This is a genomic window from Weizmannia acidilactici (assembly GCF_008974185.1).
In the GTDB taxonomy this organism is placed as follows: Bacteria; Bacillota; Bacilli; order Bacillales; family Bacillaceae_C; genus Weizmannia; species Weizmannia acidilactici.
Genome location: NZ_BKZP01000016.1, coordinates 1 through 56,217 on the forward strand (window position 1 = coordinate 1; position 56,217 = coordinate 56,217).

Annotated in this window: 68 protein-coding genes and 1 other annotated feature (1 of these 69 only partly in view); of the genes, 5 read left to right on the forward strand and 63 right to left on the reverse strand. The window is 47.5% G+C overall.

Annotation, left to right across the window (positions count from 1 at the left end; genetic code table 11):
* A partial coding sequence (locus BpJC4_RS16320) for a hypothetical protein (RefSeq protein WP_216643714.1) occupies positions 1-190 on the forward strand: 190 nt, incomplete at its 5' end.
* 145 nt (positions 191-335) lie between these two features.
* Here the strand turns inward: BpJC4_RS16320 and BpJC4_RS08345 are convergent.
* The 6 genes from BpJC4_RS08345 to BpJC4_RS08375 form a co-directional block, all read right to left on the reverse strand.
* Positions 336-1,079 (reverse strand): SDR family NAD(P)-dependent oxidoreductase, encoded by a 744-nt coding sequence (locus tag BpJC4_RS08345; protein ID WP_151680417.1) that lies wholly within the window; start codon positions 1,077-1,079, stop codon positions 336-338.
* A 253-nt stretch (positions 1,080-1,332) separates the two neighbouring features.
* Positions 1,333-3,063 (reverse strand): thiol reductant ABC exporter subunit CydC, encoded by a 1,731-nt coding sequence (gene cydC / locus BpJC4_RS08355; protein WP_151680415.1) that lies wholly within the window; start codon positions 3,061-3,063, stop codon positions 1,333-1,335.
* Entirely contained in the window at positions 3,038-4,786 is a 1,749-nt protein-coding gene (gene cydD, locus BpJC4_RS08360) for a thiol reductant ABC exporter subunit CydD (protein WP_151680414.1), read from the reverse strand. The genes cydC and cydD overlap by 26 nt, the downstream gene beginning before the upstream one ends.
* 221 nt (positions 4,787-5,007) lie before the next feature.
* The gene (gene cydB, locus BpJC4_RS08365; protein WP_151697776.1) at positions 5,008-6,018 is read right to left on the reverse strand and encodes a cytochrome d ubiquinol oxidase subunit II; all 1,011 of its coding nucleotides are present in this window, start codon (positions 6,016-6,018) and stop codon (positions 5,008-5,010) included.
* Positions 6,018-7,409, reverse strand: a complete 1,392-nt coding sequence (locus BpJC4_RS08370; protein ID WP_151680412.1) for a cytochrome ubiquinol oxidase subunit I — start codon at positions 7,407-7,409, stop codon at positions 6,018-6,020. Before BpJC4_RS08370 ends, cydB begins: the two co-directional genes overlap by 1 nt.
* Positions 7,410-7,853: 444 nt before the next feature.
* Positions 7,854-8,081: a hypothetical protein gene (locus BpJC4_RS08375; RefSeq protein WP_151680411.1), complete on the reverse strand. Its 228-nt coding sequence runs from the start codon at positions 8,079-8,081 to the stop codon at positions 7,854-7,856.
* 139 nt (positions 8,082-8,220) lie between these two features.
* Here BpJC4_RS08375 and pdaB point away from each other — a divergent pair, with 139 nt between their 5' ends.
* Positions 8,221-8,967: a polysaccharide deacetylase family sporulation protein PdaB gene (gene pdaB, locus BpJC4_RS08380; protein WP_151697777.1), complete on the forward strand. Its 747-nt coding sequence runs from the start codon at positions 8,221-8,223 to the stop codon at positions 8,965-8,967.
* 57 nt (positions 8,968-9,024) lie between these two features.
* Here the strand turns inward: pdaB and BpJC4_RS08385 are convergent, their stop codons facing one another.
* Positions 9,025-9,645, reverse strand: coding sequence for a KinB-signaling pathway activation protein (locus BpJC4_RS08385; protein WP_151680409.1), 621 nt, complete (start codon positions 9,643-9,645; stop codon positions 9,025-9,027).
* A gap of 136 nt (positions 9,646-9,781) precedes the next feature.
* On the opposite strand from BpJC4_RS08385, the gene gerD reads away from it, so the two are divergent.
* The gene (gene gerD, locus BpJC4_RS08390) at positions 9,782-10,336 is read left to right on the forward strand and encodes a spore germination lipoprotein GerD (protein ID WP_151680408.1); all 555 of its coding nucleotides are present in this window, start codon (positions 9,782-9,784) and stop codon (positions 10,334-10,336) included.
* Between the two features lie 49 nt (positions 10,337-10,385).
* Here gerD and salA read toward each other — a convergent pair whose 3' ends face one another.
* The 8 genes from salA to cysP form a co-directional block, all read right to left on the reverse strand.
* A complete protein-coding gene (gene salA / locus BpJC4_RS08395) occupies positions 10,386-11,438 on the reverse strand; it encodes an iron-sulfur carrier protein/transcriptional regulator SalA (RefSeq protein WP_151680407.1) in 1,053 nt (350 codons plus the stop codon).
* 98 nt (positions 11,439-11,536) lie between these two features.
* Positions 11,537-12,247 carry an N-acetylmuramoyl-L-alanine amidase CwlD gene (gene cwlD / locus BpJC4_RS08400; protein ID WP_151680406.1) on the reverse strand — a complete coding sequence of 237 codons (711 nt, stop codon included), beginning with the start codon at positions 12,245-12,247 and terminating at the stop codon, positions 11,537-11,539.
* Between the two features lie 508 nt (positions 12,248-12,755).
* Entirely contained in the window at positions 12,756-13,199 is a 444-nt protein-coding gene (locus tag BpJC4_RS08405) for a YbaK family protein (RefSeq protein ID WP_151697778.1), read from the reverse strand.
* A gap of 232 nt (positions 13,200-13,431) precedes the next feature.
* Positions 13,432-14,877, reverse strand: a complete 1,446-nt coding sequence (locus BpJC4_RS08410; protein WP_151697779.1) for an amino acid permease — start codon at positions 14,875-14,877, stop codon at positions 13,432-13,434.
* A gap of 208 nt (positions 14,878-15,085) precedes the next feature.
* Positions 15,086-15,706, reverse strand: a complete 621-nt coding sequence (gene cysC / locus BpJC4_RS08415) for an adenylyl-sulfate kinase (protein ID WP_151680403.1) — start codon at positions 15,704-15,706, stop codon at positions 15,086-15,088.
* Positions 15,707-15,752: 46 nt separating this feature from the next.
* Positions 15,753-16,910 carry a sulfate adenylyltransferase gene (gene sat, locus BpJC4_RS08420; RefSeq protein WP_151680402.1) on the reverse strand — a complete coding sequence of 386 codons (1,158 nt, stop codon included), beginning with the start codon at positions 16,908-16,910 and terminating at the stop codon, positions 15,753-15,755.
* 96 nt (positions 16,911-17,006) lie between these two features.
* On the reverse strand, positions 17,007-17,855 hold the full coding sequence (locus tag BpJC4_RS08425) for a sulfotransferase family protein (protein ID WP_216643715.1): 849 nt from the start codon (positions 17,853-17,855) through the stop codon (positions 17,007-17,009).
* 67 nt (positions 17,856-17,922) lie between these two features.
* Positions 17,923-19,008, reverse strand: a complete 1,086-nt coding sequence (cysP, locus tag BpJC4_RS08430; protein ID WP_503827296.1) for a sulfate permease — start codon at positions 19,006-19,008, stop codon at positions 17,923-17,925.
* Positions 19,009-19,291: 283 nt separating this feature from the next.
* Here cysP and BpJC4_RS08435 point away from each other — a divergent pair, with 283 nt between their 5' ends.
* Both BpJC4_RS08435 and BpJC4_RS08445 read left to right on the forward strand, forming a co-directional pair.
* Positions 19,292-19,525, forward strand: coding sequence for a hypothetical protein (locus tag BpJC4_RS08435; protein ID WP_151680400.1), 234 nt, complete (start codon positions 19,292-19,294; stop codon positions 19,523-19,525).
* 418 nt (positions 19,526-19,943) lie between these two features.
* Positions 19,944-20,603: a type 1 glutamine amidotransferase domain-containing protein gene (locus tag BpJC4_RS08445; protein WP_151680399.1), complete on the forward strand. Its 660-nt coding sequence runs from the start codon at positions 19,944-19,946 to the stop codon at positions 20,601-20,603.
* 36 nt (positions 20,604-20,639) lie between these two features.
* On the opposite strand, the gene BpJC4_RS08450 is transcribed toward BpJC4_RS08445, so the two are convergent.
* The 48 genes from BpJC4_RS08450 to rplK all read right to left on the reverse strand — a co-directional run.
* Entirely contained in the window at positions 20,640-21,014 is a 375-nt protein-coding gene (locus BpJC4_RS08450) for a hypothetical protein (protein ID WP_151680398.1), read from the reverse strand.
* Positions 21,015-21,067: 53 nt separating this feature from the next.
* Complete coding sequence (gene rpsI, locus BpJC4_RS08455; protein ID WP_151680397.1) at positions 21,068-21,460, reverse strand: 30S ribosomal protein S9; 393 nt, start codon at positions 21,458-21,460, stop codon at positions 21,068-21,070.
* A gap of 21 nt (positions 21,461-21,481) precedes the next feature.
* On the reverse strand, positions 21,482-21,919 hold the full coding sequence (gene rplM, locus BpJC4_RS08460) for a 50S ribosomal protein L13 (RefSeq protein ID WP_151680396.1): 438 nt from the start codon (positions 21,917-21,919) through the stop codon (positions 21,482-21,484).
* A gap of 189 nt (positions 21,920-22,108) precedes the next feature.
* Entirely contained in the window at positions 22,109-22,858 is a 750-nt protein-coding gene (truA, locus tag BpJC4_RS08465; RefSeq protein WP_151680395.1) for a tRNA pseudouridine(38-40) synthase TruA, read from the reverse strand.
* The gene (locus BpJC4_RS08470) at positions 22,855-23,664 is read right to left on the reverse strand and encodes an energy-coupling factor transporter transmembrane component T family protein (protein WP_151680394.1); all 810 of its coding nucleotides are present in this window, start codon (positions 23,662-23,664) and stop codon (positions 22,855-22,857) included. The genes truA and BpJC4_RS08470 overlap by 4 nt, the downstream gene beginning before the upstream one ends.
* Positions 23,664-24,530, reverse strand: coding sequence for an energy-coupling factor ABC transporter ATP-binding protein (locus BpJC4_RS08475; RefSeq protein WP_151680393.1), 867 nt, complete (start codon positions 24,528-24,530; stop codon positions 23,664-23,666). The genes BpJC4_RS08470 and BpJC4_RS08475 overlap by 1 nt, the downstream gene beginning before the upstream one ends.
* Positions 24,506-25,354 carry an energy-coupling factor ABC transporter ATP-binding protein gene (locus BpJC4_RS08480; RefSeq protein WP_151697781.1) on the reverse strand — a complete coding sequence of 283 codons (849 nt, stop codon included), beginning with the start codon at positions 25,352-25,354 and terminating at the stop codon, positions 24,506-24,508. Before BpJC4_RS08480 ends, BpJC4_RS08475 begins: the two co-directional genes overlap by 25 nt.
* 414 nt (positions 25,355-25,768) lie before the next feature.
* Entirely contained in the window at positions 25,769-26,155 is a 387-nt protein-coding gene (gene rplQ / locus BpJC4_RS08485; RefSeq protein ID WP_151680391.1) for a 50S ribosomal protein L17, read from the reverse strand.
* Between the two features lie 50 nt (positions 26,156-26,205).
* On the reverse strand, positions 26,206-27,150 hold the full coding sequence (locus BpJC4_RS08490) for a DNA-directed RNA polymerase subunit alpha (protein ID WP_151680390.1): 945 nt from the start codon (positions 27,148-27,150) through the stop codon (positions 26,206-26,208).
* Positions 27,151-27,332: 182 nt separating this feature from the next.
* Positions 27,333-27,722, reverse strand: a complete 390-nt coding sequence (rpsK, locus tag BpJC4_RS08495; RefSeq protein WP_151680389.1) for a 30S ribosomal protein S11 — start codon at positions 27,720-27,722, stop codon at positions 27,333-27,335.
* A gap of 24 nt (positions 27,723-27,746) precedes the next feature.
* Positions 27,747-28,112 (reverse strand): 30S ribosomal protein S13, encoded by a 366-nt coding sequence (gene rpsM / locus BpJC4_RS08500; protein ID WP_151680388.1) that lies wholly within the window; start codon positions 28,110-28,112, stop codon positions 27,747-27,749.
* A 20-nt stretch (positions 28,113-28,132) separates the two neighbouring features.
* Positions 28,133-28,246: a 50S ribosomal protein L36 gene (gene rpmJ, locus BpJC4_RS08505; RefSeq protein WP_003156543.1), complete on the reverse strand. Its 114-nt coding sequence runs from the start codon at positions 28,244-28,246 to the stop codon at positions 28,133-28,135.
* A 106-nt stretch (positions 28,247-28,352) separates the two neighbouring features.
* Entirely contained in the window at positions 28,353-28,571 is a 219-nt protein-coding gene (infA, locus tag BpJC4_RS08510; protein ID WP_013858101.1) for a translation initiation factor IF-1, read from the reverse strand.
* Between the two features lie 613 nt (positions 28,572-29,184).
* The gene (locus BpJC4_RS08515) at positions 29,185-29,841 is read right to left on the reverse strand and encodes an adenylate kinase (protein WP_151680387.1); all 657 of its coding nucleotides are present in this window, start codon (positions 29,839-29,841) and stop codon (positions 29,185-29,187) included.
* 62 nt (positions 29,842-29,903) lie between these two features.
* Complete coding sequence (gene secY / locus BpJC4_RS08520) at positions 29,904-31,199, reverse strand: preprotein translocase subunit SecY (RefSeq protein WP_151680386.1); 1,296 nt, start codon at positions 31,197-31,199, stop codon at positions 29,904-29,906.
* Positions 31,199-31,639, reverse strand: a complete 441-nt coding sequence (rplO, locus tag BpJC4_RS08525; protein WP_151680385.1) for a 50S ribosomal protein L15 — start codon at positions 31,637-31,639, stop codon at positions 31,199-31,201. Before rplO ends, secY begins: the two co-directional genes overlap by 1 nt.
* Positions 31,640-31,671: 32 nt before the next feature.
* Entirely contained in the window at positions 31,672-31,851 is a 180-nt protein-coding gene (gene rpmD, locus BpJC4_RS08530; RefSeq protein ID WP_151680384.1) for a 50S ribosomal protein L30, read from the reverse strand.
* 14 nt (positions 31,852-31,865) lie between these two features.
* A complete protein-coding gene (gene rpsE, locus BpJC4_RS08535) occupies positions 31,866-32,366 on the reverse strand; it encodes a 30S ribosomal protein S5 (protein ID WP_151680383.1) in 501 nt (166 codons plus the stop codon).
* A 23-nt stretch (positions 32,367-32,389) separates the two neighbouring features.
* Positions 32,390-32,752, reverse strand: a complete 363-nt coding sequence (gene rplR / locus BpJC4_RS08540) for a 50S ribosomal protein L18 (RefSeq protein ID WP_151697782.1) — start codon at positions 32,750-32,752, stop codon at positions 32,390-32,392.
* A 31-nt stretch (positions 32,753-32,783) separates the two neighbouring features.
* On the reverse strand, positions 32,784-33,320 hold the full coding sequence (gene rplF / locus BpJC4_RS08545) for a 50S ribosomal protein L6 (RefSeq protein WP_151680381.1): 537 nt from the start codon (positions 33,318-33,320) through the stop codon (positions 32,784-32,786).
* 29 nt (positions 33,321-33,349) lie between these two features.
* The gene (rpsH, locus tag BpJC4_RS08550; protein ID WP_151680380.1) at positions 33,350-33,748 is read right to left on the reverse strand and encodes a 30S ribosomal protein S8; all 399 of its coding nucleotides are present in this window, start codon (positions 33,746-33,748) and stop codon (positions 33,350-33,352) included.
* A 29-nt stretch (positions 33,749-33,777) separates the two neighbouring features.
* On the reverse strand, positions 33,778-33,963 hold the full coding sequence (locus BpJC4_RS08555) for a type Z 30S ribosomal protein S14 (RefSeq protein WP_014096494.1): 186 nt from the start codon (positions 33,961-33,963) through the stop codon (positions 33,778-33,780).
* A 27-nt stretch (positions 33,964-33,990) separates the two neighbouring features.
* On the reverse strand, positions 33,991-34,530 hold the full coding sequence (rplE, locus tag BpJC4_RS08560; RefSeq protein ID WP_151680379.1) for a 50S ribosomal protein L5: 540 nt from the start codon (positions 34,528-34,530) through the stop codon (positions 33,991-33,993).
* Between the two features lie 26 nt (positions 34,531-34,556).
* Entirely contained in the window at positions 34,557-34,868 is a 312-nt protein-coding gene (rplX, locus tag BpJC4_RS08565; protein WP_151680378.1) for a 50S ribosomal protein L24, read from the reverse strand.
* A 38-nt stretch (positions 34,869-34,906) separates the two neighbouring features.
* Positions 34,907-35,275: a 50S ribosomal protein L14 gene (gene rplN / locus BpJC4_RS08570; RefSeq protein ID WP_013858089.1), complete on the reverse strand. Its 369-nt coding sequence runs from the start codon at positions 35,273-35,275 to the stop codon at positions 34,907-34,909.
* 47 nt (positions 35,276-35,322) lie between these two features.
* A complete protein-coding gene (gene rpsQ / locus BpJC4_RS08575; RefSeq protein WP_151680377.1) occupies positions 35,323-35,586 on the reverse strand; it encodes a 30S ribosomal protein S17 in 264 nt (87 codons plus the stop codon).
* 20 nt (positions 35,587-35,606) lie between these two features.
* Entirely contained in the window at positions 35,607-35,810 is a 204-nt protein-coding gene (rpmC, locus tag BpJC4_RS08580) for a 50S ribosomal protein L29 (protein WP_151680376.1), read from the reverse strand.
* A complete protein-coding gene (rplP, locus tag BpJC4_RS08585; protein ID WP_013858086.1) occupies positions 35,800-36,234 on the reverse strand; it encodes a 50S ribosomal protein L16 in 435 nt (144 codons plus the stop codon). The genes rpmC and rplP overlap by 11 nt, the downstream gene beginning before the upstream one ends.
* Positions 36,235-36,236: 2 nt before the next feature.
* Positions 36,237-36,893, reverse strand: a complete 657-nt coding sequence (rpsC, locus tag BpJC4_RS08590) for a 30S ribosomal protein S3 (RefSeq protein WP_151680375.1) — start codon at positions 36,891-36,893, stop codon at positions 36,237-36,239.
* A 3-nt stretch (positions 36,894-36,896) separates the two neighbouring features.
* Entirely contained in the window at positions 36,897-37,238 is a 342-nt protein-coding gene (gene rplV, locus BpJC4_RS08595) for a 50S ribosomal protein L22 (RefSeq protein WP_151680374.1), read from the reverse strand.
* An 18-nt stretch (positions 37,239-37,256) separates the two neighbouring features.
* On the reverse strand, positions 37,257-37,535 hold the full coding sequence (gene rpsS, locus BpJC4_RS08600) for a 30S ribosomal protein S19 (protein WP_151680373.1): 279 nt from the start codon (positions 37,533-37,535) through the stop codon (positions 37,257-37,259).
* 60 nt (positions 37,536-37,595) lie between these two features.
* Positions 37,596-38,426: a 50S ribosomal protein L2 gene (gene rplB, locus BpJC4_RS08605; protein WP_151680372.1), complete on the reverse strand. Its 831-nt coding sequence runs from the start codon at positions 38,424-38,426 to the stop codon at positions 37,596-37,598.
* Positions 38,427-38,460: 34 nt separating this feature from the next.
* The gene (gene rplW, locus BpJC4_RS08610) at positions 38,461-38,745 is read right to left on the reverse strand and encodes a 50S ribosomal protein L23 (protein WP_151680371.1); all 285 of its coding nucleotides are present in this window, start codon (positions 38,743-38,745) and stop codon (positions 38,461-38,463) included.
* Complete coding sequence (gene rplD / locus BpJC4_RS08615) at positions 38,745-39,368, reverse strand: 50S ribosomal protein L4 (protein ID WP_151680370.1); 624 nt, start codon at positions 39,366-39,368, stop codon at positions 38,745-38,747. The genes rplW and rplD overlap by 1 nt, the downstream gene beginning before the upstream one ends.
* Positions 39,369-39,392: 24 nt before the next feature.
* The gene (gene rplC / locus BpJC4_RS08620) at positions 39,393-40,022 is read right to left on the reverse strand and encodes a 50S ribosomal protein L3 (RefSeq protein ID WP_151680369.1); all 630 of its coding nucleotides are present in this window, start codon (positions 40,020-40,022) and stop codon (positions 39,393-39,395) included.
* 36 nt (positions 40,023-40,058) lie between these two features.
* A complete protein-coding gene (rpsJ, locus tag BpJC4_RS08625) occupies positions 40,059-40,367 on the reverse strand; it encodes a 30S ribosomal protein S10 (protein WP_025729837.1) in 309 nt (102 codons plus the stop codon).
* Between the two features lie 351 nt (positions 40,368-40,718).
* Entirely contained in the window at positions 40,719-41,906 is a 1,188-nt protein-coding gene (gene tuf, locus BpJC4_RS08630) for an elongation factor Tu (protein ID WP_151680368.1), read from the reverse strand.
* Positions 41,907-42,031: 125 nt separating this feature from the next.
* Positions 42,032-44,110 (reverse strand): elongation factor G, encoded by a 2,079-nt coding sequence (gene fusA / locus BpJC4_RS08635; RefSeq protein ID WP_151680367.1) that lies wholly within the window; start codon positions 44,108-44,110, stop codon positions 42,032-42,034.
* Between the two features lie 46 nt (positions 44,111-44,156).
* Positions 44,157-44,627, reverse strand: coding sequence for a 30S ribosomal protein S7 (rpsG, locus tag BpJC4_RS08640; protein ID WP_151680366.1), 471 nt, complete (start codon positions 44,625-44,627; stop codon positions 44,157-44,159).
* A 36-nt stretch (positions 44,628-44,663) separates the two neighbouring features.
* The gene (rpsL, locus tag BpJC4_RS08645; RefSeq protein WP_151680365.1) at positions 44,664-45,083 is read right to left on the reverse strand and encodes a 30S ribosomal protein S12; all 420 of its coding nucleotides are present in this window, start codon (positions 45,081-45,083) and stop codon (positions 44,664-44,666) included.
* A 94-nt stretch (positions 45,084-45,177) separates the two neighbouring features.
* Positions 45,178-45,426: a 50S ribosomal protein L7ae-like protein gene (locus BpJC4_RS08650; protein WP_151680364.1), complete on the reverse strand. Its 249-nt coding sequence runs from the start codon at positions 45,424-45,426 to the stop codon at positions 45,178-45,180.
* 322 nt (positions 45,427-45,748) lie between these two features.
* Positions 45,749-49,348, reverse strand: a complete 3,600-nt coding sequence (gene rpoC / locus BpJC4_RS08655; RefSeq protein ID WP_151697783.1) for a DNA-directed RNA polymerase subunit beta' — start codon at positions 49,346-49,348, stop codon at positions 45,749-45,751.
* A gap of 136 nt (positions 49,349-49,484) precedes the next feature.
* Complete coding sequence (gene rpoB / locus BpJC4_RS08660; RefSeq protein ID WP_151680362.1) at positions 49,485-53,045, reverse strand: DNA-directed RNA polymerase subunit beta; 3,561 nt, start codon at positions 53,043-53,045, stop codon at positions 49,485-49,487.
* Positions 53,046-53,278: 233 nt separating this feature from the next.
* Positions 53,279-53,881 (reverse strand): class I SAM-dependent methyltransferase, encoded by a 603-nt coding sequence (locus tag BpJC4_RS08665; protein WP_151680361.1) that lies wholly within the window; start codon positions 53,879-53,881, stop codon positions 53,279-53,281.
* A 98-nt stretch (positions 53,882-53,979) separates the two neighbouring features.
* Positions 53,980-54,345 carry a 50S ribosomal protein L7/L12 gene (gene rplL / locus BpJC4_RS08670; protein WP_151680360.1) on the reverse strand — a complete coding sequence of 122 codons (366 nt, stop codon included), beginning with the start codon at positions 54,343-54,345 and terminating at the stop codon, positions 53,980-53,982.
* A 47-nt stretch (positions 54,346-54,392) separates the two neighbouring features.
* On the reverse strand, positions 54,393-54,893 hold the full coding sequence (gene rplJ / locus BpJC4_RS08675; protein WP_151680359.1) for a 50S ribosomal protein L10: 501 nt from the start codon (positions 54,891-54,893) through the stop codon (positions 54,393-54,395).
* Between the two features lie 35 nt (positions 54,894-54,928).
* Positions 54,929-55,074: a sequence feature (ribosomal protein L10 leader region), on the reverse strand.
* Between the two features lie 46 nt (positions 55,075-55,120).
* Entirely contained in the window at positions 55,121-55,819 is a 699-nt protein-coding gene (gene rplA / locus BpJC4_RS08680; RefSeq protein ID WP_151680358.1) for a 50S ribosomal protein L1, read from the reverse strand.
* A gap of 112 nt (positions 55,820-55,931) precedes the next feature.
* Positions 55,932-56,217, reverse strand: the 3' portion of a protein-coding gene (gene rplK / locus BpJC4_RS08685; RefSeq protein ID WP_151680357.1) for a 50S ribosomal protein L11. 140 nt of this gene lie beyond the right edge of the window; 286 of the gene's 426 nt are visible here — the last part of the coding sequence; its start codon lies beyond the right edge, outside the window; it ends in the stop codon at positions 55,932-55,934.

Sequence of the window (56,217 nt, forward strand, 5' to 3'; positions counted from 1 at the left end):
ATGCCATCTATTTATGACAGCGGCTTTTTCATTATATCAAGATCCGACCAATTTGTCAACACTTTTTTATCTTGCCGTCTTCCCGTTGAAGCAGCGACGTTTACCAATATACCAAGATCACAACTTCGTGTCAACTACTTTTCCCGTTGCAAAAATTTTCGCTGTCGTGCGGGGAGGGAAACCGGAGTGATGCATTTCTATAATATATATTTGCGATTAGGGAGTTGTGCCACAATGTTTAAGTAAGCTGCGCTTCCGGAGCGTTCCCCTCCTGCATTGCCACTGTTCATCCTTCGTGAAAGGCTTTTTTCGTGCTTTACATATACAGTATGCCGTTATGAAAGGACAGCACCGCCGTCAATGACGATCGTTTGGCCGACAACACGGAAAGATAGGTCGGATGCAAGGTAGAGCATGACATTCGCCACTTCTTCCGGTTGTGTATAACGGCCGGTTGGCGCGGCTGCGGCCATTTGCTGCCTTGTTTGTTCGGCAGCCGCTGTATCTCCCCTTGCAAAACCGCCTTCAATTTTTCTCATCATTTCCGTATCCACAACACCCGGGCAGACCGCATTGACACGGACGCCGGACGGGGCTGCTTCAATGCCTGCGGTTTTCGTCATGCCGATGACCGCGTGTTTGCTGGCGCCGTATGCAACCATTTCCGATGTTCCGACCATACCGGCAACTGACGCCGTATTGACGATTACACCGCTTTTTTGCCTGATCATATGCGGCAGGACATATTTCATCCCCAGAAATACACCGCGAACATTAATGCCCATCAGTTTATCAAATACTTCTTCCGGATAGTCAACGAGCGGAATCATTTTCCCTTCCCATCCGGCATTGTTTAATAGAATATCAATTTTTCCGTAAGTATCGAGTGCGGCCCGTACATAACTTTGGACATCTTCCGATTTGGATACATCGGTTCGGACAAAAATCGCATCTCCGCCGATTTCGTGGATTCTTCTTACCGTTTCCTCACCCATTTCTTCGGATAGATCTGCGACAACGACTTTTGCTCCGCCCTCAGCGAGTTTTAAGCATGCTGCGCCCGATTCCCCCTCCGCCACCGGTTACGATTGCAACTTTGCCTATAAAGCCAAACGTTTGCATTGGAATCACCCCTCTCCAATTCGGTACACTTATAGTGTAGTATGTTGTGAAAAAGAACGAAATATTAACGCTTACAATAAATGTGTCAATTTCATGAAAAGGATGCCCCGCAACCATTGCCGAAACGATCCGATTCCCCGCCGCGGAAAAACGGAACGCACTGACGGCAAGCTCGTAACCAGTCCATACCCTGAAAAAAACGGGGTGGCCTTATCCCACCCCGTGGTCCATTTCATACAGCTGCCGGTAGCGCGCGTTTCCTGACATCAGTTCCGCGTGCGTGCCCTGCATTGCAATTTTTCCATCATCGAGAAAGATGATCTGATCCATTTTTTCAAGCCCTGTAAGATGGTGCGTAATCAAAAGCACCGTCTTGTCGTGCAAAACATCAAATATCGTATCGAGCAAATCTTTTTCCGTCAGCGGATCAAGCCCAACTGTCGGTTCATCCAGAATGACAATCGGCGTATTTTGCAGCAAAATCCGTGCAAGGGCAATTCTTTGCCGTTCACCGCCGGAAAAGCGCTGGCCGGTTTCCTCCATTTGCGTATGGATGCCGTTTGGAAGCGTGTCGATATAACGGCCGAGCTTCACCTGCCTGATCGCCGCTTCAATTTCTTCCACCGTGGCGTCCGCCCGCCCGAGGCCAACATTATTTTCCACCGTTGTCGCAAATAAATACGGTTTCTGGTTCAACACGCTGACCTGTTTGTGGATGGCTTCCCCGTAATCGGCCGGGGCGTGCCCGCCGATCGTAACCGTACCGCTGTCAGGTCTCAATGCCCCGACCAACAGGTGCAGAAGCGTCGATTTGCCGGCACCGCTTTTGCCAAGCAGCGCAATTTTCTGCCCGTGCGGGACGATGAGCGAGACATCCTTAAGCGCTGCTTCCTTTTCATTTTCGTAATAATACGTAACATGCTCGAGTCGGATATCTGCTTTCCCGCCGGTATCCAAAGGCATTTTTTCCCCCGGTTCTTCCGGCAAATACCCGCGGATCCCGTCAATCCGCTGCAACGATTCTTTGTATGTTGTAATCTTTTCAACCGCTGGCACAGCCGGGATCATCCCTTCTAATATCGGCAACGTGACGAGCGTGAAAGAAGCGATATACGTTGGGGCAATCTCTCCGTTCAAAGCGGCATGCCCCGCCCAAATGCCGACAAAAATTAAAATGGCGCCCGAGATGGCCTGCAGCTGGAACGTGCGCGAGTGGTTCCAATAAGACATCTTTTTCTCAATCTCGTGGCTTTTTCTGCTGTCCTCATAAAACTGTTTGAAAAACCGTTCTTTTTTCCCGCTGATGATCCAGTCGCGAATCCCAAATAAAGTGTCCGTCATTGTGCAGTACAGGATGCCTTGCGTTTCTTTCAGCTCAATTTGCCGTTTTTTCATGAGATACAATGATACAAGCGGATATACGAACACAATCACGCCTAAACAAACGGCAATCCACAAAGCAAACAGCCAGTCGAACACAGCCAGCACCACAGTCGAATACAGAAATAAAAATAATGCGGTAACCGTCGGGAAAATGGTGCGGATATAGGCATCCTGCAAATGTTCAATGTCATCGGCAAGCGTCCCGAGCAGATCGCCCGTCTGGAAGCGGGAGCGGATGAAAAGCGCCTGCGGTTCGAGCATTTCATACAGTTTGACGCGCATGTCGGCAAGAATTTTTAACACCGTATTATGCCCGGAAAGGCGTTCGAGATAACGGGCAACAGGCCGTGCGATTCCAAATGCGCGCACGCCGACAATCGGCACGTAAATCAACAGAATCGTCACCGGCATTTCCGAAGCCCTTGTAATTAGATACCCGGAAGTAAAGGTCAGCATGGAAGAAGCCAAAAAGGTGAGGATACCGAGCAGCACCGTTAATATCATAAGCCCCCTGTACTGCCGGATATATGGCTTAATATACTGATTGAAGTACTTCATTTTCCGCGCCTCCCCGCTGCGCCTCTACCAATTGGTAAAAGGCGCCTTTCTTTCGGTACAGTTCTTCGTATGTGCCGCATTCCGCAAGTTTGCCGCCGTCCATCACCAAAATCAGATCCATCTCTTTCACCCAATGCAGGCGGTGGGTGGCAAAAAAGACAAGCTTGTTTTCAAACAGCGGCAGCATCAACCGCTTGATCTCCTGTTCGGTTTCGATATCCAAATGAGCGGTCGGTTCATCCAAAAGCATCACCGGCCGCTCATCCAACAATGCGCGCGCCAACGCAATCCGCTGTTCTTCGCCGCCGCTTAATGCCCTTCCCCCCTGGCCGATCATCTCATCCAATCCGTTTGGTAAATTTGCGACCAATTCAGACAATCCTGCCGTCCGGACCGCTTCTTCAATTTTTTCAAGCGGCGCATCAGGTGCGTACCAAGCGATATTTTCGCGTACGCTTCCGGAAAAAATATACGGGTGCTGCGGGATATAGTTCACCTGCCGCTGCCATTCCGGGAATGACAGATGCGGAACCTCCATCCCGTCCAACTTGATGCGGCCCCTTTCAGGAGTGGAGAATCCGGACAACAAATCAATGAGCGTAGACTTACCGGAACCTGAAACGCCGATAATGCCGATTTTTTTAAACCCGCGGACGCTGAAATCGACATCATGCAAAATCGCCCGGTTTTCTTCCTCCGATCGTTTTTCAAGCCCTTCAGCCGACAAGATGCTGTTCTCATTCCAAGCCTTGATTGGGAAAGACAGGCCGGTTCCGAAATCTTCTTTTTCCGCAAGTAGGCGGTGGATTTTCTCGCCCGCTTCTTTCCCGTCCATTGTCGCATGGTAGTCGCTGCCAAGATCGCGGACCGGCATGAAATATTCCGGCGTCAAAATCAAAAGCGCCAAGGCTGGCTCAAAACCGATATGGCCGTTGATCAGCCTGAGCCCGAGTTCAACCGCCACGACCGCGACAGACAACGTTGAAAAAAAGTCCAATGAAAACGAAGATAAAAATGCGATCCGAAGTGTCCGGTTCGTGGCAATGCGGTATTTGTTGCTGACCTCCCATATCGCTTTTTTATGGCCTTTGCTCCGCCCTAAAAATTTTAGCGTCACAAGCCCCCTTAACGAATCGACGAAATGCCGGGAAAGCAGTTGGTACGTTTCCCATCTTGCGTCTTTCTGCTTTTGCGCGGCAAGCCCGAGCAAAATCAAAAATCCAATCAAAATCGGCATGACAAGCAGCAAAATGATGCCTGTTTCGATGTCTGTGAGGAAAAAATAGGCCAAGAGGACGGCAGGGATGCACATGCAGGAGATAAACCGCGGAATAAACAGCTCCAAATACGTACGGAATTGCGGAATGCCTTCCAGACAAAGCGTTACAAGATTCCCTGTACCGTGCCTGCTGATCGCGCGCGGCCCGATTCGAAAAAGCTTTTGTACAAGCAAGTTCTGGAAATGCAGGGATGTACGGTTGGCAAAGCGGAATGCAATCCGCGATTTCGCCCACTGCAAAAAATGCCTAACGATATGGGCGGCAAAAAAGATTCCGAACTCGGCCAGCGCTTCCTGCCACGGCGCCCCTTTATACAAATGGACAATCGCTTTGGCCAAATACACTGCCTGCACAATCACTGCGAATGACTGGACCAATGTCAGGCATCCGACCAAAAACATCGCCTGGATGCTTCCTTTATAATGCAACAAATGCTTATCCATCCGCACCAGCTCCTTGCCTGCACGCCAGGTGATGCCGGCATGCTTTTGATTGCGAAAATCCGCGCGAGCTTTCCCTAAAAGCCCTGTCATAAAATGAAAAGCACCCGGTTTGCCCGAAATCTGCTCCCCGGGTGGGTGGCGGGCGCGCTTTTTCGACCGCGTCCTAGTACATTTTTTACTTGCCCAGCAAAGCTTTGCCGGGCTTAACATTTTTCACATACTTAATAATGCAGCTCATGCGGCGTGACACGTTTCCGGAAAACGTAGTAACTCCAGATTGTATACGCCAGCACGATCGGTACCATTGTCAATGCCACAATCGTCATGACTTTCAATGAATATGGGCTGGACGAAGCTTTGTACAGCGTCAGGTTATTCACCACATCCGTTGAACTGATCAACACGTTCGGGAAGAGCGCGATGAAAAACGAAGCCGTGACAAGAATTAAAACCAGCCCGGTTACCGTGAAACTCAAGCCTTCTTTTTTATTCCGCAGCAGCGGGTACAAAGCAAGGTACAGCACGATCGCGACCGCATAGAGCGGAATTAAAATTGCTCCCCGTTTCACAAAGGCGCCTGTGAAAACCGCTGTTAGTATAGTAAACAGGATGACGACTGCACCGGCTGCGACATACATTTTCATCGCGGCTTTCCCGGCGCGCTCGCGGAGTTCGCCTTCCGTTTTCAGCGTGAGAAACATCAGACCGTGCAAGTAAACGAGGACAACAAAGGCAATACCGCCGACAATAGTGTAAAGGTTGACGATATCGAAAAATCCGGCATGCATCGTCATTGACTTGTCAATTGGCAGACCTTTAATGAGCCCCGAGAACAACACGCCGAGCAAAAACGGCGGCAGTATGCTCCCGAGGAAAATCGACCAATCCCATATATTCTTCCACTTGCTTGCTTGCAGCTTGCCGCGGAATTCAAATGCAACCCCCCTGGCAATCAACGCAAGCAAAAGGATAACAAATGCAAGGTAGTATCCGCTGAAAAGCGTTGCATACCAGTTCGGGAAAGCGGCAAACATTGCGCCCCCCGCCGTTAAGAGCCACACTTCATTGGCATCCCAGAACGGGCCGATCGTATTGATCAACACCCGCTTTTCCGTTTCATTTCTTGCGAGGAATTTCGTGCTCATGCCTACGCCGAAATCAAAACCTTCGAGAAATACAAACCCAGTAAACAATACACAAACGAGCACAAACCATAATTCATTTAACTGCATTATCCAACCCTCCTTGTATTGAAAGGATCCGTTGCAGTGATATCTTCCATCGGTTTTGCCTGCGGGCCCTGTTTAATAACGCGGATGAACAAGTAGGCCATTGCAACCGCCAAAAGCGTATAAACTAGCGAGAATGCAATAATCGAAAACAGGATCTCGCCGGCCGAAACATTCGGCGAAACGCCCGCGCTTGTTTTCATCAAGCCGTTGACGACCCAAGGTTGCCGCCCCATTTCAGACATGATCCAGCCGAACGAATTGCCGATCGTCGGGAGGAACATGACCGGGAACAGCCATTTCAGGAAACGCGTGCTGTTTTCGATTTTTTTCTTCCACACTAAATACAATCCGATCAGGCTGAACAAAATGAGGATGCCGCCTACCACGACCATAATTCTGAAACTCCAGAACGTTGTTTTGACAGGCGGGATATAGTTCCCTTCCCCGTATTCCTGCACGTATTCTTTTTGGAGCGTGTTCATACCCTTGACTTCCCCGGAAAATTTGCCGTAGGACAGATAGCTCAGTAAGTATGGGATTTCAACTTTATCCACCGATTTTTTATTTTTCGTATCAATGACAGCAAAAAGCGTCCATGGCGCAGGATCCCCGCTATTATTCCACAGACCTTCCGCCGCCGCCATTTTCATCGGCTGCACCCTGACCAGATAACGTGCCTGGTCATGGCCGGAAAACGCGAGGCCGATCCCGCCAATCAACCCGATGATCAGTGCAATGGAAACAGAGCGTTTAAAAAAGGCCACTTCTTTTTTCTTAATCAAGTTCCAAGCCGAAACGCCGGCAATGAAGAAAGCACCCGTTGCGAGGCTGCCAAAAATAATATGCGGATAGGCAACCTGTAATTTTTGGTTCAAAATCACAGCGGCAAAATCGTTCATTTCCGCGCGGCCGTTATGAATCGTATAGCCGGCCGGGTTTTGCATGAATGAGTTTGCGGCCATAATCCAGAGCGCCGACAGCATTGTCCCGATCGAAACAAGCCAGATGCAGGCAAGATGGAGTTTTTTCGGCAGCCTGTCCCAGCCGAAAATCCACAGGCCGATGAAAGTCGATTCCATGAAGAACGCTAGCAGCGCTTCAATCGCAAGCGGCGCGCCGAATACATCCCCGACAAACCTGGAGTAGCTCGACCAGTTCATCCCGAATTGGAATTCCTGGATGATCCCGGTGACAACACCGACCGCAAAATTGATGAGAAAAAAAGTTCCCCAAAACTTCGCCATTTTTCGGTAGATTTCTTTCTTTTTCACCAAATAAAGCGTTTGCATTACTGCGACAATAAAAGCCAAACCGATTGAAAGCGGCACGAAAATAAAGTGGAACAATGTCGTCGTTGCGAACTGGGCACGTGCCAATACTAACTCACTCATTTCCCAACATTCCCTCCTTATCCGTTTTCCGATACTTTATCATTACACTTATATTATATTTAATCTTTTTAAGGTACAGATAGGAGCTGTGTGACAAATTGTTTAAGATCATGTGAATATTATTTGACAATTTATTTTTGCAAAAATTTCCCTCCTGAAACCTATTGACTTTTTTCGGCAAACGTGAACAATAATCCAAACAGGGCTGCCCAAGTGGACTTTGGCAGCCCTGTTTGCTTAAAGTTTTGACTTTTACAATTTTTATAAAGACAAGTTGAACGGGGGTTTTTTATGGAAATGGTCTTCATCAACCCTGTAATGCGTTTCGGGCTTGATTTTTCCCTTGGAACGGCCTTTACAGTCATTTGAATGGCCCCTTGGAGATGTGCCTTGAAACAGGTGTATCCCAAAAGTTTGTGAACCGGCTTTTGAGACACCCTTCTTTTACCGTTCGTTTTCCCGCCTCGGGGGAATGGCGAATTGGGCATATTCGCTTTGGGGCGCCACTTTTGTCAGGAGCCTGAATAAGATCCGGTACCTTTCCTTCATCGCCCTCTTTACGGTCCGCTCGATCCTTTGGTCATTCAAGTCGTATAATATCTCTTCCATCTCCCTTTTTAATAAATACTGCAGTTCCAGCAGTTCATTTTCATGTACAACCAATCCTAACACCCGCATGCACCCTTTCTGTTCGTAGTAACACTATCTTTACCAAATATAAGGAAAATATCATGAAAACTTTTGATTGCATATTCCCGGAAATTTTGCGCATAAAATAAAACAAGCACTGTCTGTAACGGAGGGTTGACTGATGCATTCTACCGAGTCGCATACACGCAAATGGAAACAGTACCTTTTCATCATCGTTGTGTCCTTTTTTACCGCTGTATTTTTATATACCCAAATGCTGGCGCAAACTGCCGCTTTTTCAGCAAACGGTGCCCCAAAAGCGGTTTTTAAAGGGGAAAAGGGGATTGCGCTTACCTTTAATATCGGCTGGGGGGATGAAAAAGCCGTCCCAATCATTAAAACGCTGCAAAAAAACGGCGTGAAATCCGCTACATTTTTTCTATCAGGGGCTTGGGCCGAGCAACATCCCGATATTGTCCAAATGATCGAAAAAGCCGGGTATGAGATCGGGAGCCTCGGTTATGCGTACGTGGATTATACCGATACGGAGCCGAGCAAAGTGAGAAGCGATATGCTGAAGGCGCAGGAAGTGTTTAAAAAACTTGAAGTAAAAGACGTGAAACTCATCCGTTCCCCAACCGGCCATTTTGACAAAACGACATTGAAAATAGCCAACCAACTGGGGCTCACGGTTGTCCATTGGAGCATCAACACGAATGACTGGAAAAACCCGGGCACCGATAAAATCATCGAAAAAGCAAGTGAAGCAAAAAACGGCGACATCGTCCTGCTCCATGCTTCCGATGCCGCCAAACAAACGAACAAAGCCCTGCCAACCATCATCCGCAACCTGTCGCACGAAGGAAAATTCATCGCCGTCTCCGAAATGATCGCAAACGGCGAAACGAAAACGAAAGTAATACCATAACAGAAAACGGGGCCCCCTGCCAAAAAACCGGATGCCGACACGCAGCAATCCGGTTTTTTAATTTGCGGCCTTCATCGCTGCTTTCTGTTCCCTCTCTTTTTGGGAACGCTTTAAAAAATACGGAAGAACAAGGAGCTGGAAAGCATTGCAGATCAAAAGTGGAAAAAACATTAAATACAGCCATGATTGATTATTCACGCGCAAAGCCGGCACCCACTCCAATATCGTTGCCGCCACCATAAAAAACAGGGCGGGAATGAACGCACTTGCGCTTTTAGCCTGTTTTGCCTTGGCAAATGCAGCCGCCAAAGAAACAGCCAGGACCACCGCCGCGAACCAAAGCGATTGGTGGAAATCCGCCCGGAAATACACAAAATCAAACAGCACATAACAGGCTGCCACAAGCTGGATTGCCTGCCACACCATCCGCGAACGGAAAATATCGAGCCCAAGCTGGTGCACCGTTAAATAAGCAAAAAAGCCGACCTGGCTGACCAAGCTGAAAATCAACCCGACACCTGCAAACCAGAAAAACGCGCCGACGATCGATAACAGATCCATACGGGCAACATAAGGCTCCAGTTCCGGCCAGCGGATCAAAAACCCCAATATCCCGGACGACACCCCGCCGAGTGCGAGTACGGCAAAAAAGAAACGAACCCAATTCCGGCTTGTCAACGCCCATCCCCCTTTTATGCTTTTGTACTTAGATTGTACCAAATAATTGTTTGAAAAATCTAGCATTTACCCTCCCGCGCATAAAACGAAAAAATCTCCCCATATTAAAGATAGAATGAAGAAGGGAGCCAAAAGCATGAAGAAAATTATTGTTTTGCTCCTCATCCCCCTGTGCGCTGCCCTTGCCGCCTGCTCCGGCAATGCCGCAATGGGCGGGCAGACAGATTATAACCAGACGAAAAAAATGGTCATTGATATATTGAAAACCGACGAAGGCAAAAAAGCACTGCAAGATATCATCACGAGCGATGACATGAAAAAGAATCTTGTCATTGACCAGGCCTATGTCAAAGAAACGATCGAAAAAACGTTAACCTCCCAAAAAGGCATGGATTTTTGGAAAGAATCGATGAAAGACCCGAAATTTGCCGAAGCGGTTGCCAAAAGCATGAAAACCGAAAACAAAGCATTGCTGAAAAGTTTAATGAAAGATCCGGATTACCAGGCAATGATGATCGACGTTTTAAAAGATCCGGTTTATGAAAAAGAAGTGCGCAATATGCTGAAAAGCAAAGAGATGCGGAAAACAATGCAAAGTGTTGTGGTCGACACGTTTAATGATCCTTTATTTAAAGCGAAAATGGAGGACAGTTTACGGAAAGCCGCCAAAGAAACGGACGGGAAAAAATGAAGCTGCCGGAAAAAGCGGTGGGATGCTGCCCCACCGCTTTGCAATATGTTTATTTTTTCAGTTTATCGACAATCTTCCGGGCTATTTCCGTATAAATTTTGCCGATGCGGTGATCTTCGGCATAAATGGACGGCGCAAAATCATGCTCATTCCAATCCGGCTGCTGAAGCGGCAGTTGTCCAAGCAGTTCCGTCCGCAGCTCCTCGGCCAATTTTTCCCCGCCGCCGCGGCCGAACACATACTCGCGTTCCCCGGTAACCTTGCTTTCAAAATAAGACATATTTTCAATGACACCCAATAAATTGTGTTCCGTCCGCAATGCCATCGCCCCTGCCCTTGCGGCAACAAAAGCGGCTGTCGGGTGCGGGGTTGTCACGATGATCTCATTGCAGCGCGGCAGCATCGAATGGATATCGAGTGCAACATCCCCGGTTCCAGGCGGCAAATCAAGGAGCAGGTAATCCAAGTCCCCCCACTCCACTTCATTGAAGAAATTGTTCAGCATTTTGCCGAGCATCGGGCCGCGCCAAATGACCGGCGCATTATCTTCGACAAAGAAACCCATTGAAATGACTTTTACCCCGAACCGTTCGACCGGGATGATTTTTTCGCCGCGGACAACCGGGCGCTGCATAATGCCCATCATATCCGGCACGCTGAATCCGTATATATCGGCATCAATCAGGCCGACCTTTTTCCCAAGACGGGCGAGGGCAACCGCCAAATTCACGGATACGGTTGATTTTCCGACACCGCCTTTGCCGCTTGCGATCGCGATAAATTCAGTTTTGGCGGAGCCAAGCGGATTTGGGTTGTCTTCCTTCAGCAGATCCCGGAACTGGTCAAGCGTTTCTTTCGGAAGCTCGCCAAAACGGATGCCGACCGTGTTGGCGCCGATTCCCTTCAGTGCTTTTACAATCGCCATCTGCAATTGCAGCTGTTCCCTCGTGCCGGTTTTCGCAATGGCGACTTTTACGCTGACATGCTGGATTTCCTCTTTGATTTTGATTTCGACAATCCCTTTTGTTTCTTCCAGCGTTTTATGTAAAAAAGGATCTTCAAACCCTTTTATCGCATCATACACTTGTTGTTCCGTCAACATTTTTCACACCATCCTTGAATGAAGTCGTTTCCAGCCTGAATCCAGTATACCATAATTTGACGATTTTATGGACTGGATCGGCTTGCTGGATGGCGCCGTCATTTTAAATCTTTTTCTTTCGTAAAGTACCGCATAATCCCTTCATAAATGGATGCGGCCACTTTTGTCTGGTATTCGTCGGATTTCAGTTGCTGACGTTCTTCCGGATTGGAAAGGAAACCGATTTCAACAAGACAGCCCGGTTTTTTCGCATGTTTTAACAGGTATACATTGGACAATGTTTTCGAAACCCTCGTTGTATTTTCAAGGTTCCGTATCAATTCAGCCTGGATGAAAGTTGCAATTCTTTTGTTCTCGACCATGCTTGGGAAGTAAAATGTCTGTGCGCCGCGCCACTGGGATTGCGGAATTGCATTTAAATGGATGCTGATAAACAGATCAGCTTCCGATTGGTTAATGAGGGAAAGCCGCTTTCTTAAATCTTCCACTTTGCGCCGGCTGTAGCCTCTTGTTTCATTATCGGCCAGGTCGGTGTCCGTTTCGCGCGTCATGATGACAAGCGCCCCCTGCTGCTGCAGGTAATCTTTGATTTTGCTGGCGACATTTAAGGCGACATCTTTTTCCAGCACCTCATCGCCGGTTGCGCCGCCGTCCGGACCGCCGTGCCCCGGATCCAAATAAATGATTTTTCCGGAAAGCGGCAAATTCCATGGGCGCCATGTATCTTTTTGGAAAAATTCAAACTGCAGAAGCAAAAATAAAAGGGCGGCCCCGAGCAAAAACCCCGCGATTTTGATCTTCCGTTTCATCTCAATCTCCCTCTCCTTGTCCTTACTGATAGTTATGGGACAAGAAAGGAAAATAGAACTTTTTTAAGGTTGGAACTCAAACGGTTTCCCGTTTTACTGTGGAAAATCTCTCTTTCTCAGCGGAAGTTGGCAAAACATCAGCAGTAATTTAAAAATATCGGCAGAAAAGAACTGCAGCGGAAATCGTATCTCCCGCCCGCATCTGTCTTGAAAAATTTATCAGCGAAAAAGCTTCCTTTATCAGCGGAACCTTTCGGAAAATCAGCGGAATTCCGAAAAAAATCGGCGGGTCGATCTTTTTAGAGAGAACTGCCTTGGAATTAGACTTTAAATTCATATGCCTTCTCCCTTTATTTGCTGTTAGAAAATCGGTATCAGCGAAAAAACTTTCTTTATCGGCGAAACTTGTCGGATAATCGGCGTTAATCCGAAAAATATCAGCGGAATTCCGAAAAAAATCGGCGGGCCGGCAACAAACTTAGAGGGGGCCGCCTATAGCCGGCCCCCCCTAATGAAGCCGCAGTTTCCGCCTTTGTTCGCCTTTTTTAAAGCCGTACGTCCACCAGTAGTCGGTAAACTGTTCGCATGTATAATAAATCGATTCCTGCATGGTATCTTTGCCGAACGTCCAGTAGAGCCAGAAGTTGTAAAGTGTATCCGTAATATGTTTTAACTCGGTTTCACACCGTTTTTTGGCCTGCTCCAACGGTTCGCCGTAGTAGCCGAAGCGGCTGTAGTGGCCGCCCAATAAATATGCCTCGATGGCCACATCATAGCAGCCTTCTTCGACGCTCTGCTCCATCCGGGCTCCCCCGTTGATCCGGAATGAATCAAAATGGGATTGAAAGCTTTTTTTCAAAGCTTCGATCGGGAGCTCCCGGAGCAGATTGCGTTCATATCTGATTTGCCTCTCCCGTCTTTTTGCAGACAGGGTGGTAATGACTTCATGCATCTATACCCACTCCTTATGGGTATTGTTCAACGAATGCCGGGCGAGCATACCATATAATGATTTCCAACCCAACAGCGCGGAAAATGCGTGGATATATAGGATTAATTCGCGGATAAATAAAACAGGCGTATTTTAAGTTTACATAACATCCCGCTGTATAAGGACTGTACTCCTTCTTCCAACTCAAATTCATCCCATTTTTATAGAACAGTGCCCTTTTGTGCCCTTTTTCTCATTCGAATTCCTGCAAATCGATCCGACATGCTTTTAGCGGCACAACTTTTGTCCGCTTTGCAATTTTATAGTCGAGCCACATGATGACAAACAACGGAATGCCCAAGTATGCCGCGAGTGCGCTCATCCAATCGATTTGGCCGCCGAGGAACGCCTGGTAATCCTGCGCCAAAATGACGATCAGTCCGACAACAAGGGCAAAGATCGGGCCAAACGGATACCATTTGGCATGGAAAGGCAGCTCCTCGACCGAGTGCCCTTGCGCAATATACGCTTTCCGGAAGCGGTAGTGGCTGGCGGCAATCCCGAGCCAGAAAATAAAGCCCGTGACACTGGCTGCGTTTAATAGCCAAATGTAAATGGCGCCGTCCCCAAAGACAGATGCCAAAAATGCGAGTGCGCCGACAATCGTTGTGGCCACGAGCGCCGCAACTGGCACGCCGCGTTTATTGAGCCTAGCGAAAAACTTCGGGGCCTGCCCTTCTTTTGCCATCGCATATAGAATTCTCGTCGAAGCATACAAGCTTGAATTGCCCGCCGATAATACGGCCGTTAAAATGACTGCATTCATGAGCGAAGCCGCAAATGCGAGCCCGGCTTTTTTAAAGACGAGTGTAAACGGGCTCACCATAATGTTTGTGCTCTGCAATGTTTTTGTCGTATAAGGGATGACCAGCCCGATGACAAGAATAGCCAGCACATAAAACAAAAGGATCCGCCAAAACACGCTTCTGATCGCTTTCGGTACATTTTTGCGCGGATCTTCGCTTTCCCCTGCTGCGACGCCGACAATTTCCGTCCCCTGGAAAGAGAACCCTGCCGTAATAAAGACGCCGAGTGCGGCAAGCGCCCCGCCATGGAAAGGCGCATCCCCAACCGTAAAGTTTTTAAAACCGATTGCGTTGCCTCCCATAATACCGAATATCATCAAGGTGCCGACCACGATAAAAATGATAATCGTGGCCACTTTAATAAAGGAGAACCAATATTCCCCTTCGCCGTAGCCTTTGACGGAAAGGATGTTCAGCAGAAAAATGACAAGCAAAAACAGGCCGCTCCACATCCAAGAAGGGCTGTGTGGAAACCAGAATTTCATGACGAGCGTGGATGCCGAAAGTTCCGCAGCCAAGGTGATCGCCCAGCTGTACCAGTAGTTCCATCCGAGCGCAAAGCCGAGCGCCGGATCAATAAAGCGGGTCGCATATGTACTGAATGCGCCGCTTGTCGGCATAAAAGATGCCAGTTCCCCGAGGCTTGTCATAATAAAATAAACCATTACACCGATAACCAAATAGGCGAGCAGTGCACCCCCCGGGCCCGCCTGGTAAATGGCGGCGCCGCTTCCGAGAAACAGTCCTGTCCCAATTGAACCGCCGAGCGAAATCATGGTGAGATGCCGCGCCTTTAAACTCCGGTTAAGCCCGGAATCTTGTTTCGTATCCATCAGGAACACCTCCATTTCGTTTGTTCCCTGTTAACAGCATATCTCCACGTTTTTCACAGGATAAAAGCACAACGTCCATACAATAGCACAAAAATTTTCGGTTGAAAATAGATTTTTGCATATTTCCAGCATTTTAATGCATATTTTTACACCGCCAATTAAAAAACATGCAGCAGAGGAACATGCTGCATGCCGTGGTACAGCCGGATTAAAGACGGACCGGCTGCTTTTCAATATAATCGTTTTCCTCCAAATATTGGATAACCTGTTTGACGGAATCTTCCAAAGGTTGTTGATTCGTGTCTACAACGAGTTCCGGGCATTCAGGCGCTTCATAAGGCGCGTCAATACCGGTAAAGTTTTTAATTTCACCGCTGCGTGCCTTTTTGTACAAGCCTTTCGGATCCCTGTTTTCGCACACTTCCAGCGGGCATTTCACATAAATTTCGACAAACTCACGGCCTTCCACCAGTTCACGGACCATGTCCCGGTCTGCCTGGTACGGCGAAATAAATGCGGTCAGTACCATAATGCCTGCATCTACGAACAGTTTTGACACTTCGCCGATGCGGCGGATGTTTTCTTTCCGGTCTTCCGGGGAAAATCCGAGATTTTTGTTTAAACCGTGGCGGATGTTATCCCCGTCCAGAATGTAGGTACGGATCCCCCGTTTGTGGAGCTCATGTTCCACGGCAACAGACAAAGTCGATTTCCCCGAGCCGGATAAACCGGTAAACCAAAGGATGGCGCTTCCATGCCCGTTCAACTTCCGGCGGTCTTCCTTTTTGACTTTGGCTTCGTGCCACGTAATATTGGTCGCTTTCGCCATGCGATTGGATTTCCTCCTTTTTACTTAATAGAAAAAATTTTCAAGGTCATCTTTCTTGCGCTTTCATGCCCCTGATCAATACTTCGGCAACTTCCGGGCGCGAGAATTCTTTTGGCGGTTTTTGGCCCGCGCGCAGCATTTCACGCACTTTTGTCCCGCTCAAATGAATATGGTCTTCTTTGCCGTGCGGGCAAGTTTTTGTCGTCGCCATGTTGCCGCATTTTGTGCAGTAAAAGGCATGTTCAAATTTTAATATCGTAATGTCGAGCTCATGTTCCACGGTGCTGATTAATTCCTGCGCCTCATATGTACCGTAATAGTCGCCCACGCCGGCATGGTCACGCCCAACAATGAAATGGGTGCATCCGTAATTTTTGCGGACAAGCGCATGGAGAATCGCTTCCCTTGGCCCCGCATAACGCATGGCGGCAGGATAAATGACAAGGCGTACGCGGTCTTTCGGATAGTAATTTTTCAAAATCACTTCATAACTTTCCATCCGGATGTCGGCCGGGATATCGTCGCTTTTCGTCTCACCGACAAGCGGGTTCAACAGCAGGCCGTCCACAATTTCAAGTGCGCTTTTTTGGATATATTCATGTGCGCGGTGCACAGGGTTGCGCGTCTGGAAGCCGACAATCGTTTTCCAGCCGAGAGATGCGAACATTTCCCGCGTTTCTTTCGGATCCTTATAATAGGCTGCAAATTGGTCGTGGTTCGGGCGGTTGAGCAGCGTAATCGGGCCTGCGAGATACACGCCGCCGTTTTCATACAGGCGCTTGACCCCTGGATGCGCCGCATCGGTTGTGCCATACACAAGCTCTGCTTCCCGTTCTTTATCAACCGTATACTTTTCTTCCAGTTGGAGCGTGCCGTAAATGACGCCGTCCGCACCTTTCAATGTAATCGTTTCGCCGATTGCAAACCTTTCCGCTTCTTCTTCCGTGACGGGAAGCGTGATCGGGATGCTCCAGACCAGTCCGTTTGCAAGGCGCATGTTTTCAACGACACTTTCGTAATCCCTCTGGCCCATAAAACCGGTCAACGGGCTGAACCCCCCAATGGCGATCAGTTCCAAATCGGAAATGCTCCAGTCGGAAACGACCAGTGTCTGATTTTTTTTTGCTTGTTTCAAAGCCTCCGCACTTTTGTCTTCGCGGTTCACCAAAACACCGCCATGCGGGACGCTCGTTGCAAATGCCATGTTCCAAAATTCCTCCACTCATGAATATTTTTCCTATAAAAAAGATAGGATTAATGTTTATACTCTATTTTAACATTAAACAGACTATTTTGGCAGTTATTTTTTTTCCGGTTTTGGAGGATCACGGTGCAACACACCATAATCATTCAAATAATCCTGATACAGCTTTTCAACCCGCTCATGGTATGCTTTAGACTGGAAGACTTCCTGGGATTTGGTCCCTTCAAGGGCGAGCAAATATAAATCTTTGACATCCTGGGTAACATCCCCATGATTTATAAAGTCCTCCAAACTCGTGTTGCTGTTGCTTGTTTGCAATTTCGGATCAATAAAAGATTCAATTTTGCATTTCAGTTCCGCCTCGTCTTCCGGCCACGGCAGATCGAGTGTCGTGGAAATTTTGCGCAGGCACTCCAGTGTATGATTGAAAAGTTCTTCATACGACACAATCATCCGCTTTAAGCCGTATGTATCCCGGATGGAAAACAACGTACGCAACTGCCATTGCCTCAGCGCCCATGTTTCATCGCGGTTCCACGCCCTGACATTTGAAGCCACAACATCAATCGGGTTGCGGACAACAATCACACAGTTTGGTTCTACGCGTAAATCTGCCAGTATATCTTTCCATAATGCGAGATAATCATTGGTGCGCGGGTCTTTCCACGCCCAGACTTCTTTGTCTTTGAACTGCTCGTACACGTAATCCTTTATTTTATTTTTGATCGGCACCACTTGAGGGCTATTTTCATAGCCTTCCGGTGACGGCCTGAAGCGCAAAACCGCCCCTAATTGTTTATGGAGATGAATAATGGTTTCATTTTCAAAATAGCCTTTCGGGTTGATCTTTTTATTCGGGCCGAGCATTTTATCGTTCCCAAGGTCCACTCCCATAAAATTTAAACAGCGGGTGAGGACGGATGTGCCTGAACGGCCGTTTCCCAAAATCAGCACCGCCCTATTATGCATTCTCTTTTTTCGGAAAAAATTCAAAAAACTGGACATCTTTTCCCTACCTTTCAGCATTGTATTGTTTTTTTAATTTGACTTTGGTTGATTTTTTGCTTAACACTGCCCGGGTTACCGGCATCCTGAAACTGGCGAGGCCGATTGTGGCAATGAAAACACTCCCGACTAAAATGATGGAATAAAAATCAAAATCAATAAAAATTTTTACAAGATTATAGGAGATGACGAGTGAAAAACACGGCGAGATCAACCAAATTTTCAGCAACCGTACGGTGATCTTTTTTTCAAAAATGCGCAGCCCCTTTTTTGACATACCGATTCCAAGAATGCTGCATGTCGTGATTTGCGTTTGCGGCACCGGAAGCCCAAGATGCGAGGCGATGATCACCAAAGTGCCGCCAAGCCCCGATACAGCACTCCCTTCCAACAACCTTATCTCGGTAATTTTCTTTCCGTTCGTTTCCAGTACCCGGCTGCCAAGTAAAAGTGCGCCACATGCGACAAACAGCCCGCCAATCCAAATTCCTTCCCGCACGCTCATCAGTCCTGCCGCAACAATCGGCCCTACCGCATTGGCGACATTGTTCATGCCGGCAGAAACAGCTTCCGTAAGCCCTGTGGCAATAACGAAAAACGGCAGGATCCTTTTCCAACTTTTATTAACGGCAAACTTTTTTGCAGCTGTGACAAGCCGCCCAACGCAAAAAGCGAGCAGGAATGCAATAATTGGTACCGCAATCCAATAGAACACAATCGTTAAAATACTTTTTACAAAAAGTACTTTGTATGCGATTCCGACACCTACAATCGCACCCACGGTCACTTCGCTTGTCGATAAAGGAACAGCGGCCATATTGGCAATAAACAGAGAAAGTGTGGCAGCAGCAAGAATGATGATGGCAACAGGCACCGAAATCATATGTTCCGGCACAATATCCGAGCCGAGCGTTTTCACAACTTCCCCGCCTCCGGATACCGCCCCGAGCAAGATGCCTGCAGCGCACATAAATAATGCCACCCTTTTGCTCACCGCTCCCGAACCATATGCAATTCCCATAGAAGCAGCTGCTCCGCTTGCCCCGATATTCATGGCAAACAGTAACGCGACCGCCCATGCAATATACGCCACCTGTAACAGCTCCCAACTTGGTGCAGACGATGATTCTTTACATGATAAGATCTGCCCCGTTTCTTTATATTTTGGCCCCTGAATATACAGTCCGGTTCGTGACCATTTGCACATTCCCGGGCGCATTTTTTAAATGCAGCCGCTGTTTGTTATCCTCATCAACCATCATAAAAATAGAATCTTAAAAAAGAATTAATAAATGGCTTGCGGAAGGACCATGCCTGTTTACCGCTTTTGAATACGGGATATAGGATTTTACTACTGTTGAAAGGAAGCGTTTTGGATGAAACGATTTAGCCGACCAGTTATTTTTACCATACTGGCAGCCATTGTAACCGCAATTGTGCCGACCCGCCCATCGGCTGCTTCCGGAAAAGGAATGATCATTGTCCAATCTTTTTATGGCATGAAAATCGATTATATCCATGAGCATAAAAAAGAACTGCCGAATTTATATAAAATGATGAAAAAAGGGACCGATGCCAAAGATATCACAGCTGTTTACCTTGTATTCTGAAAAATAAACCGGAGCGACCGTACGAGGCAGTCATCAAGACACAAAGCAAAAAAAGCGAATGGTTCCACCATCCGTACGCCGGCGATGTGACCCTTGTTGCCGCGAGGGGGTACATGATGATTCCGATTTCCATGCGCCGTCCGAACCCGGGAACCACGGTGGCAATTCGAAAAGAAGCGATTTGCGCACATTCCTGCTTGTGTACGGGAAGGGCATCCCGCTTAAACGGGGCATATGTTTGACATCGCCCCGACAATTTATGGCATGATGGGCGTACCGGAGCCTTCATTGGCGGACGGGAAGACGATCAGGGAATTGGTGCAATGATCAGATCATTGTTTCACGGGGAAACCCGCTGGTATAATGAACCCCGCAGCAGAAAAAATATATTATGATGCATTTTTAAGGAGGGGCTAAGATGTCCAAAAAGATTTTAATGGTCGTTACAAACCATACGCAGATTACCTATGACCACAAAACCGGCCTTTGGCTTGAAGAATTTGCGGTGCCTTATTTAGTGTTCAAAGAAAAAGGCTACGATGTGACAGTAACCAGCATTAAAGGTGGGGAAGTCGCACTCGATCCGAACAGCATCAATGAAAGAAAACCGGAGTGGAAAGAAGCCGAAGCGGAATTGAAAAATACCGAAAAGCTGACAAAAGAACATGCAGAAGGTTATGATGCCGTATTCCTGCCAGGCGGCCACGGCACGATGTTCGATTTTCCAAACAGTGAAGTATTGCAATACGTATTGCAGCAATTTGCGGAAGAAGGCAAAGTGATCGGCGCGGTATGCCACGGTCCTTCCGGGCTGGTGAATGTTACATACAAAGACGGCACACCGATCGTAAAAGGAAAGAAAGTAACCTCTTTCACCGACAGCGAAGAAAAAGAAATGCAGCTCGACCAACATATGCCGTTCTTATTGGAATCGAAACTGCGTGAAAAAGGCGCCGACTTCGAGGTGAGCCCGAACTGGACGGACCACTCCATCCGCGACGGCAACCTGGTCACCGGCCAAAACCCGCAATCGAGCAAAAGCACCGCGGAAAAAGTCGTGGAAGCGTTGGGAGATTGAAAATAAGGGGAATCCTGCATGGGCGGGCTTCCCTTTTTATTTTAGGGGTGACGCAAAAGAAATTTCAGCTGATTTCTGTAGGAACTCCGCCGATTTTTTTGGTACTACCGCTGATTTTTCTGGGATCCCCGCCGATTCCCCCACGTTTTCCGCCGATTTCTCTGAACCAAGCGGGGCGCCCTGGCCATTGTTTCTTACTTTTATCGCTCTTTTTTTAGGAATGATGCATAGGGGCGGGCACTCTTCTCCGCCTTTTTTCAACTTTTCGCTGATTTCCTGCACCTTTCCGCCGATTTTTTTGATATTACCGCTGATTTTTCCGGAACTCCCGCCGATTCCCCCACGTTTTCCGCCGATTTCTCTGAACCGGGCAAGGCGCACAGCCCCAGTTTCAAGCTGTTTCCCAAGCATAAGAAAAAGCCCCCAAACCAAATGTGGTCCGGGAGCCTTCGTCGTAAAATAAATTAACGTTTCGAGAACTGCGGTGCGCGGCGGGCGCCTTTGAGGCCGTATTTTTTACGTTCTTTCATACGTGCGTCACGGGTCAGCAACCCTGCGCGTTTTAATGTTGCGCGGTATTCAGGGTCAGCCTCAAGCAATGCACGGGCAATGCCGTGGCGGATTGCGCCGGCCTGTCCGGTGAAGCCGCCACCTTTTACGTTTACCAAAACATCGTAGCTGCCTGCTGTTTCCGTTATATTCAATGGTTGTTTAATGACTTCGATTAAAGCCTCGAACGGGATGTAATCTTTTACGTCGCGTCCGTTAATCGTAATATTGCCGTTTCCAGGAACTAAGCGGACACGTGCAACAGAACTTTTGCGGCGTCCAGTTCCGGTATATTGTACTTGTGCCAAAATAATGCCCTCCTTTTAAAATTATCCGCGAAGTTCGTAGACTTCAGGTTTCTGTGCTTCATGCGGATGCTCTGGTCCTGCATACACATGCAATTTTTTGAACATTTGGCGCCCAAGGGAACCTTTTGGTAGCATACCTTTGATTGCAAGTTCCAGCATTTTTTCCGGGTAGTTCGCACGCATTTCGCCTGCCGTGCGCTGTTTCAGGCCGCCTGCAAACTGGCTGTGGCGGTAGTAAATTTTGTCCGTTAATTTTTTGCCTGTCAATTCGATTTTCGATGCATTTACAATGATCACATGGTCACCCGTATCCACGTGCGGTGTGAAAGTCGGTTTATGTTTGCCACGTAAAATAGATGCGACTTCAGAAGCAAGGCGCCCAAGGGTTTTGCCTGATGCATCCACTACGTACCATTTACGTTCAACATCATTTGCTTTTGCCATATAAGTCGTACGCATGAGTTTACCCTCCTAAAAAATAATCGCAAAACACTCATGATCTATTGTCATCAACACGAATAAGTTTCCGGGGCTTATCGTGGAGTAAAAAAAACAATACCATATGATATAATATCGGTTTGGGGCAAGAATGTCAAGCAAATGTTACGCCCGGAACGGTTGTTTTTACAAACCTTTTTGGATGCGGCCTCAACCGGTTCCGCCGTAAGACACTTTCCATAAATACAACCCTTGCGGCGGCGCCGTTTTACCCGCAAAAATCCGGTTCCGTTTTTCAAGAATCTTGCGCATCTCCCCGGGCGCCCGTTTCCCACTGCCAATTTCAAGCAAAGTGCCGGTCAGGATCCGGACCATATTATATAAAAAACCGTCGCCGGTAAACCGGATGACGAGTTCGCCTTCCTTGCGCAAAAACTCAATTTCTTTTAAGGTGCGGATCTTATCTTCCACTTCCGTTTTCGCCGAACAGAAACTCGTAAAATCGTGGGTGCCGAGTACAGACTCCGCCGCTTCTTCCATCGCTTCCATGTCCAGCGGAAACCTTACCATGCAGGCGTAATGGTGCTTAAACGGGCTGCGGACATCCGAGAAATAAATCCGGTAGCGGTACTCTTTCTCTTTTGCCGAAAAGCGGGCGTGGAAATCCGGTTGTGCGCGTTCCGCTTTTAAAACCGAAATGTCATCGGGAAGCAGGCTGTTTAAAGCAGCCGGCCATTTCTCCTCCGGGATGGAAAGATCGGTATCAAAATGTATGACCTGGCCCATCGCGTGTACGCCGGCATCCGTCCGTCCGGAAGCTGCCGTTTTGACCGGCCGGCTTTTATGGATGGAGGCAAGCGCCTTTTCCAGTTCCGCCTGTACCGTCCGCTGCCCGGGCTGGACCTGGTAGCCGGCAAAACCGGAACCGTCATAGCTGATCGTGCATTTGATCCTGCTCATAAAATCCCCCCGTCACGGAATAACACAAGCAGAACCGTCACTGCCGCGAGAGAACATAAGGAAAGGGTGTCAGCAGGCCGCCAGACGAGCAGGCGGTATTTTGTCCTGCCTTCCCCGCCTTGGTAACCCCTCGCTTCCATCGCGGTCGCGAGCTCCTCCGCCCTTTTAAACGAGCTGACAAACAGCGGAATCAATAAAGGAATGATGGCCTTGACCCGGTCTTTCAGGCTGCCCCCCGAGAAATCGACGCCCCTTGCCATTTGCGCTTTCATGATTTTTTCGGTTTCATCCATCAAGGTCGGGATAAACCTTAACGAAATCGACATCATCAAAGCAAGTTCATGCACTGGAAATTTAATTTTCAGGAGCGGGCTAAGCAGCATTTCAATCCCATCCGTTAGCGAAATCGGCGTAGTAGTCAACGTCAAAAGCGACGTCAAAAAAATCAGAAGCAAAAACCGGAGCGAAATAAACACGCCCTGCCGAATCCCTTCGCTGTAAATACGGATAAACGCATAATGGAAAACAAGCTGCCCTTCCCGGTTAAAGAAAAGCTGCAAGAAAAATGTAAACACAACAAGCCACAAAATCGGCATTAAACCGTTAATAAAAAAGCGGACGGGCACCTTCGAAAGCAGCATTACCAGCATTGTAAATGCCGTCAAAATCGCATATGTCACCGCGTTGTTGGCCAGGAACACGATACAGATAAAAACAAAGACAAAAATCAGTTTCGAGCGCGGATCCATCCGGTGAATGACGGAATCGCCCGGAATATAGCGCCCGAAAATCATTTTTTCCATCATCAACGCCCACCCCGTTTCAAAAGCGATTGCAGTTCTTCGGCGAGCTCTTCCGCTGTCAGGCAGGTTTTCCCGAGCTTTTTGCCCAGCCTTTTCTCCAGCGTCGACTGGAAGCGGACAATATCCGGCACGCTTAACCCCCACTTTTCAAGCTCTTCCGGATCCGAAAAGATTTCGCGCGGGGGGCCTTTCCGTTTCAGTTCGCCATGGTGCAAAATCACCAGTTCATCCGCGTACGCGGCCGCATCTTCCATGCTGTGGGTAACAAGAATGGTCGTTAAATGTTTTGCCCGGTGCAGTTCGTAAAACAAGTCCATCATTTCCCGGCGCCCGCGCGGATCAAGCCCTGCAGTCGGCTCGTCCAAAACGAGGACGTCCGGTTCCATTGCCAGCACCCCGGCGATGGCAACACGCCGCATCTGCCCGCCTGATAAATCAAACGGCGATTTCGCGAGGATGTCCTCCGGAAGCCCGACAAGCCGGATCAATTCCCTTGCCCGCTTTTTTGCCACGTCTTCCGGCACGCCGAAATTCATCGGCCCGAAACAAATATCCTTTTCAACCGTTTCCTCAAACAGCTGGTGTTCCGGAAATTGGAAAACAATCCCGACTTTTTGCCGGATGGCTTTTAAGTTTTTTTCTTTTTTGCCGGCATCGATCACTCGGTCCCCAATGGTGATTTTTCCTTTTGTCGGCTGCAGCAGGGCATTTAAATGCTGCAACAGCGTCGACTTTCCTGAGCCGGTATGCCCGATCACGGCGATATAGCGGCCCGACGGAATTTCGAGGGAAATATTATGGAGCGCAAGCCTTTCAAACGGCGTATTCGGCTGGTAACGGTATTCTACTTGCTCAAGTGCAATGTCCATAGTGCATCCACCAATTCTTCGTCTGTTAAATAAATCATAGGAAAATCAAACCCGATTGTTTTTAACGCTTTTGCCATTTTCACTGGAAACGGAATATCCAAACCGAGTGCTATCAGCTTTTCGTCCATTTGAAAAATTTCACGCGGCACGCCCTCTTTGTACACCTGCCCCTGGTTCATCACGATCATCCGGTCGGCCTGGGCAGCTTCCTCCAAATCATGAGTGATGGAAATGACGGTCAGGCCGACTTCACTTTTTAACTCTCGGATTGTCCCCAGCACTTCTTTCCGGCCAACCGGGTCGAGCATTGAAGTCGCTTCATCCAAAATGATGACTTTCGGCTGCAGCGCAATAATGCCGGCAATCGCCACCCTTTGCTTCTGGCCGCCCGATAAATGGTGCGGCTCACGGTCCAAAAAGGCGGACATGCGCACGCGTTCCAGGGCGTCATGGACGCGTTCCACCATGATGTCGCGCGGGACGCCGTGGTTTTCGAGGCCGAACGCGACATCATCCTGTACGGTTGTGCCGACAAACTGGTTGTCCGGATTTTGGAAAACCATGCCGACCCTCCTCCTGATTTCCCACACGTTTTCCACAGACAAAGGGAGCCCGCCAACCGTGATGGACCCCGTTTCGGGAAATTGGAGACCGTTCAGCAACCTGGCCAACGTCGACTTTCCGGAACCGTTATGCCCGACGATGGCCAGCCATTCGCCTTCATATACTTGAAAAGAAATATCCTTTAACGCATAAGTTTCCTGTCCCGGGTAACGAAAGGAAACTTGATGGATGTCAATGACTGCGTTTCCGCCTTCTGCCAATGTTGGATTCCTCCTCGGTAAGCCTTGTCTACCTGCGGTAAAGCATGCTGCTAACGATCATAAGCAAAACTTCCTGCTTATTGTCTATTTTACCGTATGACCCGGCTGTTTGGCAGGAAAAATATCCCCATAATAAAAAAGCCTGCACCCCTCTTCAGTGTAGACGTTAACAAACCCGCGCAAACAAGATTAAAAAAAGAGAGGTGCAAGGAGCTAGACGGGTCACGCGAACATGCCCATCGTAACACTCGTTTTTAAGGAAGGCTGGATCGTATCAAGGATGGTGAATTACCGCGAAATCCGCTTTGTTTTGGCGTTACTGCCCCGCAAACCCCGCGGTAATCAATCGTTCATTATAGAAAAAGGGCAGAGAAGCAGTTAAGATACTTCCAAACTGTCCAGCCCTTGTCATGATCATTCGCTTACTTTTTCGTCTTCTTCGACGAATTCGATAATGGCAACCGGTGCGCCATCCCCGCGGCGCGGACCCACTTTCATAATCCGGGTGTATCCGCCCTGGCGTTCCGTATAACGCGGTGCGATTACCGAGAACAATTTTTGAACAGCATCTTGTTTCGTTTCTGCATCAGCCGTTTCGTGGCGTACAAATGCAGCAGCCTGGCGGCGGGCATGAAGATCCCCGCGTTTTCCAAGCGTAACTAATTTTTCAACAACCGAGCGTAATTCTTTTGCACGTGCTTCAGTTGTTTCGATGCGTTCGTTGATGATAAGGTCTGTTGCTAAATCGCGCAGCAATGCTTTACGTTGGGCGCTTGTGCGTCCTAACTTTCTGTAAGGCATGAAGTTTCCCTCCCTTATGTTGGATTATTAGTCGTTGCCTTTCGACCAGCTTAGTCGTCTTTACGCAAGCCTAAGCCCAAATCTTCAAGCTTCGCTTTAACTTCTTCCAAAGACTTGCGGCCCAAGTTGCGCACTTTCATCATGTCTTCTTCCGTCTTGTTGGCCAACTCCTGGACAGTATTGATGCCCGCGCGTTTCAGGCAGTTGTAAGAACGAACCGAAAGATCAAGTTCTTCGATGGTCATCTCAAGCACTTTTTCTTTTTGGTCCTCTTCTTTTTCCACCATGATTTCGGCGTTTTGCGCTTCGTCCGTCAGTCCTACGAAGATGTTCAAATGCTCAGTCAAAATTTTGGCGCCTAAAGCGATCGCTTCTTTCGGGCCGATGCTTCCGTCAGTCGTTACATCTAATGAGAGCTTATCATAGTTGCTCACTTGTCCTACCCGTGTATTTTCAACCTGATAGCTCACGCGTTGAACAGGAGTATAAATAGAATCTATTGGAATGACACCAATTGGTTGGTCTTCCCGCTTATTTTGATCAGCGGGTACATAGCCGCGGCCTTGGTTGGCTGTCATGCGCATGTGAAGATGCCCGTTTTCGGCAACCGTCGCAATATAGAGATCCGGATTTAAAATCTCCACATCGCTGTCATGCGTAATATCGGCAGCTGTCACAACGCCTTCTCCCTTCACATCGATCTCAAGCGTCTTTTCCTCATCGGAATAAATTTTTAAAGCCAGCTTTTTGAGGTTCAAAATGATGGTTGTAACATCTTCTACGACGCCTTCAATTGTTGAGAATTCATGCATCACGCCATCGATTTGGATGGAAGTGACAGCGGCACCCGGGAGTGAGGATAATAGGATACGACGTAAGGAGTTACCCAAAGTAGTACCATATCCACGCTCAAGCGGTTCTACGACGAACTTGCCATAAGTAGCATCATCGCTAACCTCAACCGTTTCAATTTTTGGCTTTTCAATTTCGATCATTCAAATTTACCCTCCTTCAAAACGTCGAAACCCCGTATAGCACCCAAGGAAGAGCCCTATTCGAAATTCCCCATGTTTGCATTCCCTCTTGTGCACAACAACTGGATCATTCAAATCATATTTTTTGCAGATTATGCATCATATCCCATTATAGACAACGACACAAAATCTATACAAAAAAATTAAACACGGCGACGTTTTGGCGGGCGGCACCCGTTATGCGGAACAGGTGTTACATCTTTAATGGCTGTTACTTCAAGTCCTGCAGCCTGTAGTGCGCGGATCGCGGCTTCACGGCCTGCACCAGGTCCTTTTACGGTAACTTCCAAAGATTTCATCCCATGTTCCATCGAAGCTTTTGCAGCTGTTTCAGCAGCCATCTGGGCAGCAAACGGAGTGGATTTACGCGAACCTTTGAATCCTAAAGCACCTGCGCTGGACCATGCAACAGCATTCCCATGCACATCAGTGATCGTGACGATTGTATTGTTAAAAGTGGAACGAATATGAGCGACACCAGTCTCAATATTCTTTTTCACACGGCGTTTACGAGTATTTGTTTTACGTGCCATAATTTTAGCAACCTCCTTTGCTCATTATTTCTTCTTGCCGGCAACCGTTTTGCGAGGGCCTTTACGGGTACGGGCGTTATTTTTCGTGTTTTGCCCGCGTACAGGAAGGCCGCGGCGATGGCGAAGTCCCCTGTAAGATCCGATTTCCATCAAGCGTTTAATGTTCAGAGAAACTTCACGGCGAAGATCCCCTTCCACTTTCAGCTTGTCAACGATGTCACGGATACGGTTTACTTCATCTTCCGTTAAATCGCGGACGCGCGTATCTTCGGAAATTCCGGCCTCAGCAAGAATTTTCTGTGCGGTTGATTTACCGATACCATAAATGTATGTTAAAGAAATAACAACACGTTTATCACGTGGAATGTCAACACCAGCAATACGTGCCATATAGGTGCACCTCCTTTAAATTATCCTTGTTTTTGTTTGTGTTTCGGATTTTCACAAATTACCATTACTTTGCCTTTTCTGCGGATGACTTTGCATTTTTCACAGATCGGCTTTACAGATGGTCTTACTTTCATTGTTCTACCTCCTTAATATAGCGGAGTACAGACCCGGTATCTTGGGAAACGGATCCCCGGGCATACTTGCCGTTGCACCGAAAAACCCTCGTGTCATGTGGAAAAATTATTTAAACCGGTATGTGATTCTTCCGCGCGTTAAATCATACGGAGACAGTTCAACTGTTACTTTGTCGCCCGGCAAAATACGGATAAAATTCATCCGGATTTTCCCCGACACATGCGCCAGAACAGTGTGACCATTCTCTAATTCTACCTTGAACATGGCATTCGGCAAAGTTTCACTGACAATGCCTTCAACCTCAATGACATCATCTTTCGCCATCGAACTCTTCTCCCTTCTTCTAACATTTGGGACCTAGCATAATACCTTTCCGAAAACCTCAACTCTATAAGGCTCGCCGAAGCTCCTTGCATGTCAACATGACGAACGCAACGGATTACAGCAGGAATCGGCGTCCGTGATTCCGGCGCAATCCAACTGGTCGGAGGGACTGGCGAGAGCTGTATAGTCGGTCCATCAGGTATAAATGGTTCTTCTTGTCAGTCTTGACCAATCCCATGTCCGGCATACACGCGAACGATAGAAAGCCATTTGCAAGAAATTGAATTGCATGAGAGACGTTCGAATGACGTTCGCTGACATCCTGAATAAGGAAGCAGCATTCCTCATCTATTTCCAACAGAATATTTTAGAAGAAGAATATCGCCAAAATGAATTGGAGCCGCAATTTCACCCATCAAATATTCTGTAAGCATTCAACGGTGAAAATCGTCACGAAAACCATTATAACCCTTTGAACCGGAAAATGCATCTAACTTGAAAAGTTTTTTTCGCCAATTCCATCCAAAACCGGTATGGCGGCAAAACTGCCTTTTTCCATGAATGGGTTTAATGCCGTACTGATTTTATTGGCTCTCATGAATTCATCGAGTACTTAACGGTCAGCCAATTGGCCCAGCAGTTGGTCGATATCGGAAAAAACTTTCTCAATGTCCTGCTGGCCGTTTACATTCCGCAAATAGCCTTTTTTTCCATAATAATCAAGAAGCGGCTGGGTTTGTTTAATATTCACATCCAAGCGGTTTTGCACAGTTGCTTCATTGTCATCAGCCCGTTGATAGAGCGGGCCGCCACACCTGTCACACACACCTTCCACTTTAGGCGGATTAAACTCCAGATGGTATGTTGCACCGCAGCTTTGGCAGATTCTGCGGCCGGTTAAACGCGCCGTCAAGATGCTTTTATCTACTTCAATATTGATCACATAATCAAGATGTTTATCAAGGCTGCTTAAAATGTCTTCCAAAGCCTCAGCCTGGGCAATCGTTCTTGGGAACCCGTCAAGCAGGAAGCCTTTTTTGCAGTCATCCTTGCTTAACCGTTCGCGCACAATGCCGATCGTGACCTCATCGGGAACCAGTTCGCCTTTATCCATATAGGATTTGGCTTTAAGACCCAATTCAGTTTCTTCCTTGATTGCTGCCCGAAACATATCTCCGGTTGAAATGTGAGGAATGGAATACTTTTCAATGATTTTTTCGGCTTGGGTCCCTTTACCGGCACCGGGAAGGCCCATTAACACTAAATTCATCGGTACAGCCCCCTCAATCTCTGATATCGGCTTCAGGAACAAGGAATGCCCCAAAACCAATTTTATTTAATAAAGCCTTTGTAATGGCGCTTCACTAATTGAGCTTCCAGTTGCAGCATCGTTTCAAGCGCAACCCCGATGACAACGAGCAGGCTTGTGCCGCCGATTCTGGCTGAAGCAGGCAGCCCGACCACATTGGTGAAGATCACCGGAAGAATAGCAATAACCGCTAGAAAAATCGACCCGACAAAAGTCAGACGGTATAAAACCGAAGTAACATATTGCTGCGTATTCTTCCCCGGGCGGATTCCCGGAATATAGCCGCCTTGTTTCTTTAAATTATCGGCAAGCTGTTCAGGATTGACTTGCACAAATGCATAGAAATAAGTAAAAGCAATAATCAAAGCCACATAAATCAATGCCCCGACCGGTTTCGTATAATCGAATATCCATTGTATGGTGCTGGCCACATCGCTGGATCCGAAAAACGATGCGATCGTCTGCGGCGCAATGATGAACGAAATCGCAAAGATGACCGGAATAACGCCGGCAGCATTCACTTTTAGCGGCAGATGTGTGGTTTGGCGCCCGACAGTAGTTCTTCCGGATGAAATATGCTGTGCATACTGAATCGGAATTTTTCTCGATGCCTGCTGAAAATAAATGACCCCAACCACAATGGCCAATACGATCAATGCCAAGAAAGCCAACAGGACAATTTTCAAAAACAGCTGCGATCCGGCATTTTCAATTTGTTGTGCGTAAATTTGGTTAATTGCAGTGGGAATCCCGGCAATAATGCCGGCCATTATCAAAATGGAAATCCCGTTTCCGACGCCTTTTGCCGTAATTTGTTCGCCGAGCCACATCAGGAAAGTGGTACCGGCAGTGAGCGTAAGGGCGATGATCAAATATGCCCCGAAACCGGATTTTGTAATCAGTGCCCCCTGCGCCAAGTTATTGAAGCCGTAGGACATCCCGAACCCTTCGATTAAAGACAAGATAACGGTAAAATAGCGTGTAAACTCATTCAGCTTACGACGCCCCACTTCACCTTGTTTTGCCCACTCGGCAAATTTCGGCACAACATCCATCTGTAAAAGCTGCACGATAATGGATGACGTGATATATGGCATAATTCCCATTGCAAAAATAGAGAAGTTTTTTAACGCACCGCCCCCAAAGGTGTTCAAAAAGCCGACCAAGCCATTTTGGGTGGCAGCATTCAATACTGATGCATCCACGTAAGGAACCGGTATAAAAGCCCCTATGCGGAATACTACCAGCATGAGGAGGGTGAAAATAATTTTATTTCTTATCTCACCCACACGCATAAAATTGGAGATTGTTTTAAACATTAAATCACCTCAGTAGTACCGCCGGCAGCTTCAATGGCTTCTTTAGCAGCAGAGGAAAATTTATGCGCTTTTACAGTCAGCTTTTTCTCAAGCTTTCCGTCCGCAAGTACTTTAATGCCCGATTTTTCCTTGCTGACAACGCCCGTTTCCAGCAAAAGGGCAGGCGTTACTTCCGTTCCGTCTTCAAAACGGTTTAAAGCATCCAGGTTCACAATGGCATATTCTTTACGGTTGATGTTTGTAAAGCCGCGTTTGGGCAAACGGCGGAATAAAGGCGTTTGGCCGCCTTCAAAACCAAGGCGTACACCGCCGCCGGAACGCGCATTTTGCCCTTTATGGCCTTTACCGGCAGTTTTGCCGTTGCCTGAACCAATGCCCCGGCCTACACGATTGCGTTTTTTACGGGATCCTTCTGCAGGTTTTAATTCATGAAGTTTCATGGTTGCACCTCCTCTTATTTTTAGATCAGTGATTATTGTTCCACAACAGAAACAAGATGGGATACTTTATTGATCATACCGCGGATAGCGGGATTGTCTTCGTGTTCAACAGTTTGGTTGACTTTACGCAAACCGAGCGCTTTTACCGTATCGCGCTGGTCCTGCGGGCGGCCAATCACACTGCGGGTGAGGGTAATTTTTAATTTTGCCATTTAGCGTTCCCTCCTTAACCTAATAGTTCTTCAACAGATTTATTGCGCAGTTTTGCAACTTCATCCGCACGTTTCAGTTGTTTAATGCCGGCCATCGTCGCACGAATCATATTAATCGGCGTGTTGGAACCTAAGGATTTGGATGTAATATCCGCAATCCCGGCCAGTTCCAAAATGGCACGCACAGGGCCGCCAGCGATAACACCGGTACCAGGCGAACCAGGTTTCAGCAAAATTTTCCCTGCACCAAAGTGGCCGATGACTTCGTGAGGGATCGTTGTACCCACAACCGGTACTTCAACAAGGTTTTTCTTCGCATCTTCAACTGCTTTGCGGATCGCATCCGGTACTTCTTGTGCTTTACCTGTTCCAAAGCCGACATGGCCATTTCTGTCACCTACAACAACAAGTGCGGAGAAACGGAAACGGCGCCCCCCTTTCACGACTTTGGCAACGCGGTTAACCGTAACAACGCGTTCTTCTAATTCAAGTTTGTTTGGGTCAATACGTAGCATGTAATGTTTTCCCTCCTTTATGATTAAAATTGGAGTCCGTTTTCACGGGCTGCATCGGCAAGGGCTTTAATTCGGCCGTGGTACAAATATCCGCCGCGGTCAAAAACAACTTCTTTCAAACCTTTTTCAAGCGCGCGTTTGGCAATCAATTCCCCAACTTTCCGGGCAGCTTCAATATTGCCGGTCGATTCAAGGTTCAGCTCTTTGTCGAGCGTAGAAGCGCTGGCCAATGTTACGCCGTTGACATCATCAATCAATTGGGTATAAATGTTTTTATTCGAACGATAAACATTCAAGCGCGGACGCTTAGCAGTTCCGCTTAATTTCGCGCGGACGCGTGCATGTCTTTTTTTACGTACTTGATTTTTATCCGGCTTTGTGATCATTGAATTCACTCCTTTCTCATCCTAAGCAGCATTACTTACCGGTTTTTCCTTCTTTTCGGCGTACATATTCGCCTTCATAGCGAATACCTTTGCCTTTGTATGGCTCAGGCGGGCGAACGTCGCGGATATTCGCGGCAAATGCGCCGACGCGTTCTTTGCTTGCGCCTTTTACGACAATTTTCGTATTGGAAGGAACTTCAATTTCCAAGCCTTCTTCCGGTTCAAACTCTACAGGATGGGAGAACCCGACGTTCAGGACAAGTTTCTTGCCTTGTTTTTGGGCACGGTACCCGACCCCGACCAATTCCAATGATTTTTCAAAGCCTTTCGATACACCTTCCACCATGTTCGCAAGCAAAGCGCGGGTTGTCCCGTGCAGTGCGCGGTGGTTTTTGCTGTCGGAAGGGCGCGTTACGTTGATGACATTTCCTTCAACAGAAATGGCAATATCCGGGCTGAAGCTGCGGGTCAATTCGCCTTTTGGCCCTTTTACCGTAACAGTATTTCCGTTAATGTTAACCGTAACTCCGGATGGGATTTCAACCGGTTTTTTTCCGATACGTGACATGTTTTACACCTCCGTTCAACGTCAAATGATTACCATACGTATGCCAAAATTTCCCCGCCGACATTGTTTTTGCGGGCTTCTTTGTCAGTTAAAACGCCTTGCGATGTAGAAACAATCGCAATGCCGAGGCCGTTCAGCACTTTTGGAATTTCGTCAGCTTTCGCATAAACGCGCAAGCCTGGTTTGCTGATGCGCTTGATCCCTGTAATAACGCGTTCGTTGTTTGCGCCGTATTTCAGGAAGATCCGGATGATCCCTTGTTTATTGTCTTCGATATATTCAACATCACGAATAAAGCCTTCGCGTTTTAAAATTTCAGCGATTTCTCTTTTGATCTTGGAAGCCGGTACTTCCAATTTTTCATGACGCACTGTGTTTGCATTGCGGATGCGGGTAAGCAAATCTGCAATTGGATCAGTCATGACCATTATGTTTACCTCCTTCCCAAATTCGGGTTTTACCAGCTGGCTTTTTTCACGCCAGGAATTTGACCTTTATATGCAAGTTCGCGGAAACAAATACGGCAAAGTTTAAACTTGCGAATGACGGAATGTGGTCGGCCGCAACGTTCGCACCGTGTATAAGCTTGCACTTTATACTTCGGTTCGCGTTTTTGTTTCGCAATCATTGATTTTTTAGCCACGTTTTCGCCTCCCTTTAGCAAGAGCTATTATTTTTGGAATGGCATTCCGAGTAAAGTTAACAGTTCACGTGATTCTTCGTCCGTGTTTGCAGTTGTGACAATGACGATGTCCATGCCGCGCACTTTATTGACTTTATCATAATCGATTTCAGGGAAGATCAGTTGTTCCTTAATACCAAGTGTGTAGTTGCCGCGGCCGTCAAAAGATTTTTTGGAAACGCCGTGGAAGTCACGCACACGTGGAAGGGAAACAGAAATTAATTTATCCAGAAATTCATACATGCGCTCACCGCGGAGGGTTACTTTTGCGCCGATCGGCATCCCTTCGCGAAGGCGGAAACCTGCGATCGAACGTTTCGCTCTTGTTACAACCGGTTTTTGGCCGGAAATTAAAGTCAATTCTTCAACAGCATTGTCTAACATTTTTGCGTTTTGGACTGCGTCACCAACACCCATGTTGATCACGATTTTTTCAACTTTAGGCACTTGCATGACGGATGTATAGTTAAATTTCTTTGTTAAAGCAGGAATAACTTCTTTTTCGTATTTTTCTTTTAGGCGGTTCATGTCGTGTACCTCCCTTCATGTTCAAACTATTTATCTAAAACTTCGCCGGATTTTTTTGCTACACGTACTTTTTTGCCATCTCTTACTTCGTAACCGATACGAGTCGGCTCATTTGTTTTCGGGTCAAGCAACATGACATTGGATACGTGGATTGGCGCTTCCATATCGATAATCCCGCCTTGCGGATTAGCCTGGGAAGGTTTCGAGTGTTTTTTCACGATATTCACGCCTTCCACAATGACACGGTCTTTTTTCGGGAATACTGCCAGGATGGTGCCGGTTTTCCCTTTATCTTTGCCGGAGATCACCATCACCTTGTCGCCTTTTTTGACATGCATTACAATCGCACCTCCTTGATTGTCATCAAACTGATAGATTAAAGCACTTCCGGAGCTAACGATACGATTTTCATGAAATTGTTGTTGCGCAATTCGCGTGCAACAGGCCCGAAAATACGCGTACCGCGAGGGCTCTTGTCGTCACGAATAATGACGCATGCATTTTCATCAAAGCGGATGTAGGAACCGTCGCTGCGGCGCACTCCGCTCTTTGTGCGTACGACAACAGCTTTCACCACGTCACCTTTTTTAACAACGCCCCCTGGTGTTGCTTGTTTTACCGTAGCAACAATAACATCGCCGATATTTGCGGTTTTCCGTCCGGAACCGCCTAACACTTTAATCGTTAAAACTTCACGTGCACCTGAATTGTCAGCCACCTTCAAACGGGTTTCTTGTTGGATCATACTCGTTTACCTCCCTTCGGAATCACCGTAATCCGAACTGATATAGATTAAATAATGACTGCTTTTTCAACGATTTCGACAAGGCGGAAACGTTTTGTAGCAGATAACGGGCGTGTTTCCATGATTCTTACGATATCGCCGACTTTTGCTTCGTTATTTTCATCATGCGCCTTGAATTTTTTCGAGTATTTTACGCGTTTGCCGTACAGAGAATGCTTTTTGTAAGTTTCTACAAGGACAGTGATGGTTTTATCCATTTTATCGGATACCACACGGCCGGTATAAACTTTGCGTTGGTTGCGTTCACTCATGTATCGCGAACCTCCTCCCATTATCGGTTGTTAATTCCAATTTCTCTTTCACGAATGACAGTTTTCATACGGGCAATCGATTTGCGAACTTCACGGATGCGGGCGGTGTTTTCCAATTGTCCGGTCGCAAGCTGGAAGCGAAGGTTGAACAATTCTTCCTTCAGCGATTTAATTTTTTGTTCAATTTCGGCAGTGGTCAAGTCACGAATTTCCTTAGCTTTCATTAGATTCACCACCAATTTCTTCACGTTTTACGAACTTGCATTTGATCGGAAGCTTGTGTGAGGCAAGGCGCAAAGCTTCGCGTGCAACTTCTTCGGGAACCCCGGCAATTTCAAACAAAATCTTACCAGGTTTAACTACGGCTACCCAACCTTCAGGCGCACCTTTACCGGAACCCATCCGGACTTCAAGCGGTTTAGCTGTATATGGTTTGTGAGGGAAGATTTTAATCCATACTTTACCGCCACGTTTCATATAACGTGTCATAGCAATACGGGCAGCTTCGATTTGGCGGTTTGTAATCCAGGAAGCTTCCAATGCCTGCAAACCGTATTCGCCAAAAGCCACTTCAGTGCCGCCTTTTGCACGGCCGCGCATTTTCCCGCGGTGTTCACGGCGGTATTTCACACGTTTAGGCATTAACATGATCAGTTTCCCCCTTCCTCAGTTTTTTTCTTGGCAGGAAGGACTTCTCCACGGTAAATCCATACTTTCACGCCAAGTTTTCCATATGTTGTGTCGGCTTCAGCATGCGCATAGTCGATATCCGCACGAAGCGTATGAAGCGGAACAGTACCTTCGCTGTAGTGTTCTGCACGGGCGATATCCGCGCCTCCCAAACGTCCCGAAACCTGTGTCCTGATGCCTTTCGCACCAGCACGCATGGCACGTTGGATTGCCTGTTTTTGCGCGCGACGGAAAGAAACACGGTTTTCCAGCTGGCGGGCAATGTTTTCCGCAACCAATTTTGCATCGATGTCTGCTTTTTTGATTTCAACAATATTAATGTGGACCCTTTTTCCGGTCAGAGCATTCAGTGCTTTACGCAATGCTTCTACTTCTGAACCGCCTTTACCAATGACCATCCCAGGTTTTGCCGTACGGATTGTAATGTTTACACGGTTTGCGGCACGTTCAATTTCCACACCGGAAACAGAAGCATCAGCGAGGCGTTTTGCAATGTACTCACGAATTTTGATGTCTTCGTGCAACAGATCGGCGTAATCTTTTTCTGCATACCATTTAGATTCCCAGTCACGAATCACTCCGATTCGCAAACCGATAGGATTTACTTTTTGACCCACTCATTATCCCTCCTTCTGATCTGATACTACGATCGTAATATGGCTCGTACGTTTGTTGATTTGGCTTGCACGCCCTTGTGCGCGCGGGCGGAAACGTTTGAGCGTAGGCCCTTCATCAACATAAGCCTTCGCCACAACAAGTTCATTCACGTCCATATCGTAGTTGTGTTCTGCGTTCGCAATTGCAGAGTTGAGAACTTTTTCAATAACCGGCGAAGCAGCTTTTGGTGTAAATTTAAGAATCGAAAGTGCTTCTCCCACTTGCTTTCCTCGAATTAAATCAATAACCAGGCGTGCTTTACGAGGAGCAATACGGACTGTTTTCGCGACAGCTTTTGCTTCCATTGGAATGCCCTCCTCTCGTTAGCGTCTTGTTTTCTTATCGTCACCTGCGTGACCCCTGAATGTGCGTGTCGGTGCGAATTCACCGAGCTTGTGGCCTACCATGTCTTCCGTAATGTAAACAGGAACATGTTTGCGCCCGTCATAAACGGCAATTGTATGGCCGACGAATGCAGGGAAAATTGTCGAACGGCGCGACCACGTTTTAATGACTTGTTTTTTGTTGGATTCGTTCAGCTTTTCGATTTTTGACATCAAATGGTCATCAACAAAAGGCCCTTTTTTTAAACTGCGACCCATGGCCGATCCTCCTTTCAAGATTGCGCTACGGTTCAGCCAGCGAACCGTAGTCCAACCGCATTATTTTTTACGACGACGTACAATAAATTTATCGGATTTGTTATTCTTCTTGCGTGTCTTGTAACCAAGCGTTGGTTTGCCCCATGGTGACATTGGGGATTTGCGCCCGATCGGAGCACGTCCTTCACCACCGCCGTGCGGGTGATCGTTCGGGTTCATAACAGATCCGCGGACAGTTGGGCGGACACCCATCCAGCGTTTGCGGCCTGCTTTACCAATGTTTACAAGCTCGTGCTGCTCATTGCCCACTTGGCCGATCGTTGCGCGGCAAGTAGCCAGAATCATGCGCACTTCACCTGAATTTAAACGGACAAGCACATATTTGCCTTCTTTACCGAGCACTTGGGCAGATGTGCCTGCGGAACGGATCAATTGGCCGCCTTTACCAGGTTTCAGCTCGATGTTGTGGATCACGGTACCAACTGGAATTTCGGAAAGCGGAAGTGCGTTCCCTACTTTAATATCGGCATCAGGGCCGGACATGACTTCCATACCGACAGTTAAATTTTTCGGTGCGATAATATATCGTTTTTCACCATCTAAATAATGAATCAATGCAATATTGGATGAACGGTTCGGGTCATATTCGATTGTGGCAACGCGTCCTGGTATACCATCTTTATCGCGTTTGAAGTCGATAATCCGGTATTGGCGCTTATGACCGCCGCCATGATGACGAACAGTTAACTTCCCTTGGTTGTTGCGGCCTGCTTTTTTGTGGAGCGGAGCCAGCAAGGATTTTTCGGGTGTATCCGTCGTAATTTCCTCAAAATCCAAAGCAGTCATGCCGCGACGCCCGTTAGAGGTCGGTTTGTATTTTTTGATCGCCATGTTTTTCCCTCCTCTTCAGTCTGATCAATAAAAATTAAACCTCAAAAATTTCAATTTCTTTGCTGTCTGGCGTTAAAGTAACGATCGCTTTACGGCGCTTGTTTGTATAGCCAACAAAACGGCCCATGCGTTTAAATTTGCCTTTGTAGTTTGCTACGTTTACTTTCGCAACCTTTACGCCGAAAATTTCTTCGACAGCTTTTTTGATTTGCGTTTTGTTCGCTTTCACGTCAACGTCGAAAGTATATTTCTTTTCAGCCGTCAATTCCATTGAACGTTCAGTAATGATGGGGCGCTTCAGAACATCACGTGCATCCATTAACCAAGCACCTCCTCTACTTTTTCAACAGCGGATTTCGTCATGATTAATTTATCATGGCTGACGACATCCAAAACATTTACGCCTGCTGCATCAACGACGGTCACACCAGGAATGTTACGTGCGGATAATGCAACATTTTCGTTTAAAACATCTGTCACGACAAGTGCCTTTTTATCTACCGACAAGTTTTTCAAAACGGCAACAAAATCTTTCGTTTTTGGCGCGTCAAAGTTTAATGCGTCCAAAACCAAAATATTGTTTTCCTGTACTTTCGAAGATAAGGCGGATTTAATTGCAAGACGGCGTACTTTTTTCGGAAGTTTGTAGCTGTAGCTGCGTGGAACAGGCCCAAATACAGTACCGCCCCCGCGCCATTGCGGTGCACGGATGGACCCTTGGCGTGCGCGGCCTGTGCCTTTTTGGCGCCACGGTTTGCGTCCGCCGCCGCTGACTTCAGAACGCCCCTTTACTTTATGGGTTCCTTGGCGCAACGAAGCCCTCTGCATAATGATCGCTTCAAATAAAACATGTTCATTCGGCTCGATACCAAATACAGCGTCTTTTAATTCCACTTCACCGACTTGTGAACCGTTTTGGTTGTATAAAGCTACTTTTGGCATTCCTGTTTCCTCCTTTCTTTACAGTTATTTTGCTTTCACAGCTGCTTTGATTTTAAGCAAAGATTTTTTAGGACCAGGAACGTTTCCTTTAATAAGAAGCAAATTGCGTTCTGTATCGACTTTCACGATTTGCAGGTTTTGGACCGTTACTTGTTCTCCTCCGGTGCGTCCAGGGAGCGCTTTTTGCTTAAATACACGGTTTGGCGCAATCGGGCCCATCGAACCTGGACGGCGGTGGTAACGGGAACCGTGTGCCATTGGTCCGCGGGATTGCCCGTGGCGTTTAATAACACCCTGGAATCCTTTCCCTTTGGAAATTCCGGTTACGTCTACGAGGTCACCCTCTGCAAAAATATCAACTTTGACTTCTTGACCAACTTCAAAATCGCTAGTATTTACTCCGTCAAACTCACGAACGAAGCGCTTAGGTGCCGTATTGGCTTTTGCGGCATGGCCTTTTTCAGGTTTGGTTGCCAAACGGTCCGGTTTGTCGTCAAATCCGAGCTGGATTGCTTCATAACCGTCTGTTTCAACTGTTTTCTTTTGAAGCACAATATTTGGCGTTGCTTCAACAACAGTCACAGGAATAAGATCACCGTTCTCGGCAAAAACTTGGGTCATACCAATTTTTCTTCCTAAGATTCCTTTGGTCATCAGTCACACCTCCTGTTATGTGTATCAAATTTATCATTAAAGTTTAATTTCAATGTCTACGCCGGATGGCAGATCCAACCGCATCAGCGAATCAACAGTTTGCGGAGTTGGATTTACGATATCAATCAGACGTTTGTGTGTACGCATTTCGAATTGTTCGCGAGAATCTTTGTATTTGTGTACAGCGCGCAAGATCGTATAAACGGACTTCTCTGTCGGCAGCGGAATCGGGCCGGAGACGCTCGCACCGGATCTTTTTGCTGTTTCTACAATTTTCTCTGCAGACTGATCAAGGATTCTGTGATCATATGCTTTTAAACGAATGCGGATTTTTTGTTTTGCCATTATTTTCCCTCCTTTTTCGCCTATTTGCTAATAGACATTCTCCATGGAAATTTTCCTGGCACACGCGCCATGGCAAAGTGGCCGGGTGTGTCAGCAACCTCCCACTTCATCGCAGTCAAAGACCAACATCAATCATTATACACAAAATCATAAGCGAATGCAACATAAATCTTGATGTTCCGCCGGTTTCAAAGCTTTCTTTATTATACATAGCCCCCGCAGCATCATTAAGTTTTGGCAATAATTACTGCGGATATCCAATATCGTGTCGAACACCCGAAAACCATGAAAGAATGCATCAAAAAAAGCAGCCGGATTTTTCTCCGGCTGCCTTCTGATTCAAATATTCGATTAGGCTTCGATAGAAGAAACGGAACCTGCGCCTACTGTACGGCCGCCTTCACGGATAGAGAATTTTGTTCCTTCTTCGATCGCAATTGGCGAAATCAATTCTACGCTCATTTCAACGTTATCGCCAGGCATTACCATTTCAACGCCTTCCGGAAGAGTGATAATGCCGGTTACGTCCGTTGTACGGAAGTAGAATTGCGGACGATAGTTAGAGAAGAATGGAGTGTGGCGTCCGCCTTCTTCTTTCGTCAAAACGTAAACTTGTGCTTTAAATTTTGTATGCGGGGTAATGGATCCCGGTTTTGCCAAAACTTGACCGCGTTGTACTTCTTCACGTGCAATACCGCGGAGAAGTGCACCGATGTTGTCGCCAGCTTCAGCATAGTCAAGAATTTTACGGAACATTTCAACGCCGGTTACAGTTGTTTGTTTTGGTTCGTCGCTCAAACCTACGATTTCAACAACGTCACCGACTTTCAATTGTCCGCGTTCTACACGGCCGGTTGCAACAGTACCGCGGCCTGTGATGGAGAATACGTCTTCAACAGGCATCATGAATGGTTTATCAGTGTCACGTTGCGGAGTTGGGATGTATTCATCAACAGCATCCATCAATTCAAGGATTTTTGCTTCGTATTCAGGGTCACCTTCAAGAGCTTTCAAAGCAGAACCTTTAATAACCGGCACTTCATCGCCAGGGAAGTCGTATTCAGAAAGAAGGTCGCGGACTTCCATTTCAACAAGTTCGAGCAATTCTTCGTCGTCCACCATGTCGCATTTGTTCAGGAATACAACGATGTAAGGAACGCCCACTTGGCGGGAAAGAAGAATGTGTTCGCGAGTTTGAGGCATTGGGCCGTCAGCTGCGGATACAACCAGGATTGCACCGTCCATTTGCGCTGCACCTGTGATCATGTTTTTAACATAGTCAGCGTGTCCAGGGCAGTCAACGTGTGCATAGTGGCGTTTTTCAGTTTCATATTCAACGTGTGCAGTATTAATTGTGATCCCGCGTTCGCGTTCTTCAGGCGCACCGTCAATTTGGTCATATGCTTTCGCTTCAGCTTTACCTTGTTTTGCAAGAACAGCGGTAATTGCAGCGGTTAAAGTCGTTTTACCATGGTCAACGTGACCGATTGTACCAATGTTACAGTGTTCTTTAGAACGGTCGAATTTTTGTTTAGCCATCAGGAAATCCTCCTTAATATTTTGGATTAGAAAGTATATATATTGCTTTAAAGCTGCGACAACAACTTTAAAGCGTGATTAACCAATCTAGTAGTAGTTATACTTCAATAAAGGCAATAAATCAATTATTCACCTTTATTTTTTTTGATGATTTCTTCAGCGATTGACTTCGGCACTTCTTCGTAGTGGTCAAAGTGCATCGTGAAGACTCCGCGTCCCTGGGTGCTTGAACGGAGCGCCGTTGCATAACCGAACATTTCGGATAACGGCACCATCGCCCGGACAACCTGCGCATTTCCGCGTGCTTCCATTCCTTCCACGCGTCCGCGGCGGGCAGTAACTTGTCCCATGATGTCCCCGAGATATTCTTCCGGAATGACAATTTCCACTTTCATGACTGGTTCAAGCAGTACCGGGTCACATTTTTCCGCTGCATTTCTTAGCGCAAGGGATGCTGCAACTTTAAATGCCATTTCACTTGAGTCGACATCGTGGTAAGAACCGTCATAAAGTTTTGCTTTAATGTCAACCAAAGGATAGCCGGCCAAAACGCCGCGCTGCATCGCATCTTCCAAACCGGATTGGATCGCCGGGATATATTCGCGCGGAACAACACCGCCGACGATTGCATTTTCAAATTCGAAGCCTTTTCCTTCTTCGTTTGGCGAGAATTCGATCCAAACGTCACCGTATTGCCCGCGGCCGCCGGATTGGCGTACAAATTTACCTTGGACTTGTGCGGATTTGCGGAAAGTTTCACGATATGCAACTTGCGGAGCACCGATATTGGCTTCTACTTTGAATTCGCGTTTCATTCGGTCAACGATGATATCAAGATGGAGCTCACCCATACCTTCGATGATCGTTTGCCCGGTTTCAGGATCCGTATGCGCACGGAATGTCGGGTCTTCTTCCTGAAGTTTTTGCAGGGCGGTTGTCATTTTATCCTGGTCTGCTTTCGATTTCGGTTCTACCGACAGCTGGATAACCGGTTCAGGGAATTCCATCGATTCAAGGATAACGAGATTGTTTTCATCGCAAAGCGTGTCACCGGTTGTTGTGTCTTTCAAGCCGACAGCAGCTGCAATATCCCCGGCATAAACCATGTCGATTTCTTTCCGGTGGTTTGCGTGCATCTGCAAAATACGCCCGATACGTTCGCGTTTTCCTTTTGTCGAGTTTTGGACGTAAGAACCGGAGCTCAACGTACCCGAGTATACACGGAAGAAAGTCAGTTTACCAACGAACGGGTCGGTCATGACTTTGAATGCCAAAGCCGAGAATGGCTCGTCATCGCTGGAATGCCTTACGACTTCTTCACCGGAATCCGGCAACGTACCTTTGATCGCCGGCACATCAACCGGGGAAGGAAGATAATCGACAACTGCATCCAACATCAATTGGACACCTTTGTTTTTAAAAGCGGAACCGCACAATACCGGGAAAAACTCAACATCACAAGTTGCTTTCCGGATGGCGGCTTTCAATTCTTCTTTCGAAATTTCTTCGCCGCCAAGATATTTTTCCATAATGTCTTCATTGATTTCAGCAACTGCTTCAATTAATTTTTCACGGTATTCTTCCGCTTGTTCCCTGTACTCTTCCGGAATTTCGCGGACTTCGATTTTCGTGCCGAGATCATCGCCGTAGAAAGTGGCTTTCATTTCAATCAAATCAATGATGCCTTCGAAGCTGTCTTCGGCCCCGATAGGCAATTGGACCGCATGCGCGTTTGCCTGGAGGCGTTCATGCAGGGAACTTACCGAAAATAAGAAGTCGGCCCCGATTTTATCCATCTTATTGACGAATACAATACGGGGAACTCCGTAAGTTGTTGCCTGGCGCCAAACGGTTTCTGTTTGGGGCTCAACGCCGGACTGGGCATCAAGAACGGCAACCGCACCGTCAAGGACACGGAGCGAACGTTCAACCTCAACTGTGAAGTCCACGTGTCCCGGAGTGTCGATGATGTTGATGCGGTGGTTTTTCCACTGCGCAGTTGTCGCAGCGGACGTAATCGTAATCCCACGTTCCTGTTCCTGCTCCATCCAGTCCATTTGAGACGCACCTTCATGCGTTTCGCCGATTTTATGAATGCGGCCGGTGTAATAAAGGATGCGCTCGGTTGTTGTGGTTTTACCGGCATCGATGTGGGCCATGATACCGATGTTACGAGTTTTTTCTAAGGAGAACTCTCTTGGCATCTCGTTTTTCTCCTTCCTTTAGGTGTAATTTAGGAGTATTGGAATATTACCAGCGATAGTGAGCGAACGCTTTGTTTGCTTCGGCCATTTTATGCGTATCTTCGCGTTTTTTCACTGCAGCGCCTGTGTTGTTCGCTGCATCCATGATTTCGTTCGCGAGGCGTTCTTCCATCGTTTTTTCTCCGCGGAGGCGGGCATAGTTTACCAGCCAGCGAAGCCCTAAAGTTGTCCGGCGTTCCGGGCGCACCTCAACCGGCACCTGATAGTTCGCACCACCTACACGGCGTGCTCTTACTTCAAGAACAGGCATGATATTTTTCAATGCTTGGTCAAAAACTTCCATTGGATCTTTGCCAGTACGCTCACGAATAATATCAAAAGCGGAATAAAGGATGGTTTGGGCTTTCCCCCTCTTGCCATCGATCATCATTTTGTTGATTAAACGTGTTACCAGCTTGGAATTGTAGATCGGATCCGGTAATACGTCTCGTTTTGCTACAGGCCCTTTACGTGGCATGAAATGATCCTCCTTTCAGCGGTTGTTATAGATTTATTATTTCTTTTCTTTAGGTTTTTTCGTGCCATATTTGGAACGGCCTTGTTTGCGGCTGTCAACACCGGCAGTGTCAAGCGCACCGCGGACAATGTGGTAACGGACACCAGGCAGGTCTTTTACACGGCCGCCGCGGATCAGCACAACGCTGTGTTCCTGCAGGTTATGGCCGATGCCAGGAATGTACGCCGTTACTTCAATCCCGTTTGTTAAACGGACACGGGCATATTTACGAAGCGCCGAGTTCGGTTTTTTCGGGGTCATTGTACCAACACGGGTACATACTCCGCGTTTTTGTGGTGAAGCAAGGTCGGTATTGATTTTTTTGAAGCTGTTGTAGCCTTTGTTCAGCGCAGGTGATTTTGATTTCTCGATTTTGGATTTACGAGGTTTGCGCACCAATTGGTTAATTGTAGGCATCTGTTTTTCCTCCCTTCGAACAATTTAAGCCCACACATCCAGGTGGTTCATTTAATGGTAAAAACAAACTTTTGCGTCAATGCGCAAAAAATGTTTAATAAATGAGTGCAACAGCTGCAGCTCCGACTTCAATGCCGCATGCTTTCCCGAGCTGTTTTTTTGACTCGGTATAGGTAACCGGCACATTGAATTCTTCGGCAATGGCGATGACTTTGCCCGTTACGTTCGGATCAGCATCTTCAGCAACAAGCAACTCATCAACATTTCCAGCCTTTAAAGCTTTTACTGTTTGTTTTGTTCCTACAATAATTTTCTTTGCCTGATTTACTTTTTCATAAGACATTGCAGTATCCTCCAAAGTATACAGGTATTGATAGGAGCACCTTGAATATATTATCACTTTGAAAATCCAAAGTCAACATTCATGTAAAAAAACATCATAAGAATGGCACGCCGGAAAAACCGGCGCAGCCACTCCATGTCTAACTTATGATTTACCTCCGCTTTTCGATTGTCCAGCTGCGGGTGTTATTGGGCTAGCGGATTTCCGGCCTCTTCCCTGCGATAAGTCAACATCGGTTCACCTATAGGCTCACCGTGTTTCCTTTAAGTCAGAGGCCAAATCAAATCCGTACGCCGAATAATGTCGCCCTCCGCTTTTCTTTTTATTCCGTTTCTGCCGGCACTTCCTCTTCTTTCTTCATGACTTCGGGAATTGTTTTGCGGTAGCGGGTCATTCCTGTACCGGCAGGAACGAGTTTCCCGATAATGACATTTTCTTTCAGCCCGAGCAATTCGTCGCGTTTGCCTTTGATGGCCGCATCCGTTAACACCCGGGTTGTTTCCTGGAAGGAGGCCGCCGATAAGAACGAATCGGTTTCCAGGGAAGCTTTTGTAATCCCGAGCAATACCGGGCGTCCTGTTGCAGGGCGGTTGCCTTCAAGCAAAGCTTTTTCGTTTGCTTCGCCGAACTGGTGGATGTCAAGCAGCGTACCCGGAAGGACATCCGTGTCGCCGGCATCCAGCACCCTTACTTTTCTCAGCATTTGACGGACCATTACTTCAATGTGCTTGTCGCCAATTTCAACCCCTTGCATCCGGTATACTTTTTGGACTTCCCGCAACAAGTATTCCTGTACGGTCGTCACATCTGTTACACGCAGCAGGTCTTTCGGGTCGATGGAACCTTCCGTCAGTTCCTGTCCCCTCTTGACCTCATCATTCACCGCCACTTTTAGGCGGGAAGTGTAAGGTGCGATATATGTGCGGGTTTCAACAGGGCCCTGGATGACAATCTCGTATTGGCGGTCCCGTCCTTCGCTGATGGAAGTGACAACCCCGTCCACTTCGGAAATGACTGCCTGGCCTTTCGGATTCCGGGCTTCAAACAATTCCTGGATACGTGGAAGACCTTGGGTAATATCTTCTCCGGCCACGCCTCCGGTATGGAATGTACGCATGGTCAGCTGGGTACCCGGTTCGCCGATCGATTGGGCCGCAATAATCCCAACCGCTTCACCGACTTCGACTTCCTGGCCGGTTGCCAGATTGCGCCCGTAGCATTTTTTACATACGCCATGGCGGGTATTGCAGGTGAATACCGAGCGGATCCAGACTTTTTCATAACCGGCGTCGACAATTTCCTTCGCAATGTCTTCCGTGATAAACTCGTTTTCACAGACAATGATTTTCCCGGTTTCAGGATGTCTGATCGTTTTTCTTGAATAACGGCCTGTTAAGCGTTCTTCAAGGGATTCAATAATTTCCGTGCCCTCTTTCAACGCTCCGATCAAAAGCCCGCGGTCGGTTCCGCAGTCGTCTTCGCGGACGATGACATCCTGCGCCACATCGACAAGGCGACGGGTTAGATAACCTGAGTCCGCAGTCTTAAGCGCCGTATCGGCAAGGCCTTTACGAGCACCGTGCGTTGAGATGAAGTATTCTTGTACGGTCAAACCTTCACGGAAACTGGACTTGATCGGCAATTCAATTATCCGTCCGGCCGGGTTGGCCATCAAGCCGCGCATTCCGGCAAGCTGTGTAAAGTTCGATGCGTTTCCCCGCGCACCCGAATCGCTCATCATGAAGATCGGGTTCCGTTTATCAAGGGATTCCATCAATTTGCCCTGGATCGTATCTTTTGCCTCGCTCCAGATCGAAATGACGCGGTCATAACGTTCGTCCTCGGTAATTAAACCACGGCGGAACTGTTTCATAACTGTATCGACTTTCTTCTGGGCTCCCGAGAGGATTTCCTCTTTTTCTCCCAAAACGACGATGTCGGATACGCCGACAGTAATACCGGCTTTTGTAGAATATTGGAAGCCAAGGTCTTTTAAGCGGTCCAGCATCTTGGAAGTTTCCGTAATCTTGAACCGTTTAAACACTTCGGCAATAATGCTTCCGAGGAATCCTTTTATAAACGGCCGGATTAAAGGCTGCTGTTTAATATGTTCTTTTACGTCAATAGACGGATCGACAAAATATTTGTCAGGTGTCCTTTCTTCCAAGTTTGTTTTAGTCGGCTCATTAATGTATGGGAAGCTCTTCGGCAAGATTTCATTGAAGATCACTTTCCCGACAGTTGTAATCAAAAGCTTTTTATTTTGCTCTTCCGTGAAAGTCGGATTGTTGAGCGAACCGGCATGAATGGCGATCCGTGTATGGAAATGCACATAGCCGTTATAGTAGGCCATATACACTTCATTTACATCTTTAAAGACAGAGCCTTCGCCGACAGCCCCTTCACGTTCAAGCGTTAAGTAGTAGTTGCCGAGGACCATGTCCTGGGACGGCGTAACAACCGGTTTCCCGTCTTTCGGGTTCAAAATGTTTTGTGCGGCAAGCATTAGCAAACGCGCTTCCGCCTGTGCCTCTGCCGACAGCGGGACGTGTACAGCCATTTGGTCGCCGTCAAAGTCCGCGTTATAAGCCGTACATACGAGCGGATGCAGGCGGATTGCGCGCCCTTCAACAAGCTTCGGTTCAAATGCCTGAATCCCGAGCCTGTGCAGTGTCGGGGCACGGTTCAGGAGTACCGGGTGTTCTTTAATGACTTCTTCCAGCACATCCCAGATTTCCGGCTGCAGACGTTCGATTTTCCGTTTTGCGCTTTTAATATTATGGGCCAGGCCTTTTTCGACGAGTTCTTTCATAACGAAAGGCTTGAACAATTCAATCGCCATTTCACGCGGCAGACCGCATTGGTACATTTTCAAATTCGGGCCGACAACGATAACCGAACGGCCGGAATAGTCAACCCGTTTTCCGAGCAAGTTTTGGCGGAAACGGCCCTGTTTCCCTTTCAGCATATGGGAAAGCGATTTTAACGGGCGGTTCCCCGGGCCTGTTACCGGGCGTCCACGACGGCCGTTATCGATCAAAGCGTCGACTGCTTCCTGCAACATGCGTTTTTCGTTTTGAACAATAATGCTTGGCGCACCAAGATCCAGCAGGCGTTTCAAACGGTTGTTCCGATTGATGACGCGGCGGTACAAATCATTTAAGTCAGATGTGGCAAAGCGCCCGCCTTCCAGCTGTACCATCGGGCGCAGTTCAGGCGGAATGACAGGAAGGACATCCAAAACCATCCATTCCGGTTTATTGCCTGAATTGCGGAAGGCTTCGAGCACTTCAAGGCGCTTGATCGCACGTGTGCGGCGCTGGCCTTGCGCAACTTTCAGCTCTTCTTTTAGCGCTTCGCATTCTTTATTGACATCTACATCCTGCAGCAGTTTTTTAATGGCTTCCGCACCCATGCCGGCCTGGAATTTGTTGCCGTATTTTTCACGGTAAGCACGGTATTCTTTTTCGGAAAGGAGCTGTTTCTTTTCCAAAGAAGTATCCCCTGCTTCGGTGACAACATAAGATGCGAAGTAAATCACTTCTTCCAAAGCGCGCGGGGACATGTCAAGCACAAGCCCCATCCGGCTAGGAATCCCTTTGAAATACCATATATGTGAAACAGGCGCAGCAAGTTCGATATGGCCCATTCTTTCGCGGCGCACTTTCGATCTTGTCACTTCCACACCGCAGCGGTCGCAGACAACGCCTTTGTAACGGACGCGTTTGTATTTGCCGCAATGGCATTCCCAGTCTTTTGTCGGGCCGAAAATACGTTCGCAGAAAAGCCCGTCTTTTTCAGGTTTTAATGTCCTGTAGTTGATGGTTTCCGGTTTTTTGACTTCACCGTATGACCAGGAACGGATTTTATCCGGTGAAGCAAGACCAATTTTCATGTACTCAAAATTATTTACGTCCAGCAAGGGGCCAGCCTCCCTTTCGTCTTTAGGTTAGTACCTTAAAACACATACAGAAGAAACAGAAATAGAAGCCGGATTGTACGGATTCCATACAATCCGGACGATGGCCTCTCTTTCTGTTCCACGTAAACTCCAGCAATTATTCTTTGGACGCCCCGATCCCTTCAGGCTCTTCTTTTGATTCAGGGGCAATGTTCAATGTATCTGCCTGGTTCAGGTCATCATCGTCTTCAAGGTCGCGCATTTCAATTTCTTCGTCGTCCCCGGATAAGATCTTCACATCCAGCCCTAAGCTTTGAAGTTCCTTGATCAGCACTTTAAACGATTCCGGCACACCAGGCTCAGGGACATTTTCCCCTTTTACAATTGCTTCATAAGTTTTTACGCGGCCGACGACGTCATCCGATTTGACGGTGAGGATTTCCTGGAGCGTGTAGGCGGCACCGTAAGCTTCGAGCGCCCATACTTCCATCTCCCCGAACCTTTGGCCGCCGAACTGTGCTTTACCGCCGAGCGGCTGCTGTGTAACGAGCGAGTAAGGCCCTGTCGAACGGGCATGCAATTTATCGTCTACCATGTGGGCGAGTTTAATCATATACATAATCCCGACAGATACGCGGTTATCGAAAGGTTCGCCGGTACGCCCGTCGTAAAGCACAGTTTTCGCATCACGCGCCATGCCGGCTTCTTCAATCGTTTCCCAGACGTCCTCTTCGCGCGCACCGTCAAATACCGGAGTCGCCACATGGAGGCCGAGTTTTTTCGCCGCCATGCCAAGATGCAGTTCAAGCACCTGCCCGATGTTCATCCGAGAAGGCACGCCGAGCGGATTGAGCATGATTTGGACAGGCGTTCCATCCGGAAGGAAAGGCATATCTTCTTCCGGAAGAATCCGGGAGATAACCCCTTTGTTTCCGTGGCGCCCGGCCATCTTGTCGCCCTGGTGGATTTTCCGTTTCTGCACGATATAAACGCGGACGAGCTGGTTCACACCAGGCGGGAGCTCATCCCCTGCTTCGCGCGTAAAGACTTTGACATCGAGGACAATACCGCCGCCCCCGTGTGGAACCCGGAGCGATGTGTCACGCACTTCTCGGGCCTTTTCGCCGAAGATGGCATGGAGCAGGCGTTCTTCCGCCGTTAGTTCTGTAACGCCTTTCGGGGTGACTTTCCCGACGAGCAGATCGCCGTCTTTTACTTCAGCACCAATTCGGACAATGCCGCGTTCGTCGAGGTTTTTCAAAGCATCTTCGCCGACGTTCGGGATATCGCGGGTCATTTCTTCCGGCCCAAGCTTCGTATCGCGGGCTTCCGACTCGTATTCTTCTATATGGATAGATGTGTAAACATCTTCTTTTACGAGTTTTTCGCTCATAATGATGGCATCTTCATAGTTATAGCCGTCCCATGTCATAAAAGCAACAAGCACGTTTTGCCCGAGGGCCAGTTCTCCGTGGTCCATCGATTGGCCATCAGCTAAGATTTCGCCTTTTTCAACACGGTCGCCTTTTTTCACAATCGGGCGCTGGTTGATGCACATGCCGTTGTTGGAGCGCTTGAATTTTTGAAGACGATATTTATCCAGATCGCCTTTCACTTCCTGGCCGTCCACATTGATGATGCGGCGTACCCAAATTTCGCGGGCTTCCACATGTTCCACAATGCCATCATGCTTGCAGATCAAAGCCGCGCCCGAGTCTTTTGCACTCACATACTCCATGCCGGTGCCAACGATCGGCGCATGCGGCTGCATGAGCGGAACGGCCTGGCGCTGCATGTTCGCACCCATCAACGCACGGTTTGAGTCGTCGTTTTCAAGGAACGGGATACATGCTGTCGCAGCAGATACAACCTGCTTCGGCGAAACATCCATGTAATCGACGCGGTCCGCTTTAACGACAATGTTTTCGCCGCGGAAACGCGCATATACTTCATCATCGACAAAATAGCCGTTTTCATCCAATTGTGCATTCGCCTGGGCCACGACATAATTGTCTTCTTCATCGGCCGTCAAATAGTCGATATGTTCCGTTACACGCCCTGTATCTGGGTCAACCCTGCGGTATGGCGTTTCAATAAAACCGAAGCGGTTGACTTTGGCATACGTCGACAAAGAGTTGATCAACCCAATATTCGGTCCTTCAGGCGTTTCAATCGGACACATGCGGCCGTAGTGCGAGTAGTGGACGTCGCGCACTTCCATGCCGGCGCGTTCACGTGTCAAACCGCCGGGTCCGAGTGCGGAAAGCCTGCGCTTATGGGTCAGTTCCGCCAGCGGGTTCGTCTGATCCATGAACTGCGACAACTGCGAGCTGCCAAAGAATTCCTTAATGGCCGCGATCACCGGGCGGATATTGATCAGCTGCTGAGGCGTAATCGTGTTAATGTCCTGGATCGACATTCTTTCACGGACAACGCGTTCCATCCGCGACAGGCCGATGCGGAATTGGTTTTGCAGCAATTCACCGACTGACCTTAAACGGCGGTTCCCAAGATGATCGATATCATCCGTATCGCCGACGCCGTGCAGCAAATTGAAGAAATAGCTGATGGAAGCCACAATGTCTGCAGGTGTAATGTGTTTGATGCTTTCATCCACATAAGCATTTCCGATTACATTGATGACTTTCTCATTATCGTCGATCGGGGCATAAATTTTGATGGACTGCAGCGTAATATCATCATCAACAACACCGCCAACTTGGCTGTATGTTTTAAAACCTAAGCCGTTTTCAAGATAAGGGATAATTTTATCAAGCGTACGCCGGTCTAAAACCGTTCCTTCTTCCGCAATGATTTCGCCGGTTTCGGGGTCAGCCAGGGTTTCGGCTAAACGCTGCCCGAACAAACGGAATTTCATATGAAGCTTTTTGTTCATTTTATATCGGCCGACATTTGCCAGATCATAACGTTTCGGATCAAAGAAACGCGAGATCAACAAGCTTTTCGCGTTTTCAACTGTCGGCGGCTCGCCCGGGCGGAGTCGTTCGTATATTTCAAGAAGCGCTTTTTCAGTGCTGTCGGTATTATCTTTTTCGAGCGTATTCCTTAAAAACTCGTTATCGCCGATTAACTCGATAATTTCCTGGTCGGAACCGAAACCGAGCGCCCGGAGCAAAACGGTGATCGGCAGCTTTCTCGTACGGTCGATGCGGACATAGGCAACATCTTTCGCATCCGTTTCATACTCAAGCCATGCGCCGCGGTTTGGAATGACGGTTGCACTGTAGCCGTATTTCCCGTTTTTGTCCATTTTACTGTTAAAATAAACACTAGGGGAACGGACGAGCTGGGATACAATGACACGTTCTGCACCATTAATGATAAAAGTCCCCGTTTCCGTCATTAATGGGAAGTCGCCCATAAATACATCCTGGTCTTTCACTTCACCGGTTTCTTTATTGATAAGGCGCACCTTTACGCGGAGCGGGGCTGCGTAAGTAACATCACGCTCTTTACATTCGTCGATTGAGTATTTCGGTTCGCCGAGGCTGTAATCAATAAATTCCAAAAAAAGGTTTCCGGCAAAATCCTCGATCGGGGAGATGTCCTGAAACATTTCACGCAAACCTTCGTCAAGGAACCATTGGTAAGATGAGGTTTGGATCTCGATTAGGTTTGGCAGCTCTAAAATTTCTTTAATACGCGCATAACTTCTGCGTTGGCGGTGCCGTCCATACTGAACTAGTTGATGTGACAACTGATTCACCCCTCAAATCAAGCGTTTTGTTTGCATCTTTCGTCAAACAACATGAAGCTAAGACAAAAAGAAAAAGGGTTTTTTATGAAAAACCACATATCGCATGACGAGTTATGATTTTATAAGTCATTTCCAATTAACCCAAAATATATACTTGACAAATACATTTTAGATTGTATAAAGAAAAATAATCTATTGGCATTTTATGATTTTAACATACAACAAAATGAGAGTCAAATTTTTTTGGCTTTAAAAACATAATACCCTTTTTCTTTGCCAATCAAATCGACTCCACCAAACAACCGTTCTAATTTTTTCCTTGCAGAAGGGGCGCCCTGCTTCTTTTGGATGACCACCCAAAGTTCCCCGTTTGTTACAAGATGCCGAAAACTTTCCTCAAACATCCGATAGACAAGCTGCTTGCCGGCCCTAATTGGCGGATTGGTCACGATGAGCGCGAACTGATCGGCTCTGATGTTTTCAAAAATATCGCTTTTGTAAATGGAAGCATTTGAAATATGGTTATTGGCGGCGTTTTTCTTTGCCAGTTCAACCGCCCGTTCGTTAATGTCTACCATATGGACTTCGCGGCCGGGGAAAGATTTTGCCAGCGCCAAACCGATCGGGCCGTAGCCGCAGCCCAAATCAAGAATCGGCCCGTCCGCTTCCGGCAGCGTGACGCGCTCGACTAATACACGCGAACCGAAATCCACTTCTTTTTTCGAAAAAACGCCTTGGTCTGTTTGAAAATGGAAGGAATGCCCTCTTAATGTAAAGGCCCAGTCCATCGGGTTGCTCTTTACTTCAGGGTGTTGCGAATAGTAATGTTCAGCCATATCGTCCCACGCTTTCTTAGAGGGTTGAGGTCATTACAGGAGAAAATGAGATGTTGAAAAAAGCCCGCGTTCATGCGGGCTTTTTTTCTAAAAGGCTCTTACTTCAATTCTACGCCGGCGCCAACTTCTTCAAGTTTCGCTTTAATTTCTTCAGCTTCTTCTTTCGATACGCCTTCTTTAAGCGGTTTTGGAGCATTGTCAACAAGTTCTTTCGCTTCTTTAAGACCAAGGCCTGTGATTTCGCGGACAACTTTGATGACTTTGATTTTTTGTGCACCGGCTTCAGCCAATACAACATCAAATTCAGTTTTTTCTGCAGCAGCATCTCCGCCTGCAGCGCCGCCTACAACAGCAACCGGTGCAGCAGCAGTTACGCCGAATTCTTCTTCAATTGCTTTTACAAGTTCGTTCAATTCAAGAACTGTCATTTCTTTGACAGCAGAGATGATTTCTTCTTTCGTCATTTCTAAATCCTCCTAATATCAATATTTTTTATCCTGTAAACTTCAAATTAAGCACCTTGTTCTTCTTTTTGGTCCGCAACAGCTTTCGCCGCAAGTGCAAGGTTGCGGATCGGAGCCTGCAGCACGCTAAGCAGCATCGAAAGCAGGCCTTCGCGGGAAGGAAGCGATGCAAGGGCTTTGATTTCATCAACGGTTGCAACATTGCCTTCGATCACGCCCGCTTTGATTTCCAAAGCTTCATGGTCTTTCGCGAAATCGCTCAAGATTTTCGCAGGTGCTACAACGTCCTCGGCACTGAATGCGATCGCGTTCGGGCCGGTGAGGACATCATTCAGGCCGGTTAGCTCGGCAGCTTCCACAGCACGGCGTGTCAAAGTGTTTTTGTAAACTTTGAAATCAACGCCTGCTTCACGGAGCTGTTTACGCAGTTCGGTGACTTCAGCAACGTTTAAGCCACGGTAATCCACAACAATAGTGGACACGCTTGATTTAAATTTTTCGGTGATTTCTTCCACCACTTGTTTCTTTTGTTCAATTGCACTGCTCATCTTGACACCTCCTACAGATATTCTTGATGAACATTCATACCAAACAAAAACCTCCATATCCGAGACATGGAGGTTTTATGCATACACAAGCCTGAAACAGGCCGGTTTTCTATACGCATTACCTCGGCAGGACATTAAGCCGGATGGCACCTGCTGTCTACGGTACAAATGTTTTCTTTTTAAGCTAGTTTACATTATATCAAGACATGTTTGGCATGTCAAAGGGATTATTTAACTGCAAAAGAAGATGGGTCAATTTTTACACCAGGGCCCATTGTCGACGTAACAGAAATATTTTTCATGTAAGTGCCTTTTGCAGTAGACGGTTTTGCTTTCACCAAAGTTTCAAATAAAGTCGTAAGGTTTTCGACGAGTTTTTCCGTTTCGAAAGATGTTTTTCCGATCGGGGCGTGGATATTTCCCGCTTTGTCAACGCGGTATTCCACTTTACCGGCTTTGATGTCCTGAACCGCTTTTGCAACATCAAATGTTACAGTGCCGGTTTTCGGGTTCGGCATTAAACCCCTCGGCCCGAGGATGCGGCCCAATTTACCGACTTCGCCCATCATGTCAGGCGTTGCGACGATAACATCGAAGTCAAACCAGCCTTGCTGGATTTTATTAATGTAATCCGTATCACCGACATAATCGGCACCGGCTGCTTCTGCTTCTTTCAGTTTTTCGCCTTTCGCAAAAACGAGCACGCGTTGGGTTTTACCTGTTCCGTTCGGAAGCACAACAGCGCCGCGGATTTGCTGGTCCGCTTTTTTCGGATCTACACCTAAACGGAATGCAGCTTCAACCGTTGCGTCGAATTTTGCATAGCTTGTTTTTTTCACGAGTTCAATTGCTTCTTGCACCGGGTAAGCTTTGGAGCGGTCAACCAATTTCAAAGCTTCAACATACTTTTTACCTTTTTTTGCCATTCTTTTTTCCTCCTCAATTGTGGTTTTAACGGATAAACCTCCCACGAAAAAGGTTGCGAGCACATTTTCGCATCGCAACCCCGTTGGACAGAAACCATTTTTCGCGCATGGATCAGTCTTCGATTACAATCCCCATGCTGCGCGCAGTGCCTTCAACCATGCGCATAGCCGCTTCAACGCTTGCTGCATTTAAATCAGGCATTTTCGTTTCCGCGATTTCACGTACTTTGTCACGTTTTATCGTCGCCACTTTATTGCGGTTCGGCTCGCCGGAACCGGACTCAATGCCGGCAGCTTTTTTCAGCAAAACCGCAGCTGGCGGGGTTTTCGTAATGAATGTAAATGAACGGTCCTCAAATACCGTGATTTCAACAGGAATAATCAGGCCTGCTTGATCT

Excerpts from the sequence above, each read along its gene's own strand:
- cydC (WP_151680415.1), bottom strand. The coding sequence starts at position 3,063 with ATGAAGTACTTCAATCAGTATATTAAGCCATATATCCGGCAGTACAGG.
- cydD (WP_151680414.1), bottom strand. The coding sequence starts at position 4,786 with ATGGATAAGCATTTGTTGCATTATAAAGGAAGCATCCAGGCGATGTTT.
- cydB (WP_151697776.1), bottom strand. The coding sequence starts at position 6,018 with ATGCAGTTAAATGAATTATGGTTTGTGCTCGTTTGTGTATTGTTTACT.
- BpJC4_RS08370 (WP_151680412.1), bottom strand. The coding sequence starts at position 7,409 with ATGAGTGAGTTAGTATTGGCACGTGCCCAGTTCGCAACGACGACATTG.
- pdaB (WP_151697777.1), top strand. The coding sequence starts at position 8,221 with ATGCATTCTACCGAGTCGCATACACGCAAATGGAAACAGTACCTTTTC.
- gerD (WP_151680408.1), top strand. The coding sequence starts at position 9,782 with ATGAAGAAAATTATTGTTTTGCTCCTCATCCCCCTGTGCGCTGCCCTT.
- salA (WP_151680407.1), bottom strand. The coding sequence starts at position 11,438 with ATGTTGACGGAACAACAAGTGTATGATGCGATAAAAGGGTTTGAAGAT.
- cwlD (WP_151680406.1), bottom strand. The coding sequence starts at position 12,247 with ATGAAACGGAAGATCAAAATCGCGGGGTTTTTGCTCGGGGCCGCCCTT.
- BpJC4_RS08405 (WP_151697778.1), bottom strand. The coding sequence starts at position 13,199 with ATGCATGAAGTCATTACCACCCTGTCTGCAAAAAGACGGGAGAGGCAA.
- BpJC4_RS08410 (WP_151697779.1), bottom strand. The coding sequence starts at position 14,877 with ATGGATACGAAACAAGATTCCGGGCTTAACCGGAGTTTAAAGGCGCGG.
- cysC (WP_151680403.1), bottom strand. The coding sequence starts at position 15,706 with ATGGCGAAAGCGACCAATATTACGTGGCACGAAGCCAAAGTCAAAAAG.
- sat (WP_151680402.1), bottom strand. The coding sequence starts at position 16,910 with ATGGCATTTGCAACGAGCGTCCCGCATGGCGGTGTTTTGGTGAACCGC.
- BpJC4_RS08435 (WP_151680400.1), top strand. The coding sequence starts at position 19,292 with ATGAAACGATTTAGCCGACCAGTTATTTTTACCATACTGGCAGCCATT.
- BpJC4_RS08445 (WP_151680399.1), top strand. The coding sequence starts at position 19,944 with ATGTCCAAAAAGATTTTAATGGTCGTTACAAACCATACGCAGATTACC.
- BpJC4_RS08450 (WP_151680398.1), bottom strand. The coding sequence starts at position 21,014 with ATGCTTGGGAAACAGCTTGAAACTGGGGCTGTGCGCCTTGCCCGGTTC.
- rplM (WP_151680396.1), bottom strand. The coding sequence starts at position 21,919 with ATGCGTACGACTTATATGGCAAAAGCAAATGATGTTGAACGTAAATGG.
- truA (WP_151680395.1), bottom strand. The coding sequence starts at position 22,858 with ATGAGCAGGATCAAATGCACGATCAGCTATGACGGTTCCGGTTTTGCC.
- BpJC4_RS08470 (WP_151680394.1), bottom strand. The coding sequence starts at position 23,664 with ATGATGGAAAAAATGATTTTCGGGCGCTATATTCCGGGCGATTCCGTC.
- BpJC4_RS08475 (WP_151680393.1), bottom strand. The coding sequence starts at position 24,530 with ATGGACATTGCACTTGAGCAAGTAGAATACCGTTACCAGCCGAATACG.
- rplQ (WP_151680391.1), bottom strand. The coding sequence starts at position 26,155 with ATGCCTTACAGAAAGTTAGGACGCACAAGCGCCCAACGTAAAGCATTG.
- BpJC4_RS08490 (WP_151680390.1), bottom strand. The coding sequence starts at position 27,150 with ATGATCGAAATTGAAAAGCCAAAAATTGAAACGGTTGAGGTTAGCGAT.
- rpsK (WP_151680389.1), bottom strand. The coding sequence starts at position 27,722 with ATGGCACGTAAAACAAATACTCGTAAACGCCGTGTGAAAAAGAATATT.
- rpsM (WP_151680388.1), bottom strand. The coding sequence starts at position 28,112 with ATGGCACGTATTGCTGGTGTTGACATTCCACGTGATAAACGTGTTGTT.
- rpmJ (WP_003156543.1), bottom strand. The coding sequence starts at position 28,246 with ATGAAAGTAAGACCATCTGTAAAGCCGATCTGTGAAAAATGCAAAGTC.
- infA (WP_013858101.1), bottom strand. The coding sequence starts at position 28,571 with ATGGCGAAAGATGATGTCATTGAGGTTGAAGGCATTGTCAGTGAAACT.
- BpJC4_RS08515 (WP_151680387.1), bottom strand. The coding sequence starts at position 29,841 with ATGAATTTAGTGTTAATGGGCCTTCCCGGTGCCGGTAAAGGGACCCAA.
- secY (WP_151680386.1), bottom strand. The coding sequence starts at position 31,199 with ATGTTTAAAACAATCTCCAATTTTATGCGTGTGGGTGAGATAAGAAAT.
- rplO (WP_151680385.1), bottom strand. The coding sequence starts at position 31,639 with ATGAAACTTCATGAATTAAAACCTGCAGAAGGATCCCGTAAAAAACGC.
- rpmD (WP_151680384.1), bottom strand. The coding sequence starts at position 31,851 with ATGGCAAAATTAAAAATTACCCTCACCCGCAGTGTGATTGGCCGCCCG.
- rpsE (WP_151680383.1), bottom strand. The coding sequence starts at position 32,366 with ATGCTACGTATTGACCCAAACAAACTTGAATTAGAAGAACGCGTTGTT.
- rplR (WP_151697782.1), bottom strand. The coding sequence starts at position 32,752 with ATGATCACAAAGCCGGATAAAAATCAAGTACGTAAAAAAAGACATGCA.
- rplF (WP_151680381.1), bottom strand. The coding sequence starts at position 33,320 with ATGTCACGTATCGGAAAAAAACCGGTTGAAATCCCATCCGGAGTTACG.
- rpsH (WP_151680380.1), bottom strand. The coding sequence starts at position 33,748 with ATGGTCATGACTGATCCAATTGCAGATTTGCTTACCCGCATCCGCAAT.
- rplE (WP_151680379.1), bottom strand. The coding sequence starts at position 34,530 with ATGAACCGCCTAAAAGAAAAATACGAAAAAGAAGTTATTCCTGCTTTA.
- rplX (WP_151680378.1), bottom strand. The coding sequence starts at position 34,868 with ATGCATGTCAAAAAAGGCGACAAGGTGATGGTGATCTCCGGCAAAGAT.
- rplN (WP_013858089.1), bottom strand. The coding sequence starts at position 35,275 with ATGATCCAACAAGAAACCCGTTTGAAGGTGGCTGACAATTCAGGTGCA.
- rpsQ (WP_151680377.1), bottom strand. The coding sequence starts at position 35,586 with ATGAGTGAACGCAACCAACGCAAAGTTTATACCGGCCGTGTGGTATCC.
- rpmC (WP_151680376.1), bottom strand. The coding sequence starts at position 35,810 with ATGAAAGCTAAGGAAATTCGTGACTTGACCACTGCCGAAATTGAACAA.
- rplP (WP_013858086.1), bottom strand. The coding sequence starts at position 36,234 with ATGTTAATGCCTAAACGTGTGAAATACCGCCGTGAACACCGCGGGAAA.
- rplV (WP_151680374.1), bottom strand. The coding sequence starts at position 37,238 with ATGGAAGCAAAAGCTGTCGCGAAAACAGTCCGTATTGCTCCTCGTAAA.
- rpsS (WP_151680373.1), bottom strand. The coding sequence starts at position 37,535 with ATGGGTCGCAGTTTAAAAAAAGGGCCTTTTGTTGATGACCATTTGATG.
- rplB (WP_151680372.1), bottom strand. The coding sequence starts at position 38,426 with ATGGCGATCAAAAAATACAAACCGACCTCTAACGGGCGTCGCGGCATG.
- rplW (WP_151680371.1), bottom strand. The coding sequence starts at position 38,745 with ATGGATGCACGTGATGTTCTGAAGCGCCCCATCATTACTGAACGTTCA.
- rplD (WP_151680370.1), bottom strand. The coding sequence starts at position 39,368 with ATGCCAAAAGTAGCTTTATACAACCAAAACGGTTCACAAGTCGGTGAA.
- rplC (WP_151680369.1), bottom strand. The coding sequence starts at position 40,022 with ATGACCAAAGGAATCTTAGGAAGAAAAATTGGTATGACCCAAGTTTTT.
- rpsJ (WP_025729837.1), bottom strand. The coding sequence starts at position 40,367 with ATGGCAAAACAAAAAATCCGCATTCGTTTAAAAGCATATGATCACAGA.
- tuf (WP_151680368.1), bottom strand. The coding sequence starts at position 41,906 with ATGGCTAAACAAAAATTCGACCGTTCTAAAGAACACTGTAACATTGGT.
- fusA (WP_151680367.1), bottom strand. The coding sequence starts at position 44,110 with ATGCCAAGAGAGTTCTCCTTAGAAAAAACTCGTAACATCGGTATCATG.
- rpsG (WP_151680366.1), bottom strand. The coding sequence starts at position 44,627 with ATGCCACGTAAAGGGCCTGTAGCAAAACGAGACGTATTACCGGATCCG.
- rpsL (WP_151680365.1), bottom strand. The coding sequence starts at position 45,083 with ATGCCTACAATTAACCAATTGGTGCGCAAACCTCGTAAATCCAAAATC.
- BpJC4_RS08650 (WP_151680364.1), bottom strand. The coding sequence starts at position 45,426 with ATGTCTTATGAAAAAGTAAATCAGGCAAAGAAAATTATTGTAGGAACA.
- BpJC4_RS08665 (WP_151680361.1), bottom strand. The coding sequence starts at position 53,881 with ATGGCTGAACATTACTATTCGCAACACCCTGAAGTAAAGAGCAACCCG.
- rplL (WP_151680360.1), bottom strand. The coding sequence starts at position 54,345 with ATGACGAAAGAAGAAATCATCTCTGCTGTCAAAGAAATGACAGTTCTT.
- rplJ (WP_151680359.1), bottom strand. The coding sequence starts at position 54,893 with ATGAGCAGTGCAATTGAACAAAAGAAACAAGTGGTGGAAGAAATCACC.
- rplA (WP_151680358.1), bottom strand. The coding sequence starts at position 55,819 with ATGGCAAAAAAAGGTAAAAAGTATGTTGAAGCTTTGAAATTGGTTGAC.